At 61.1% G+C, this 57,018-nt stretch carries 51 protein-coding genes and 1 pseudogene (2 of these 52 only partly in view); 30 read left to right on the forward strand and 22 right to left on the reverse strand.

Annotated features, from left to right (window positions below; all coding sequences use genetic code 11):
• From FGE05_RS24445 to gcl, 9 genes are all read right to left on the reverse strand, one after another.
• Window positions 1-154, reverse strand: partial view of an MFS transporter gene (locus FGE05_RS24445; RefSeq protein ID WP_139649002.1) — the 5' portion only. Its footprint begins 1,034 nt before the window's first position; 154 of the gene's 1,188 nt are visible here — the first part of the coding sequence; the start codon lies at window positions 152-154; its stop codon lies off the left edge, out of view.
• Window positions 155-377: 223 nt separating this feature from the next.
• Window positions 378-1,376: a sulfate ABC transporter substrate-binding protein gene (locus FGE05_RS24450; RefSeq protein ID WP_139649004.1), complete on the reverse strand. Its 999-nt coding sequence runs from the start codon at window positions 1,374-1,376 to the stop codon at window positions 378-380.
• Window positions 1,377-1,460: 84 nt separating this feature from the next.
• Window positions 1,461-2,285, reverse strand: coding sequence for an ion transporter (locus tag FGE05_RS24455; protein WP_139649006.1), 825 nt, complete (start codon window positions 2,283-2,285; stop codon window positions 1,461-1,463).
• Window positions 2,286-2,305: 20 nt separating this feature from the next.
• A complete protein-coding gene (locus FGE05_RS24460; RefSeq protein WP_139649008.1) occupies window positions 2,306-3,208 on the reverse strand; it encodes an urea transporter in 903 nt (300 codons plus the stop codon).
• Between the two features lie 117 nt (window positions 3,209-3,325).
• Complete coding sequence (gene pyk / locus FGE05_RS24465) at window positions 3,326-4,741, reverse strand: pyruvate kinase (protein ID WP_139649009.1); 1,416 nt, start codon at window positions 4,739-4,741, stop codon at window positions 3,326-3,328.
• The gene (locus FGE05_RS24470) at window positions 4,731-6,011 is read right to left on the reverse strand and encodes a glycerate kinase (protein ID WP_139649011.1); all 1,281 of its coding nucleotides are present in this window, start codon (window positions 6,009-6,011) and stop codon (window positions 4,731-4,733) included. The genes pyk and FGE05_RS24470 overlap by 11 nt, the downstream gene beginning before the upstream one ends.
• Before the next feature lie 144 nt (window positions 6,012-6,155).
• Window positions 6,156-7,046: a 2-hydroxy-3-oxopropionate reductase gene (locus FGE05_RS24475; RefSeq protein WP_139649014.1), complete on the reverse strand. Its 891-nt coding sequence runs from the start codon at window positions 7,044-7,046 to the stop codon at window positions 6,156-6,158.
• Between the two features lie 183 nt (window positions 7,047-7,229).
• Window positions 7,230-8,012, reverse strand: a complete 783-nt coding sequence (gene hyi, locus FGE05_RS24480; RefSeq protein ID WP_139649016.1) for a hydroxypyruvate isomerase — start codon at window positions 8,010-8,012, stop codon at window positions 7,230-7,232.
• 153 nt (window positions 8,013-8,165) lie between these two features.
• The gene (gene gcl, locus FGE05_RS24485; protein WP_139649018.1) at window positions 8,166-9,941 is read right to left on the reverse strand and encodes a glyoxylate carboligase; all 1,776 of its coding nucleotides are present in this window, start codon (window positions 9,939-9,941) and stop codon (window positions 8,166-8,168) included.
• A gap of 267 nt (window positions 9,942-10,208) precedes the next feature.
• On the opposite strand from gcl, the gene FGE05_RS24490 reads away from it, so the two are divergent.
• Both FGE05_RS24490 and FGE05_RS24495 read left to right on the forward strand, forming a co-directional pair.
• A complete protein-coding gene (locus FGE05_RS24490) occupies window positions 10,209-10,649 on the forward strand; it encodes a heme-binding protein (RefSeq protein WP_139649020.1) in 441 nt (146 codons plus the stop codon).
• Between the two features lie 213 nt (window positions 10,650-10,862).
• Window positions 10,863-11,321, forward strand: coding sequence for a transposase (locus tag FGE05_RS24495; protein WP_139649022.1), 459 nt, complete (start codon window positions 10,863-10,865; stop codon window positions 11,319-11,321).
• A gap of 109 nt (window positions 11,322-11,430) precedes the next feature.
• Here FGE05_RS24495 and FGE05_RS24500 read toward each other — a convergent pair whose 3' ends face one another.
• On the reverse strand, window positions 11,431-12,045 hold the full coding sequence (locus tag FGE05_RS24500) for a TetR/AcrR family transcriptional regulator (RefSeq protein WP_139649024.1): 615 nt from the start codon (window positions 12,043-12,045) through the stop codon (window positions 11,431-11,433).
• 131 nt (window positions 12,046-12,176) lie between these two features.
• On the opposite strand from FGE05_RS24500, the gene FGE05_RS24505 reads away from it, so the two are divergent.
• Entirely contained in the window at window positions 12,177-13,091 is a 915-nt protein-coding gene (locus FGE05_RS24505) for a DUF808 domain-containing protein (protein ID WP_139649026.1), read from the forward strand.
• 132 nt (window positions 13,092-13,223) lie between these two features.
• Here the strand turns inward: FGE05_RS24505 and FGE05_RS24510 are convergent, their stop codons facing one another.
• Together FGE05_RS24510 and FGE05_RS24515 are read right to left on the reverse strand one after the other, a co-directional pair.
• On the reverse strand, window positions 13,224-13,964 hold the full coding sequence (locus FGE05_RS24510) for a VacJ family lipoprotein (RefSeq protein WP_217510119.1): 741 nt from the start codon (window positions 13,962-13,964) through the stop codon (window positions 13,224-13,226).
• Window positions 13,965-13,989: 25 nt separating this feature from the next.
• Complete coding sequence (locus tag FGE05_RS24515; protein WP_139649030.1) at window positions 13,990-15,288, reverse strand: serine/threonine protein kinase; 1,299 nt, start codon at window positions 15,286-15,288, stop codon at window positions 13,990-13,992.
• Window positions 15,289-15,661: 373 nt separating this feature from the next.
• Between FGE05_RS24515 and FGE05_RS24520 the strand changes: the two genes are divergently transcribed.
• The 3 genes from FGE05_RS24520 (at window position 15,662) to FGE05_RS24530 (ending at window position 18,808) form a co-directional block, all read left to right on the forward strand.
• Window positions 15,662-16,516 (forward strand): glycine betaine ABC transporter substrate-binding protein, encoded by an 855-nt coding sequence (locus tag FGE05_RS24520; RefSeq protein WP_041024955.1) that lies wholly within the window; start codon window positions 15,662-15,664, stop codon window positions 16,514-16,516.
• A gap of 325 nt (window positions 16,517-16,841) precedes the next feature.
• Window positions 16,842-17,153 carry a DUF485 domain-containing protein gene (locus FGE05_RS24525; RefSeq protein WP_139649032.1) on the forward strand — a complete coding sequence of 104 codons (312 nt, stop codon included), beginning with the start codon at window positions 16,842-16,844 and terminating at the stop codon, window positions 17,151-17,153.
• Window positions 17,150-18,808 (forward strand): cation acetate symporter, encoded by a 1,659-nt coding sequence (locus FGE05_RS24530; RefSeq protein WP_139649033.1) that lies wholly within the window; start codon window positions 17,150-17,152, stop codon window positions 18,806-18,808. Before FGE05_RS24525 ends, FGE05_RS24530 begins: the two co-directional genes overlap by 4 nt.
• 272 nt (window positions 18,809-19,080) lie before the next feature.
• Here the strand turns inward: FGE05_RS24530 and gltA are convergent, their stop codons facing one another.
• The gene (gene gltA, locus FGE05_RS24535) at window positions 19,081-20,370 is read right to left on the reverse strand and encodes a citrate synthase (RefSeq protein ID WP_041024952.1); all 1,290 of its coding nucleotides are present in this window, start codon (window positions 20,368-20,370) and stop codon (window positions 19,081-19,083) included.
• 351 nt (window positions 20,371-20,721) lie between these two features.
• On the opposite strand from gltA, the gene sdhC reads away from it, so the two are divergent.
• The 11 genes and pseudogenes from sdhC to FGE05_RS24590 all read left to right on the forward strand — a co-directional run bounded on the left by sdhC (window position 20,722) and on the right by FGE05_RS24590 (window position 34,899).
• A complete protein-coding gene (gene sdhC, locus FGE05_RS24540; protein ID WP_172679607.1) occupies window positions 20,722-21,108 on the forward strand; it encodes a succinate dehydrogenase, cytochrome b556 subunit in 387 nt (128 codons plus the stop codon).
• Window positions 21,102-21,470 carry a succinate dehydrogenase, hydrophobic membrane anchor protein gene (gene sdhD, locus FGE05_RS24545; protein ID WP_090324185.1) on the forward strand — a complete coding sequence of 123 codons (369 nt, stop codon included), beginning with the start codon at window positions 21,102-21,104 and terminating at the stop codon, window positions 21,468-21,470. Before sdhC ends, sdhD begins: the two co-directional genes overlap by 7 nt.
• 3 nt (window positions 21,471-21,473) lie before the next feature.
• Entirely contained in the window at window positions 21,474-23,246 is a 1,773-nt protein-coding gene (gene sdhA / locus FGE05_RS24550) for a succinate dehydrogenase flavoprotein subunit (protein ID WP_024780618.1), read from the forward strand.
• 11 nt (window positions 23,247-23,257) lie between these two features.
• A complete protein-coding gene (locus FGE05_RS24555) occupies window positions 23,258-23,962 on the forward strand; it encodes a succinate dehydrogenase iron-sulfur subunit (protein ID WP_024780617.1) in 705 nt (234 codons plus the stop codon).
• A 261-nt stretch (window positions 23,963-24,223) separates the two neighbouring features.
• Window positions 24,224-27,055, forward strand: a complete 2,832-nt coding sequence (locus tag FGE05_RS24560; RefSeq protein WP_041024949.1) for a 2-oxoglutarate dehydrogenase E1 component — start codon at window positions 24,224-24,226, stop codon at window positions 27,053-27,055.
• A gap of 42 nt (window positions 27,056-27,097) precedes the next feature.
• Complete coding sequence (gene odhB, locus FGE05_RS24565) at window positions 27,098-28,321, forward strand: 2-oxoglutarate dehydrogenase complex dihydrolipoyllysine-residue succinyltransferase (protein WP_139649035.1); 1,224 nt, start codon at window positions 27,098-27,100, stop codon at window positions 28,319-28,321.
• A gap of 110 nt (window positions 28,322-28,431) precedes the next feature.
• Entirely contained in the window at window positions 28,432-29,868 is a 1,437-nt protein-coding gene (lpdA, locus tag FGE05_RS24570) for a dihydrolipoyl dehydrogenase (RefSeq protein WP_139649037.1), read from the forward strand.
• Between the two features lie 196 nt (window positions 29,869-30,064).
• A complete protein-coding gene (gene sucC / locus FGE05_RS24575) occupies window positions 30,065-31,231 on the forward strand; it encodes an ADP-forming succinate--CoA ligase subunit beta (protein ID WP_003179235.1) in 1,167 nt (388 codons plus the stop codon).
• The gene (gene sucD, locus FGE05_RS24580; protein ID WP_003179236.1) at window positions 31,231-32,115 is read left to right on the forward strand and encodes a succinate--CoA ligase subunit alpha; all 885 of its coding nucleotides are present in this window, start codon (window positions 31,231-31,233) and stop codon (window positions 32,113-32,115) included. The genes sucC and sucD overlap by 1 nt, the downstream gene beginning before the upstream one ends.
• Before the next feature lie 458 nt (window positions 32,116-32,573).
• Window positions 32,574-33,887 (forward strand): branched-chain amino acid transport system II carrier protein, encoded by a 1,314-nt coding sequence (gene brnQ, locus FGE05_RS24585; protein ID WP_139649039.1) that lies wholly within the window; start codon window positions 32,574-32,576, stop codon window positions 33,885-33,887.
• Between the two features lie 260 nt (window positions 33,888-34,147).
• Window positions 34,148-34,899 (forward strand): annotated as a pseudogene (locus FGE05_RS24590) (DUF599 domain-containing protein).
• A gap of 56 nt (window positions 34,900-34,955) precedes the next feature.
• Here FGE05_RS24590 and FGE05_RS24595 read toward each other — a convergent pair.
• Window positions 34,956-35,207, reverse strand: coding sequence for a hypothetical protein (locus FGE05_RS24595; RefSeq protein ID WP_041024944.1), 252 nt, complete (start codon window positions 35,205-35,207; stop codon window positions 34,956-34,958).
• Between the two features lie 157 nt (window positions 35,208-35,364).
• Here FGE05_RS24595 and FGE05_RS24600 point away from each other — a divergent pair, with 157 nt between their 5' ends.
• The 4 genes from FGE05_RS24600 to FGE05_RS24615 all read left to right on the forward strand — a co-directional run bounded on the left by FGE05_RS24600 (window position 35,365) and on the right by FGE05_RS24615 (window position 39,085).
• The gene (locus FGE05_RS24600; protein WP_139649042.1) at window positions 35,365-35,841 is read left to right on the forward strand and encodes a PaaI family thioesterase; all 477 of its coding nucleotides are present in this window, start codon (window positions 35,365-35,367) and stop codon (window positions 35,839-35,841) included.
• Window positions 35,838-36,299, forward strand: coding sequence for a PaaI family thioesterase (locus FGE05_RS24605; protein WP_139649044.1), 462 nt, complete (start codon window positions 35,838-35,840; stop codon window positions 36,297-36,299). The genes FGE05_RS24600 and FGE05_RS24605 overlap by 4 nt, the downstream gene beginning before the upstream one ends.
• A gap of 86 nt (window positions 36,300-36,385) precedes the next feature.
• Window positions 36,386-38,290 (forward strand): molecular chaperone HtpG, encoded by a 1,905-nt coding sequence (gene htpG / locus FGE05_RS24610; protein ID WP_139649046.1) that lies wholly within the window; start codon window positions 36,386-36,388, stop codon window positions 38,288-38,290.
• Window positions 38,291-38,356: 66 nt separating this feature from the next.
• On the forward strand, window positions 38,357-39,085 hold the full coding sequence (locus tag FGE05_RS24615) for a dienelactone hydrolase family protein (RefSeq protein ID WP_139649048.1): 729 nt from the start codon (window positions 38,357-38,359) through the stop codon (window positions 39,083-39,085).
• Between the two features lie 138 nt (window positions 39,086-39,223).
• On the opposite strand, the gene FGE05_RS24620 is transcribed toward FGE05_RS24615, so the two are convergent.
• Window positions 39,224-40,084 (reverse strand): pirin family protein, encoded by an 861-nt coding sequence (locus FGE05_RS24620; protein ID WP_139649124.1) that lies wholly within the window; start codon window positions 40,082-40,084, stop codon window positions 39,224-39,226.
• A 106-nt stretch (window positions 40,085-40,190) separates the two neighbouring features.
• On the opposite strand from FGE05_RS24620, the gene FGE05_RS24625 reads away from it, so the two are divergent.
• Window positions 40,191-41,222: an amidohydrolase family protein gene (locus tag FGE05_RS24625; protein WP_139649126.1), complete on the forward strand. Its 1,032-nt coding sequence runs from the start codon at window positions 40,191-40,193 to the stop codon at window positions 41,220-41,222.
• Between the two features lie 128 nt (window positions 41,223-41,350).
• Here the strand turns inward: FGE05_RS24625 and fabB are convergent, their stop codons facing one another.
• From fabB to FGE05_RS24650, 5 genes are all read right to left on the reverse strand, one after another.
• A complete protein-coding gene (gene fabB / locus FGE05_RS24630) occupies window positions 41,351-42,571 on the reverse strand; it encodes a beta-ketoacyl-ACP synthase I (RefSeq protein ID WP_139649050.1) in 1,221 nt (406 codons plus the stop codon).
• 11 nt (window positions 42,572-42,582) lie between these two features.
• On the reverse strand, window positions 42,583-43,098 hold the full coding sequence (fabA, locus tag FGE05_RS24635) for a 3-hydroxyacyl-[acyl-carrier-protein] dehydratase FabA (protein WP_123346011.1): 516 nt from the start codon (window positions 43,096-43,098) through the stop codon (window positions 42,583-42,585).
• Window positions 43,099-43,335: 237 nt separating this feature from the next.
• Window positions 43,336-45,237 (reverse strand): ATP-binding protein, encoded by a 1,902-nt coding sequence (locus FGE05_RS24640; protein WP_139649051.1) that lies wholly within the window; start codon window positions 45,235-45,237, stop codon window positions 43,336-43,338.
• Window positions 45,234-46,166 carry an ABC transporter substrate-binding protein gene (locus tag FGE05_RS24645; protein ID WP_139649053.1) on the reverse strand — a complete coding sequence of 311 codons (933 nt, stop codon included), beginning with the start codon at window positions 46,164-46,166 and terminating at the stop codon, window positions 45,234-45,236. Before FGE05_RS24645 ends, FGE05_RS24640 begins: the two co-directional genes overlap by 4 nt.
• Window positions 46,167-48,290: a TonB-dependent siderophore receptor gene (locus FGE05_RS24650; protein ID WP_139649056.1), complete on the reverse strand. Its 2,124-nt coding sequence runs from the start codon at window positions 48,288-48,290 to the stop codon at window positions 46,167-46,169.
• Window positions 48,291-48,489: 199 nt separating this feature from the next.
• Here FGE05_RS24650 and FGE05_RS24655 point away from each other — a divergent pair, with 199 nt between their 5' ends.
• The 8 genes from FGE05_RS24655 to FGE05_RS24710 all read left to right on the forward strand — a co-directional run bounded on the left by FGE05_RS24655 (window position 48,490) and on the right by FGE05_RS24710 (window position 55,605).
• Entirely contained in the window at window positions 48,490-49,515 is a 1,026-nt protein-coding gene (locus tag FGE05_RS24655) for an NAD(P)H-dependent glycerol-3-phosphate dehydrogenase (RefSeq protein ID WP_139649058.1), read from the forward strand.
• A gap of 30 nt (window positions 49,516-49,545) precedes the next feature.
• Window positions 49,546-49,893, forward strand: a complete 348-nt coding sequence (locus FGE05_RS24660; RefSeq protein WP_139649060.1) for a DUF4389 domain-containing protein — start codon at window positions 49,546-49,548, stop codon at window positions 49,891-49,893.
• Window positions 49,890-50,342: a histidine phosphatase family protein gene (locus FGE05_RS24665; protein ID WP_139649063.1), complete on the forward strand. Its 453-nt coding sequence runs from the start codon at window positions 49,890-49,892 to the stop codon at window positions 50,340-50,342. Before FGE05_RS24660 ends, FGE05_RS24665 begins: the two co-directional genes overlap by 4 nt.
• Before the next feature lie 195 nt (window positions 50,343-50,537).
• On the forward strand, window positions 50,538-50,981 hold the full coding sequence (locus tag FGE05_RS24670; protein WP_041024931.1) for a hotdog fold thioesterase: 444 nt from the start codon (window positions 50,538-50,540) through the stop codon (window positions 50,979-50,981).
• 930 nt (window positions 50,982-51,911) lie between these two features.
• Entirely contained in the window at window positions 51,912-52,706 is a 795-nt protein-coding gene (locus FGE05_RS24695) for an alpha/beta fold hydrolase (RefSeq protein ID WP_139649064.1), read from the forward strand.
• On the forward strand, window positions 52,703-53,554 hold the full coding sequence (locus tag FGE05_RS24700; RefSeq protein WP_139649066.1) for an alpha/beta fold hydrolase: 852 nt from the start codon (window positions 52,703-52,705) through the stop codon (window positions 53,552-53,554). Before FGE05_RS24695 ends, FGE05_RS24700 begins: the two co-directional genes overlap by 4 nt.
• A 129-nt stretch (window positions 53,555-53,683) precedes the next feature.
• Window positions 53,684-54,505 (forward strand): DUF4892 domain-containing protein, encoded by an 822-nt coding sequence (locus FGE05_RS24705; protein WP_139649069.1) that lies wholly within the window; start codon window positions 53,684-53,686, stop codon window positions 54,503-54,505.
• A gap of 62 nt (window positions 54,506-54,567) precedes the next feature.
• On the forward strand, window positions 54,568-55,605 hold the full coding sequence (locus FGE05_RS24710) for an AI-2E family transporter (RefSeq protein ID WP_139649071.1): 1,038 nt from the start codon (window positions 54,568-54,570) through the stop codon (window positions 55,603-55,605).
• Window positions 55,606-55,845: 240 nt separating this feature from the next.
• Here FGE05_RS24710 and xopAW read toward each other — a convergent pair whose 3' ends face one another.
• Both xopAW and FGE05_RS24720 read right to left on the reverse strand, forming a co-directional pair.
• On the reverse strand, window positions 55,846-56,574 hold the full coding sequence (gene xopAW, locus FGE05_RS24715; protein ID WP_139649073.1) for a XopAW family type III secretion system calcium-binding effector: 729 nt from the start codon (window positions 56,572-56,574) through the stop codon (window positions 55,846-55,848).
• 237 nt (window positions 56,575-56,811) lie between these two features.
• A protein-coding gene (locus FGE05_RS24720; protein ID WP_139649075.1) for a HAMP domain-containing sensor histidine kinase crosses the window boundary here: on the reverse strand, window positions 56,812-57,018 show its final stretch. 855 nt of this gene lie beyond the right edge of the window; 207 of the gene's 1,062 nt are visible here — the last part of the coding sequence; its start codon lies off the right edge, out of view; it ends in the stop codon at window positions 56,812-56,814.

The raw sequence follows: 57,018 nt of genomic DNA on the forward strand, positions 1-57,018 counted from the left end.
CGATCAGGCTGGCCATGGTGTTGGACAGGCCGACGTCAGGGGCGATCAGGTCGATGATGGGTTGGGCGTAATAGATGTTCGCAACGATGGCGCCGCAGCAGAAGGCGAACAGCAGGACCATGCCTCGGGTCAGGGCGGGGGAGTTGGCGGTCATGGGGTTTCCGTCAATGACTAGTAAGGATTGCGGGCAAGGCTAAAGGCTGTGCCGGCTTTGGGGTAGTCGCCTGGATTGATAACAACCATGTCCGGGATTGATGCGACTGTGGGAGCGAGCCTGCTCGCGATGGCGGTGTGTCAGTTACCAGTGCTTGTCTGACACTCCGCCATCGCGAGCAGGCTCGCTCCCACAGGTTTTTGTGTGGCCTGGAAAGTGGCGTTTATTGCCCGTTGTAGATCTGGTCGAAAATCCCACCGTCATTGAAGTGCGTCTTCTGCACGGTGCGCCAGTCGCCGAAGGTTTTTTCTACCGACAGGAAATCCACTTTCGGGAAGCGGTCGGTGTATTTGGCCAGGATGGCTGGGTCCCGCGGACGCAGGTAGTTGGCGGCGGCGATTTCCTGGCCTTCGGGCGACCACAGGTACTTGAGGTACGCCTCGGCGGCGTCGCGGGAGCCTTTTTTATCCACAACCTTGTCCACCACGCTGACCGGAGGCTCGGCTTCGGCGGACACGCTTGGGTAGACCACTTCGAACTGGTCGCGACCGAACTCGCGGGCGATCATCTCGGCTTCGTTTTCAAAGGTCACCAGCACGTCGCCGATCTGGTTGGTCATGAACGTGGTCGTCGCGGCACGACCGCCAGTGTCCAGCACAGGCGCCTGCTTGAACAGCTTGCCGACGAAGTCCTTGGCCTTGGTTTCATCGCCGCCGTTCTTCAGCACATAGCCCCAGGCCGACAGATAGGTGTAGCGGCCGTTACCGGAGGTCTTCGGGTTGGGCACGATCACCTGCACGCCGTCCTTGAGCAGGTCGGGCCAGTCTTTCAGGGCCTTGGGGTTGCCCTTGCGCACGATGAACACCGTGGCCGAGGTGAACGGGGCGCTGTGGTTCGGCAGGCGGCTGACCCAGTCCTCGGGCACCAGTTTGCCGTTGTCCGCCAGGGCGTTGATGTCGGTGGCCATGTTCATGGTGATGACATCCGCCGGCAACCCGTCGATGACCGAGCGTGCCTGCTTGCTCGAGCCGCCGAAGGACATCTGCACGGTGATGTTCTCGTTGTGCTCGGCCTGCCAGTGCTTCTGGAAGGCGGCGTTGTAATCCTTGTAGAAGTCGCGCATCACGTCGTAGGACACGTTGAGCAGCGTCGGTGCGGCGTGGGCCAGGCTGCCGAAGGTCAGGCCGGCGGCGAGAAGAGTGGCGCCAAAAAAGTTCTTCACTGCGAATTCCTTTTTTATAGGGAAGGAGATGCCGGGCAAACTAGCCGCAAGCTCATGGTCTTCAAGCATTTAAAAGTACTTTGCTTATTCCAATTTCTTAAACAGCGCGTTGCCACAACGGGAGCAGAAAGCCGCTGCCTGTTCATGGCTGTTTTTACTGCACACCGGGCAATCGTGATTGAGTTGGTCACCGCGCATGGCGGTGGCCAGTTCCGCGGTGAAGATACCGGTGGGCACCGCGATGATCGAGTAACCGGTGATCATAACCAGGGATGAAACCACCTGGCCCAAGGGCGTCTTGGGCACGATATCGCCGAAGCCCACGGTGGTCAGCGTCACGATCGCCCAGTAGATGCCCTTGGGAATGCTGGTGAAGCCATGCGCCGGGCCTTCGATGACGTACATCAGCGTTCCGAACACCGTCACCAGGGTGGAGACGCTGACCAGGAACACGATGATCTTCTGCTTGCTGCCTCGCAGCGCCGCCATCAGGTAATTGGCTTGCTTCAGGTAAGGGCTGAGCTTGAGCACCCGGAAGATCCGCAGCATCCGGATGATCCGAATGATCAGCAGGTACTGGGCATCGCTGTAATACAGCGCCAGGATACCCGGCACGATCGCCAGCAGATCCACCAGGCCGTAGAAACTGAACGCATAGCGCAGGGGCTTGGGCGAGCAATACAGGCGCAGGCCGTACTCGACGATGAAGACGAAGGTGAAACCCCATTCGATCCCGGCCAACACGCCCGCGTAGTTCTTGTGCACGCTGTCGATGCTGTCGAGCATCACGATCACCAGGCTGGCAAGGATGATCAACAGCAGCGTACTGTCGAAGCGTCGACCGGCCACGGTGTCGGTCTGGAAAATCATGATGTAGAGGCGTTTACGCCAATTGTCGGTGCTGTCCATAACCTTCGCCTGATTCAGAGTCAGCGAAGCCTAGGGCGATTGCCCCGCAGAGCGCAAGGCGCGGTGTTGCGTCTGGCTGGGTGCCACGTTCGAATCGTGGCGCGGACCAGCCAGCCGGCGAGGATGAAAGGGGCGGTCAGCGGTGCCAGGCCGAGGGCGGCGAACCCGGGTGTGAGCAGTATCGCCAGGAGGATGCCCGCGAGCGGCAGCCAGGGTGAGCGTCGCGTTTGGCCGAGCGCCAGCGCCACCAGGGCCGGGTTATAGCCAGCCAGCCCTGACAGGGCGGCTGCATTCTCATGATGCAATAAGGCGAAGGCCAGGCCGGCAACGGAACCGAACAATGCCCAGCGTGCGGCGCGAGGGTTGGTCAGCAGCAGGCCGGTCGCAATCAGCGCTCCGGCCAACGGTTGGTCGAGAAACACGATCTGGCCCAATCCATTCAAGCAACCGGTGAGCAGGTTGGGCATTGTCAGTTCGACTGTCAGTGGGGGCGGATGCAGCGGGGCGAATCCCAGCAGCAACCAGCCCAGCCCCACGAAGGGCGCTGTGTAGGCGGGCAGGCAGCGCGGGCCACGGGTGCGCTTGAGCCATTGCTGGGTCAGCATCGCACTGAGGCCGCCGCCCGCGATGATCAGCGGCGGCAGTAAGACGGACCAGGGCAAGACCAGGCCCGACAGCAACCCCAGCAGGATGCCGTTGTAGCTGAACAGCCCGGCCTGGCGATCCGCCTTGGGGTAATCGCGTCGCTGGGCCGTGAGTAGCCCGGCCACGCCGCCCAGCAACGCCCACCCGAACAGAGCCGGCGCGCTGAACAGGATCGCCAGCAGGCACAACAGGCCGCACAGCGGATGACGTTGGAGGAAGATCTGGCTGAAGCCGTTGAGCAGGGCGGTGGCCCAGTCGGGGCAGTGGGTATTGGGCATGGCTGGGTGGTATGTCTGATGGATCGAGTCGAGCCCATCGCGAGCAGGCTCGCTCCCACAAAGAGCGACGCAATCCCTGTGGGAGCGAGCCTGCTCGCGATGGGGTCCGTACAAGCGCTAGATCAACGTCTCGATGCGCAACGAATTGGTCGACCCCGGCTGCCCGAACGGCACGCCCGCCGTGATCAACAGCGTATCGCCGCGTTGCGCCATGCCTTGGGCCTGGGCAATTTCCAGGGCGGTGGAACATACTTCATCCACCTGCCGCAGCCGATCATTGACCACGGAGTGCACGCCCCAGGCCACCGTCAAGCGGCGGGCGGCTTGAAGGTTCGGCGTAAGGTTGAGGATCGGCACCGTCGGCCGTTCCCGCGCGGCTCGCAGGCTGGAGCTGCCCGATTCGCTGTAGTTCACCAGCACCGCCACCGGCAGGACGTTGCTGATGCGACGGATCGCGCAACTGATGGCGTCCGACACCGTGGCCTCGGCTTTCGGTCGGCTGACGTCCAGTTGGGCCTGGTAATCCGGGCCGTTTTCGACCTGGCGGATGATCTTGCTCATCATCTGCACGGCTTCGAGGGGGTAGTCGCCCGACGCGGTTTCCGCCGACAGCATCACCGCATCGGCGCCTTCTGCCACGGCGTTGGCGACGTCGGTGACCTCGGCCCGGGTGGGGGCCGGGGAGAAGCGCATCGACTCCAGCATCTGGGTCGCCACCACTACCGGTTTGCCGAGGGCGCGGCAGGTGCCGATGATGTTCTTCTGGATCTGCGGCACGCTCTCGGCCGGCACTTCAACGCCCAGGTCGCCACGAGCAACCATGATCGCGTCGCTCAACTCGGCGATTTCCCGCAGTTGGGCCACCGCCGACGGTTTCTCGATCTTGGCCATCAGGAACGCCTTGTCGCCAATCAGTGCACGGGCTTCGCGGATGTCTTCGGGACGTTGGACGAACGACAGCGCCACCCAGTCCACGCCCAATTCCAGGCCGAAGCTCAGGTCGCGACGGTCCTTGGCGGTCAGAGGGCTCAGGTCGAGTACCGCTTGGGGCACGTTTACGCCTTTGCGGTCCGACAGTTCGCCACCGTTGAGCACTTCGGTGTCGATGGCATCGCTATGCCGGGCAGTCACCCGCAGGCGCAGCTTGCCGTCATCCAGCAACAGTTCCATGCCCGGCTCCAGGGCCGCGATGATTTCCGGGTGGGGCAGGTTGACCCGGCGTTGATCGCCGGGCGTTGGGTCCAGGTCCAGGCGCAGGGCCTGGCCGCGTTGCAGCAGGACCTTGCCGTCAGCGAATCTGCCGACCCGCAGTTTCGGGCCTTGCAGGTCCATCAGGATACCCAGCGGATAGTTGAGCCGCTGCTCCACTTCGCGAATCCACTGGTAGCGCTGGGCATGGTCGGCGTGATCGCCGTGGCTGAAGTTCAGGCGGAAGATGTTCACCCCGGCCCGCACCAGCTCATGGATGTCGTCGATCCCGCGGGTGGCGGGGCCGAGGGTGGCGAGGATCTTGACCTTTTTGTCAGGCGTCATGGGTGGGGTTCTCGAGTATCAGGATGGCGCGGAAGTCGTTGACGTTGGTGCGGGTCGGCTCGGTGACGATCAACCCATCCAGCGCGGCGAAATAGCCGTAGCCGTTGTTGTTGTCCAGCTCGTCGCTGGCGCTCAGGCCCAGCTCGGCGGCGCGGCGGTAGCTGCCTGGGGTCATGATGGCGCCAGCGTTGTCTTCGGAACCGTCGATGCCGTCGGTGTCGCCGGCCAGTGCATAAATACCGGGGTGGCCCTTGAGGTTGTCGGTCAGGCTCAACAGGAATTCGGCATTGCGACCGCCTCGGCCGTGGCCGCGCACGGTCACCGTGGTTTCGCCGCCGGACAGGATCACGCACGGTGCCGCCAGGGGCTGGCCGTACCGGGCGATTTGCCGGGCGATGCCGGCATGGACTTTCGCCACTTCCCGCGACTCGCCCTCCAGGTCGCCAAGGATCAGCGGGCTGAAGCCGGCCTGGCGGGCTTTCACCGCAGCCGCTTCCAGGGATTGCTGGGGGCGGGCGATCAATTGGAAATGACTGCGGGCCAGGCTCGGGTCGCCGGGCTTGACGGTTTCCGACTCCGCGCTGCGCAGCCAGGTGTGCACCGACGCCGGGACCTCGATGCCGTAGCGCAGGAGGATCGCCAGGGCTTCGGCCGATGTGCTGGGGTCGGCCACGGTGGGGCCGGATGCGATGACGGTGGCGAGGTCGCCCGGCACATCGGAAATCGCATAGGTGTAGACCGTCGCTGGCCAGCAGGCCTTGCCCAGGCGTCCGCCCTTGATTGCCGAAAGGTGCTTGCGCACGCAGTTCATCTCGCCGATGGTGGCGCCGGATTTGAGCAAGGCTTTGTTGATCGCCTGCTTGTCGGCCAGGGTGATGCCGGCCGCCGGCAGCGCCAGCAACGCCGAGCCACCGCCGGACAACAGGAAGATCACCCGGTCGTCTTCCGTCAGGTTGCTGACTAACGCCAGCACCCGTTCGGCCACCGCCAGGCCGGCCGCGTCAGGTACGGGGTGGGCGGCTTCCACCACCTCGATTTTCTGGCAAGGCGCGCCATGGCCGTAGCGGGTCACCACCAGGCCGCTGACCTCGCCCTGCCAGCAACGCTCGACTACCTGCGCCATCGCGGCGGCGGCCTTGCCGGCGCCGATGACAATCACCCGGCCGCTGCGGTCGGCTGGCAGATACTGTTCAAGGACGTGCTGCGGATGGGCCGCGTCGATGGCTGCGGCAAACAGCTCGCGGAGCAATTGTTGCGGATCGACCGACATGGCGGGCTCCCGATTCTTATTATTGGATTGATGCGATCTTCTGTGGGAGCGAGCCTGCTCGCGATAGCGATGCTTCAGTCACAGCCTTATCGACTGTGAAACAGCCATCGCGAGCAGGCTCGCTCCCACAGGGAAACACCGGGCTCAGTTATCGCGAATCGAGAAATTCGCCATGTGTTCCAACCCCTTGATCAGCGCCGAGTGATCCCAGTTACTGCCGCCGATGGCTGCGCAGGTGCTGAACACTTGCTGGGCGTTGGCGGTGTTGGGCAGGTTGATGTTCAGTTCCCGTGCACCTTGCAGGGCCAGGTTCAGGTCCTTCTGGTGCAGGCTGATGCGGAAGCCCGGATCGAAGGTGCCTTTGATCATGCGCTCGCCGTGCACTTCCAGGATCTTCGACGAAGCAAAACCACCCATCAGCGCTTCGCGGACCTTGGCCGGATCGGCGCCGTTCTTCGACGCGAACAACAGGGCTTCGGCCACGGCCTGGATGTTCAGGGCGACGATGATCTGGTTGGCGACCTTGGCGGTCTGGCCGTCGCCGTTGCCGCCCACCAGGGTGATGTTCTTGCCCATGGCCTGGAACAGCGGCAGGGCGCGTTCAAACGCGCTGCTGTCACCACCGACCATGATGCTCAGGGTTGCGGCCTTGGCGCCGACTTCGCCACCGGACACCGGGGCATCGAGATACTGCGCGCCTTTCTCATTGATCTTCGCTGCGAATGCCTTGGTGGCGGTGGGGGAGATCGAACTCATGTCGATCACCACCTTGCCCGAACCCACGCCCGCCGCGACGCCGTCGGCGCGGAACAGCACGTCATCGACCTGGGGCGTGTCCGGGACCATGACGATGATGAACTCGGCTTCCTGGGCGACTTCCTTCGGGTTGGCCAGGGCCACTGCGCCGCCGGCCAGCAGATCGGCGGGAGCCGGGTCGTGATGTTGGGACAGGAACAGGCTGTGCCCGGCCTTTTGCAGGTTCAGTGCCATGGGGTGACCCATGATGCCGGTGCCGATGAATCCGATTTTAGCCATGGGAGAATCCTCTTGTTTTGTTGCTGCTTCAGGCAAATGAAGAACTGCTTTTATGTGGGAGCGAGCTTCTGTGGGAGCAAGGCTTGCCCGCGATAACATCGGCTCGGTACCAGGACGAACCGAGGTGCCTGCATCGCGGGCAAGCCTTGCTCCCATACGGGCCCGCTCCCACAGGAGTGCATTTCAGATCGCGTTATGGGTTTTCAGCCAGTTCAGGCCTGCTTCGGTGGTGGTCAACGGCTTGTATTCGCAGCCGACCCAACCGGAGTAACCGATGCGGTCCAGGTGTTCGAACAGGAAGCGATAGTTGATCTCGCCGGTGCCCGGCTCGTTGCGCCCCGGGTTGTCCGCCAGTTGCACATGGTTGATCTCGCCCAGGTGCGCCGACAGGGTCCGGGCCAGGTCTCCTTCCATGATCTGCATGTGGTAGATGTCGTACTGCAGGAACAGATTGGTGCTGCCCACCTGCTCGCGGATCGACAGGGCCTGGGCGGTGTTGTTCAGGTAGAAGCCGGGGATGTCGCGGGTATTGATGGCTTCCATCACCAACTTGATGCCCTTGGCTTGCAGCTTCTCGGCGGCGTACTTCAGGTTGGCGACGAAGGTTTTGCGCACCAGGGCTTCGTCGCAATTGTGCGGGCAAATCCCGGCCAGGCAGTTGACCTGGGTGTTGCCCAGCACCTGGGCGTAGGCGATCGCCAGGTCGACGCCGGCGCGGAACTCCTCGACCCGGTCCGGCAGGCAGGCAATGCCACGTTCGCCCTTGGCCCAGTCACCGGCCGGCAGGTTGAACAGCACTTGGGTCAGGCCGTTGGCGTCGAGCAGGGCCTTGAGTTCGGCGGAGCTGTAGTCGTAGGGGAACAGGTATTCGACACCCGTGAAACCGGCCTTGGCGGCCGCTTCGAAACGGGCGAGGAAATCCTGCTCGGTAAACAGCATGGACAGGTTGGCGGCGAAACGCGGCATGACAGTCTCCTATGAATATTCTGAAGCCGTTGTGAGAATGGGCCTCTGTGGGAGCAAGGCTTGCCCGCGATAACATCGCCTCGGTATCAAGATGAACCGAGGCGCCTACATCGCGGGCAAGCCTTGCTCCCACACGAGCCCGCTCCCACAGGGTCAATCGAGCAACGAAATGGCCGTCGGCGCGTCGTTGCCCACCAGTGCCAAGTCTTCGAATTCGTTGACGGCGTTGATCTCGGTGCCCATGGAGATATTGGTCACCCGCTCCAGGATGACCTCGACGATCACCGGCACCCGGAACTCCTCGATCATTTCCTGGGCCTTGCGCAACGCCGGCTGGATGGCGGACGGTTCGAACACCCGCAGCGCCTTGCAACCCAGGCCCTCGGCGACGGCGACGTGGTCCACCCCATAGCCGTTGAGTTCCGGCGCGTTGAGGTTGTCGAAGGACAGCTGTACGCAGTAGTCCATGTCGAACCCGCGTTGTGCCTGGCGAATCAGGCCCAGGTAGGAGTTGTTCACCACGACGTGGATGTACGGCAGTTTGAACTGCGCACCCACGGCCAGTTCTTCGATCATGAACTGGAAGTCGTAGTCCCCCGACAAGGCCACGACCTTGCGGCTCGGATCAGCCTTGACCACCCCCAGCGCGGCCGGAATGGTCCAGCCCAACGGACCGGCCTGGCCGCAGTTGATCCAGTGGCGTGGCTTGTAGACGTGCAGGAACTGCGCCCCGGCGATCTGCGACAGGCCGATGGTGCTGACGTAGCAAGTGTCCTTGCCGAACACCTGGTTCATTTCTTCGTACACGCGCTGGGGTTTGACCGGCACGTTGTCGAAGTGCGTCTTGCGTTGCAGGCTGGCCTTGCGCTGCTGGCAGTCCTGCAACCAGGCGCTGCGGTTCTTCAGTTTGCCGGCGGCCTGCCATTCACGGGCGACTTCGATGAACACCGTCAGTGCCGAAGCGGCGTCGGAGACGATGCCCAGGTCCGGGGTGAACACGCGGCCGATCTGGGTCGGTTCGATGTCCACGTGAATGAACCGACGACCTTCGGTGTAGACATCCACCGAACCGGTGTGGCGGTTGGCCCAGCGGTTGCCGACACCCAGCACCAGGTCCGACTTGAGCAGCGTCGCGTTGCCGTAGCGGTGGGATGTCTGCAGGCCGACCATGCCGACCATCAGCGGGTGGTCATCCGCAATTGTGCCCCAGCCCATCAGCGTGGGGATCACCGGGATACCGGTCAGCTCGGCGAATTCCACCAGCAGCTCGCTGGCATCGGCGTTGATGATGCCGCCACCGGCCACGAGCAAAGGGCGTTCGGCCTGATCGAGCATCGCCAGGGCTTTCTCGACCTGCGCACGGTTGGCCGCAGGCTTGGCCAGCGGCAGCGGCTGGTAGGTGTCGATGTCGAACTCGATTTCCGCCATCTGCACGTCGAAGGGCAGGTCAATCAATACCGGGCCGGGGCGGCCGGAGCGCATCTCAAAGAACGCCTTCTGAAACGCATAGGGCACCTGGCCCGGTTCCAAGACGGTGGTGGCCCACTTGGTCACCGGTTTGACGATGCTGGTGATGTCCACCGCTTGGAAGTCTTCCTTGTGCAGGCGGGCGCGGGGAGCCTGCCCGGTGATGCACAGGATTGGGATCGAGTCGGCCGAGGCGCTGTAGAGCCCGGTGACCATGTCGGTGCCGGCCGGGCCCGATGTGCCGATGCAGACGCCGATGTTGCCAGCCTTGGTGCGGGTGTAACCCTCAGCCATGTGCGAGGCGCCTTCAACGTGGCGCGCGAGGACATGATCGATGCCACCCACTTTCTGTAGGGCGGAATACAGCGGGTTGATCGCGGCACCCGGAATACCGAAGGCGGTGTCCACGCCTTCACGGCGCATCACCAGAACGGCGGCTTCGATTGCTCTCATTTTGCTCATGGTTTTGTGCCTCTTACGTTTTGTAATTGTATACAAGTGGCTTTTCGGCGAGTTTATTCACGGCGAATGGTGCAGGTCAATCCTTTTCCTCAAGTGCCTGTTTCATTCGTCGGAAGGCCGATAACCATGGGGGCTTTGGTCGCGTATGGCGATTTAAGGAAATTATTGTATACAAAAATAAATAGTATTGTGTTCTATTTGTTGTGTGAGGTTTTGCCGAAGGTGAAACCCAGAAGGCTTTCCAACAACAAAAGAAGGACAGCATCCATGAGCGCTCTAACCTTGAACGTCGCCGTCAACCTGGCGGGGCAAGCCCTTGTCGCGGGTCGTGAAATCAACGCAGCACCCCTGACCGTCGCGGTCCTCGACAGCGGCGGGCACCTGATTGCCCTGCAGCGCGAAGACGGCGCCAGCCTGCTCCGTCCGCAGATCGCCATCGGCAAGGCCTGGGGCGCCATTGCCCTGGGCAAAGGCTCACGCCTGCTGGCCCAGGACGCCCAACAGCGCCCCGCCTTCATCGCTGCATTGAACAGCCTGGGGCAGGGCAGCATCGTGCCGGTTCCGGGTGGGGTATTGATCAAGGATCAGGCAGGGCAGGTATTGGGTGCGGTTGGGATCAGCGGCGATCTATCGGATGTCGACGAGCAGGTGGCTGTCAGGGCTGTGGAGGCAATGGGGTTGTGGGCGGATGCGGGGGTGGTTGCTTGATTCTGTATTGACTGACCTATCGCTATCGCGAGCAGGCTCGCTCCCACAGCTTTCGATGGGTGGATACAAAATGTGTGAACACCGCAAATCCCCTGTGGGAGCGAGCCTGCTCGCGATGACAATTTTGCAGACACATCCTGCTATGGTCTGGCCCCACACTCAGGTATTTGAAGGTCTAGCCTTGTCCGGAGTTCGATAACAAAGGGGCATGGAATGCCTGATCTACCTGCTTCGCGCCGACTACGCATTGGCCGCTGTACTGAGTCCAGCCGGATCTACCTATTAACCACCAACACCTCCGACCGAATGCCGATCTTCAGCGATTTTGGTCTGGGGAGATTGGTTGTCGAGCAGTTTCGGAAAGCTGAGGATCTGGGCCTCGCCAACTCATTGGCATGGGTCGTCATGCCGGATCACTTCCATTGGTTGATCGAATTACGCAAGGGGTCGTTAGGTGGCTTGATGCAACGAACAAAATCATTGAGTACCAAGTCAGTGAACCTGCGTCTTGATCGTAAACTCTGCCTTTGGCAGCCAGGTTTTCATGACCGGGCATTGCGGCGGGAAGATGACTTGGTCAAGCTCGCGCGGTATGTCGTGGCCAACCCTTTGCGGGCCGGATTGGTCAAGCGGTTTGGCGATTATCCACTGTGGGATGCGATCTGGGTCTGATTTGGAATTGAGTCGCCTCCATCGCGAGCAGGCTCGCTCTCACAAGGAAAGCAGTCATACAGCCAGACCCTGTGGGAGCGAGCCTGCTCGCGATAAAGGCGACTCGATGCTAAGCCTGGCGATCCAACTCACACCCTTTCAACACCAACCGGATAATCGTCTGCGCCGCCGCTTCATAATCGGCTTCATCCAGCTTCGTCTTGCCGGTGATGGCAGTAATCTGCCAGTCGAAGTCGGCATAGGTCTGGGTGGCGGCCCAGATGCTGAACATCAGGTGGTTGGGGTCGATGGGGGCGATCTGGCCGCGGTCGATCCAGGTCTGGATACAGTCGATGTTGTGCCGGGCCTGGGCATTGAGCTGTTCCACCAGGTCGGGGCTCAGGTGGGGGGCGCCGTGCATGATCTCGCTGGCGAAGACTTTCGAGGCGAAGGGCAGGTCGCGGGAAATGCGGATCTTGGAGCGGATGTAATGGCTCAGCACTTCGCCGGGCACGCCGTCGGCGTTGAAGGGGGTCGAGGCCTGGAGGATCGGCTCGATGATGCTTTCCAGGACCTCGCGGTAGAGGTTTTCCTTGGATTTGAAATAGTAGTAGACGTTGGGTTTGGGCAGGCCCGCCTTGGCCGCGATGTCGCTGGTCTTGGCCGCCGCGAAGCCCTTGTCGGCAAATTCCTCGCTGGCGGCACGCAGGATGAGTTCTTTGTTGCGCTCGCGGATAGTGCTCATAAACCCAGGGGTTCCTTGCCTGTTCTGGCGGTGGCGCATGGTAGCACCGGCCTCGCGCGACGCTCAAGAATGCCCCGTGGCACGGCGGCTCGCGGTATGCTGCGCGGCATTATCATTCAAGGAGCCCCTCCATGGCTGGAAGCAGTTTGCTGGTATTGATCGACGACATCGCCACCGTGCTCGACGATGTTGCGCTGATGACCAAGATGGCCGCGAAGAAAACCGCCGGCGTGCTTGGCGACGATCTGGCGCTCAATGCCCAGCAAGTGTCCGGCGTGCGGGCCGATCGAGAGCTGCCGGTGGTTTGGGCCGTGGCGAAGGGCTCATTCATCAACAAGCTGATCCTGGTGCCGTCGGCCCTGGCTATCAGTGCCTTCGTGCCGTGGCTGGTGACGCCGCTGTTGATGGTGGGTGGCGCCTACCTGTGTTTCGAGGGGTTCGAAAAGCTCGCCCACAAGTTCCTCCACAGCCCGGCCGAGGACCAAGCCGAGCACACGCAGTTGGTCGAGGCCGTGGCCAATCCGGCGGTGGACCTGGTGGCGTTTGAGAAGGACAAGATCAAGGGCGCGGTGCGTACTGATTTCATTCTGTCGGCGGAGATCATCGCCATCACCCTCGGCACCGTCGCCGATGCACCACTGACCCAGCAGGTGATTGTGCTGTCGGGCATTGCTGTTGTCATGACCGTCGGCGTCTACGGCTTGGTGGCCGGGATCGTCAAGCTCGATGACCTGGGGCTGTGGCTGACGCAGAAGCCGGGGCAGGTTGCCAGAAGCATCGGTGACGCCATCCTGCGCGCCGCGCCGTACATGATGAAAAGCCTGTCGGTGATCGGCACGGCGGCGATGTTCCTGGTGGGCGGCGGCATCCTCACCCATGGCGTGCCGGTGGTGCACCACTGGATCGAAGCCGCGGCGGCGAGTGCCGGCGGGGCCGGGTTCATCGTGCCGATGTTGCTCAATGCGGTGGCGGGGATCGTCGCGGGAGCGGTGGTGCTGGCGGGGGTGATGGTGGTGGGCAAGGTCTGGAAGGCGCTGAAAGGCTGAACCTGACAACCCGGAACCACTGTGGGAGCGAGCCTGCTCGCGATAGCGCTCTGTCAGGCAACATAAATGTTGAATGTCAGGCCCTCATCGCGAGCAGGCTCGCTCCCACAGGGGATCTCACTTGGCCGACTGTTACTCGGCAATCTGCAACTTGCGCGATTCCGTGTACACGTAGCGCACCTTTTCATACTCGAACGGCGAGTTCAGTTGGCCATAGCGGAAGGTGGTCTGGTAGCGCTTGTCCACGCCGCGCAGGAGCAGCAGTTCCGGGTGGTTGGCGCTGACTTCCGAGACGTTCAGGAAGTTGATCGCTGACTCGGCGGTGTAGTCCACCAGCAACCCCGAAGTATCCCGCAGGTTGGAAGGGCCGAAGATCGGCAGTACGAAGTAGGCGCCGGCGGGCACGCCGTAGAAGCCCAGGGTCTGGCCGAAATCTTCGCTCTGGCGCGGCAGGCCCATGGAGGTGGCGGGATCCCACAGGCCGGCGACGCCGATCGTGGTGTTGAGCAACAGCCGCGCCGTGGTCTCCATCGAACGCTTGCCCTTGAATTGCAGCAGGCTGTTCATCAGGTTCGGCACGTCCCCCAGGTTATTGAAGAAGTTGCTGACCCCGGTGCGCACGAAACTCGGGGTGACGTAGCGGTAGCCATCGACCACGGGGAGGAATACCCATTGGTCGAAACGGTAGTTGAAGTGATAGACGCGACGGTTCCAGGACTCGAGCGGGTCATAGACGTTCAGCGCGTTGAGGGTCGAGCGCTCGAATTCGCGCTGGTCCAGGCCCGGATTGAACTTGAGTTTGCTCAGCGGTTCCTTGAAGCCGTCGGCATCCACCGTGGGCTTGTCATCGGCGTGAACCACGCCCGCACCCATTAACGCAGCGATAAGCAGGAGGTATTTAGCCACGGAAGAACTCCAGCATGGCGTCGCTGTTGACGCGGTAATTGAGGTTGCCGCAGTGGCCGCCCAGTGGATACACCGTCAGGCGGTCGCCAAAGGTCTTGCGCAGGAAGCCCAGGTCGCCGGGGCCGAGGATGACGTCGTCGGCGTTGTGCATCACGGCGATCTTCGAGCTTTCATGCAGATAATCCTTCAGGGCATAGAGGCTGACCTGGTCGACCAGTTGCAGCAGGCTGCCGCCGTCGGTCCGCGCGCGCCACATCGGGATCACTTGTTCGGTGAGGTAGCAGTCGAAATCGCATTGCAGCGCACGCTTGAGAAACGGCGTCAGGCTGGTGCTTTCGGTGATCGGGAACTTGGGCGGGGTAATCAGGCCGCGACGGTTGATCAGGTCCGAAGTGAAGGCGATATCGGCCGCCGAGAAACGGAACGACGTGCCGATCAGCATCGCCATCTGTTCGTTGCTCAAGTGTTGCTTGGACTGCTGGAAGTCATAAAGGAGGGCATCGTTGAGGTCGATGTAGCCTTTTTGCTGGAAGTAGCGGGTCAGTTTGTTCAGCACCACTTCATAGAAAGTCGTGGTGCTGTTGATGCCCTTGACCTTGGTCTGGACCAGTTTGTCCAGGTTGGTGACCGAGGTATAGAGGTTCACCGGCGGGTTCAGCAACAGCACTTTCTTGAAGTTGAAGCTGCGCCGGGTTTCGTCCAGGTGCGCGACGAAGGCTGCGTCCAGCGCGCCTAGGCTGTAGCCGGTGAGGTAGTACTCGGTCACCGGCACCTTGGGGTGCTGCGCACGCACGGCTTGCATGACCCGGTACATGTCTTCGGCATCTTCCTTGGTGATGCCCGGGGTGGCGAAGCGCGAAGCGGAGCTCATGAAGTCGAAACTGGTGGGCGACGACAACTGCACCACGTGATAGCCGGCCTTATAGTAGAGGCGCTTGAGGTATTCGTTGAGGGTGCTGTCGTACCGGGCGCCGGTACCGGCGATCAGGAAGATCAGCGGGGCCGGTTTGTCCTGGGTGGCCATGCGATAGGTGAGGCTTTTCACCGGCCAGAAGTTGTCCGGCAGGATGAACTCGCGCTCCGGGCGCAGGGTGACGCTGTAGTCCGCCTGGTTGATGTCCTCGATCAAGGGCAGATCGGGGCGCAGGTCAGGCGGAGTGGTCGCAATGGTCGCCTCGAACGGGTTGGTCAAGGGGTAGCCATAACTGGCGGCGTCGATGTCCACCGCCAGTGCGGACGCACTCAGGATAAGGCCGCCGATGAGGGCAGCGAAGCGCAAGGAACGGAGCATGACTGGATCCCTTAGAGGATGGTGCCGAATGAGGTTCGCAGGCTATGACCACTGAAGCGAAACCAAGTGCCATGATCGGCACGAAACAGGTTTGAGTCGGGGGTCGGCAGCAACGGGACGATACACGGTGTGGGTGGTTGGTGGCTAGTTGCCTACACTTGTCGTGGATGGCGTTCTGATGTCGCTCCTCGCTGTTTCGATGTCGCTAACAGATCAGGTTCCAGATCGTCGCAGGTTGATGATCGTTGCATCAGTACTCCACTGATGTTCGAACTGGCTTGGCAGGCGAGCGTGATGGGGGCGCTGAGCACCATAACAACACGTTGACGTCGCTCGGCATTCGTCGGGCGCAGCACTTTCGGGGAAGTACACGATGAAGATGCGACGACTCATGGGCGCAGGTGCCGCACTGGTACTGGCGATCAGCTCCACACTGGCCAGCGCCGAAACCAAAACCCTGAGCATCGGCTACGTTGACGGCTGGTCCGACAGCGTCGCGACGACTCACGTAGCGGCGGAAGTCATCCAGCAGAAGCTTGGCTATGACGTGAAACTGCAAGCGGTGGCGACCGGGATCATGTGGCAGGGCGTGGCCACCGGCAAGCTCGATGCCATGCTCTCGGCCTGGTTGCCGGTGACTCACGGCGATTACTGGGCGAAGAACAAGGATCAGGTGGTCGATTATGGCCCCAACTTCAAAGATGCGAAGATTGGCCTGATCGTGCCGGAGTACGTCAAGGCTCAGTCCGTGGCTGATCTGAAGACCGATGAAAGCTTCAAGAACCGCATTGTTGGCATCGACGCCGGTTCAGGCGTGATGCTCAAGACCGAACAGGCGATCAAGGACTACGACCTGACCGGCTATCAACTCAAGGCCAGTTCCGGCGCCGGCATGATTGCCGAGCTGACCCGTGCCGAGAAAAAGAACGAATCCATCGCCGTCACCGGTTGGGTGCCGCACTGGATGTTCGCCAAGTGGAAACTGCGCTTCCTGGAAGACCCGAAAGGCGTCTATGGCGCAGCTGAAACCGTGAACAGCATCGGCAGCAAGGAACTGGCGACCAAGGCGCCGGAAGTGGCTGAATTCCTGAAGAAATTCCAATGGTCGTCGAAAGACGAAATCGGCGAAGTCATGCTGGCTATCCAGGAAGGCGCCAAACCTGAAGCTGCTGCCAAGGACTGGGTCGCCAAGCACCCGGACCGCGTGAAGGAGTGGACTGGCAAGTAATCTGCCTGATCTAACAATCTCCAGAAACCGCATGACGTCGTGTCATGCGGTTTTTTTATGCTCGCATAATGCTCAGGGCTTGCACTGACCCCCTGTGGGAGCGAGCCTGCTCGCGATAGCGGTGTACCTGCCTGCATCAGTGTTGAACATGACATCGCCATCGCGAGCGGGCTCGCTCCCACAAGGGAGAGGCGGTGGCGATAGTTTTTGCTGAAAATTGGCAAAACCGTCATGTCGTTCTAATACTAAGGTCGTCTGGAACCTCGCCTTGAGCCGCATAGAGTAGAGTCGTTCCATCTTAAATTGTGCTGCGAGGATAAAAACAATGAACGACAGCATTTACCTCTCGATTCAAAACAGCCCGCGCTTCAAGGAGCTGGTGAGAAAAAGAGAAAGGTTCGCCTGGATTCTTTCGGCGATCATGCTAGGGCTGTACTCCGGATTCATTCTTCTGATCGCCTACGGGCCGCACGTTCTCGGGGCCAAGATCACGCCCGAGTCGACGATCACCTGGGGTATTCCCATCGGTGTCGGCCTGATTGTCTCGGCGTTCGTCCTGACCGCTATCTACGTGCGACGCGCCAACGGCGAGTTCGATGAGCTGAACAATGCGATTCTCAAGGAGGCTCAACAATGATCCGGCGTCTACTGGCTCTATTGAGCATCGCAGCGTTCGCCCCGGGTGCCTGGGCGGCTGAGGCCCTGACCGGGGCCGTGGAGAAACAACCCCTCAACGTCTCTGCCATTATCATGTTCGTGGCGTTTGTCGGCTTGACCCTGTGCATCACCTACTGGGCGTCCAAGCGGAGCAAGTCGGCCAGCGACTACTATGCGGCGGGTGGGCGGATCACCGGTTTCCAGAACGGCCTGGCCATCGCCGGTGACTACATGTCCGCGGCGTCCTTCCTGGGGATTTCCGCGCTGGTGTTCGCTTCCGGCTATGACGGCCTGATCTACTCCATCGGCTTCCTGGTGGGCTGGCCGATCATTCTGTTCCTGATCGCCGAGCGCCTGCGTAACCTGGGTAAATACACCTTTGCCGACGTGGCGTCCTATCGCCTGGGGCAAAAGCAGATCCGTACCTTGTCTGCCAGCGGTTCGCTGGTAGTGGTGGCGTTCTACCTGATCGCACAGATGGTCGGCGCTGGCAAGCTGATCCAGCTGCTGTTCGGCCTGGACTACCACGTTGCGGTGGTGCTGGTGGGTATCCTGATGTGCCTTTATGTGCTGTTCGGCGGCATGCTGGCGACCACCTGGGTACAGATCATCAAGGCAGTGCTGTTGCTGTCCGGTGCTTCGTTCATGGCGCTGATGGTCATGAAGCACGTCAACTTCGACTTCAACATGCTGTTTGCCGAGGCGGTCAAGGTTCACCCTAAAGGCGAGGCGATCATGAGCCCTGGCGGTCTGGTGAAGGATCCGGTCTCGGCCTTCTCTCTGGGCCTGGCGCTGATGTTCGGTACCGCTGGCCTGCCACACATCCTGATGCGCTTCTTCACCGTGAGTGACGCCAAGGAAGCGCGCAAGAGCGTGCTGTACGCCACTGGTTTCATCGGTTACTTCTACATCCTGACCTTCATCATCGGCTTTGGCGCGATCCTGCTGGTCAGCACCAACCCGGCCTTCAAGGACGCGGCAGGTGCCTTGCTGGGCGGTAACAACATGGCGGCGGTGCACCTGGCCAACGCTGTGGGTGGCAGTGTGTTCCTGGGCTTCATCTCGGCCGTGGCGTTCGCCACCATCCTGGCGGTTGTGGCAGGCCTGACCCTGGCCGGTGCCTCGGCGGTGTCCCATGACTTGTATGCCAGTGTGATCAAGAAAGGCAAGGCCAACGAGAAGGATGAGATCCGTGTCTCGAAGATCACCACCATCGCTCTGGCGGTGCTGGCGATCGGCCTGGGCATCCTGTTCGAGAAGCAGAACATCGCGTTCATGGTGGGCCTGGCGTTCTCCATCGCGGCGAGCTGCAACTTCCCGGTGCTGCTGCTTTCGATGTACTGGAAGAAACTGACTACCCGCGGCGCCATGATTGGCGGCTGGCTGGGCCTGGTCAGCGCCGTGGGCCTGATGATCCTCGGCCCAACCATCTGGGTACAGATCATGGGTCACGAGAAGCCGATCTACCCGTATGAGTACCCTGCGCTGTTCTCGATGGCCATTGCCTTCGTCGGTATCTGGTTCTTCTCCATCACCGACAAGTCGGCTGAAGCCGAGAACGAGCGGGCGCTGTTCTTCCCGCAGTTCGTGCGTTCGCAGACTGGACTGGGGGCGAGTGGGGCGGTTAATCACTGATGCGGTAAGTAGCAAGCGTAGCGTTTGAAGAAATACCCCGGTCGAGAGGCTGGGGTATTTTTTTGTGCCCGGAAGAAAGGGGGGTCAGGTCTGGCGCCATCGCGAGCAGGCTCGCTCCCACAGCTGACCGCATTCCAATGTGGGAGCGAGCCTGCTCGCGATGGCGTCAAAATGGTCACTAAAGGGGGGGGGGGGCAAGCAAAACGGCCCCCGCTCTTGTATATAAGAAGCGGGGGCCGTTCAGTGAAGCTGGAGGTTGTTATGGCAAGGACTTACTTGCGATCTTCCAGCTTGGTGATGTCACGCGACTCGTAGCCGGTGTACAGCTGGCGTGGGCGGCCGATCTTGTACGGGCTGGAGAGCATTTCCTTCCAGTGGGAGATCCAGCCGACGGTCCGCGCCAGGGCGAAGATCACGGTGAACATGCTGGTTGGAATGCCGATCGCCTTGAGGATGATCCCCGAGTAGAAGTCGACGTTCGGGTACAGCGAGCGTTCGATGAAGTACGGATCGGTCAGGGCGATCTCTTCCAGGCGCATGGCAAGTTCGAGTTGCGGATCGTTCTTGATCCCCAGTTCCTTGAGCACTTCGTCGCAGGTCTGCTTCATGACGGTGGCGCGTGGGTCGCGGTTCTTGTAGACCCGGTGACCGAAGCCCATCAGCTTGAACGGATCGTTCTTGTCCTTGGCCTTGGCGATGAACTTGTCGATGTTCGAGACATCGCCGATTTCATCGAGCATGGTCAGTACCGCTTCGTTGGCACCGCCGTGGGCCGGGCCCCAGAGTGCCGCGATACCGGCGGCGATACAGGCGAACGGGTTGGCACCCGACGAACCGGCCAGGCGCACGGTGGACGTGGAGGCGTTCTGCTCGTGGTCGGCATGGAGGATGAAGATCCGGTCCATGGCCTTGGCGAGCACCGGGCTGATCGGTTTGATCTCGCACGGGGTGTTGAACATCATGTGCAGGAAGTTTTCCGCGTACGACAGGTCGTTGCGCGGGTACATCATGGGTTGGCCCATGGAGTACTTGTAGACCATCGCCGCCAGGGTCGGCATCTTCGCCACCAGGCGGACCGCGGAGATTTCGCGATGCTGGGGGTTATTGATGTCCAGGGAGTCGTGGTAGAAGGCCGAGAGGGCGCCGACAACGCCGCACATGACGGCCATCGGGTGGGCATCGCGACGGAAGCCGTTGAAGAAGGACTTCAGCTGCTCGTGAACCATGGTGTGGTTTTTCACGGTGCTGACGAACTGGGCCTTTTGTTCTGCGGTCGGAAGCTCGCCGTTGAGCAGCAGGTAGCAGGTTTCCAGGTAGTCCGATTTTTCAGCCAGTTGCTCGATCGGGTAGCCGCGGTGCAGCAGGATGCCGTTGTCGCCGTCGATGTAGGTGATCTTCGACTCGCACGAAGCGGTCGACATGAACCCTGGGTCGAAGGTGAAGCGGCCCGTGGCCGTCAGGCCGCGAACGTCGATTACATCGGGACCAACGGTGCCGGTTAAAATGGGCAGCTCGACGGGGGCTGCGCCCTCGATGATCAACTGCGCTTTTTTGTCAGCCATGTGGCCTCCTATTAATGCTTGGAATCATCAGACAGACCCCCCACGCAGGGCCCGCACCACTATAGTGAGATAAATCCGAATGTCAATTTGCCTAAAGTCTTGCTCCAGAAGGCTTTAACCGGACTTTTTCCTCGAAATTACCTGCCGTTTACGCCTTTTGCCGCTGTTGTGCAATGCGCCATCAGTGGAAGGTGAACGCGTTGTCATTAGTAACCTAACTGTCTATACTCGGCAGCCGACCGCCAGGGGCTTTTGGGCCAGCTTCGCTGGGGGTCGTCACTCCCTGGGTGGTGAGTACCTGACCAGTGCGCGCCGCAACAACTTTGCCCTGATTCTTAGGGGCTCTTCAGTGTGAAAAAAGCCGTGAAAAGCCAACGACCTGTAAACCTAGACCTAAGGACCATCAAACTCCCAGTCACTGCTTACACGTCCATTCTTCACCGTATTTCCGGTGTCATCCTCTTTGTCAGCCTGGCCATCATGCTTTATGCATTGGACAAGTCGCTCGACTCGGAAGAAGGCTTCGGTCAGGTGAAGGCGTGTCTGACCAGTCCGCTAGCCAAGCTAGTGATTTGGGGCATCCTGTCCGCCTTGCTGTATCACCTGGTTGCCGGTGTGCGCCACTTGATCATGGATATGGGCATCGGTGAGACGCTGGAAGGCGGCAAGCTGGGCTCGAAAATCGTTATCGCCGTTTCCGTGGTGGTAATCGTTCTGGCAGGAGTCTGGATATGGTAACCAACGTCACGAACCTCTCGCGTTCGGGCCTCTATGACTGGATGGCGCAGCGTGTGTCTGCGGTCGTTCTCGCGGCTTATTTCATTTTCCTGATCGGATATGTCGTCGCCCACCCAGGCCTTGGCTATGCCCAATGGCATGAGCTGTTCGCAAACAACTGGATGCGTATCTTCAGTCTGCTGGCCCTTGTCGCACTGGGCGCTCACGCCTGGGTCGGCATGTGGACCATCGCTACCGACTACCTGACGCCGATGGCGTTCGGCAAGTCGGCGACTGCCGTACGTTTCCTCTTCCAGGCAGTATGCGGCGTTGCGATGTTCGCTTACTTCGTCTGGGGCGTGCAGATTCTCTGGGGTATCTGATCCATGGCTAACATTCCAACGATTTCTTTCGACGCCATCATTGTTGGTGGCGGCGGTGCCGGCATGCGCGCAGCGCTGCAACTGGCCCAGGGCGGTCACAAGACTGCCGTGATCACCAAGGTCTTCCCGACCCGTTCGCACACTGTTTCCGCCCAGGGCGGCATCACCTGCGCCATCGCTTCGGCCGACCCGAACGACGACTGGCGCTGGCACATGTACGATACCGTCAAGGGTTCCGACTACATCGGTGACCAGGACGCTATCGAATACATGTGTCAGGAAGGTCCGGCTGCAGTGTTCGAGCTGGACCACATGGGCCTGCCGTTCTCCCGTACCGAAACCGGCCGTATCTACCAGCGTCCGTTCGGTGGTCAGTCCAAGGACTACGGCAAGGGCGGCCAGGCTGCACGCACCTGCGCGGCATCCGACCGTACCGGTCACGCGCTGCTGCACACCCTGTACCAGGGCAACCTGAAAGCCGGTACCACGTTCCTGAACGAGTACTACGCCGTAGACCTGGTGAAGAACCAGGACGGCGCCTTCGTCGGTGTGATCGCGATCTGCATCGAAACCGGCGAAACCACCTACATCCGCTCGAAAGCCACCGTACTGGCGACCGGCGGTGCAGGTCGTATCTATGCTTCCACCACCAACGCCCTGATCAACACCGGTGACGGCGTCGGCATGGCCCTGCGTGCTGGCGTGCCGGTACAAGACATCGAAATGTGGCAGTTCCACCCGACCGGCATCGCCGGCGCCGGTGTACTGGTTACCGAAGGTTGCCGCGGTGAAGGCGGTTACCTGATCAACAAGCACGGCGAGCGTTTCATGGAGCGTTATGCTCCGAACGCCAAGGACCTTGCCGGTCGTGACGTCGTAGCGCGTTCGATGGTCAAGGAAATCATCGCCGGTAACGGCTGTGGCCCGAATGGCGACCACGTGATGCTCAAGCTCGACCACCTGGGCGAGGAAGTGCTGCACAGCCGTCTGCCAGGCATCTGCGAACTGTCGAAGACTTTCGCTCACGTCGACCCGGTCGTTGCGCCGGTTCCAGTGGTTCCAACCTGCCACTATATGATGGGCGGCGTTCCCACCAACATCCATGGCCAGGCAATCACCCAGAACGCCGAAGGCGTGGACGAAATCATCCCTGGCCTGTTCGCAGTGGGTGAAGTGGCGTGCGTATCGGTTCACGGTGCGAACCGTCTGGGCGGCAACTCGCTGCTCGACCTGGTGGTCTTCGGTCGTGCCGCTGGCCTGCACCTGGAGAAGGCGCTGAGCGATGGCATCGAATACGACGACGCTACCGAAGCTGACATCAATGCGGCCTTGTCGCGCCTGAACGCCCTGAACAACCGTACCGATGGCGAAGACGTGGCCACCCTGCGTCGCGAGCTGCAAAGCTGCATGCAGAACTACTTCGGTGTATTCCGTACCGGCGAATACATGCAGAAGGGTATTGCCCAGCTGGCAGAACTGCGTGAACGAATTGCCAATGTGAAGATCAACGATAAGTCACAGGCGTTCAACACCGCTCGTATCGAAGCGCTGGAACTGCAGAACCTGCTGGAAGTGGCCGAAGCTACCGCCATCGCCGCAGAAGTGCGTAAAGAGTCCCGTGGTGCCCACGCCCGCGAAGACTATGAAGACCGTGACGACGAAAACTGGCTGTGCCACACGCTGTACTTCCCGGGTGAAAAACGCGTCGCCAAGCGTGCCGTGAACTTCTCGCCGAAGACTGTTCCGACTTTCGAACCTAAAGTCCGGACTTATTAAGGGTGACCGCCATGTTGCAAGTCAGTGTTTATCGCTACAACCCTGATCAGGACGCTGCGCCGTTCATGCAGGATTTCCAGGTCGATACCGGTGGTAAAGACCTGATGGTGCTGGACGTGCTGGCCCTGATCAAAGAGCAGGACGAAGGTTTCTCCTATCGTCGTTCCTGCCGCGAGGGCGTTTGCGGCTCCGATGGCATGAACATCAACGGCAAGAACGGCCTGGCCTGCATCACGCCACTGTCGGCCGTTGTAAAGGGCAACAAGCTGATTGTTCGTCCGCTGCCAGGTTTGCCGGTTATTCGTGACCTGGTCGTCGATATGAGCATCTTCTACAAGCAATACGAGAAGGTGAAGCCATTCCTGCAGAACGACACGCCGGCTCCGGCCATCGAGCGTCTGCAGTCCCCGGAAGAGCGTGAGAAGCTCGACGGTCTGTACGAGTGCATCCTGTGCGCTTGCTGCTCGACCTCGTGCCCATCCTTCTGGTGGAACCCGGACAAGTTCCTGGGCCCGGCCGCCCTGCTGCAAGCGTACCGCTTCCTGGCAGACAGCCGTGACACCAAGACGTCCGAGCGTCTGGCCGCACTGGATGACCCGTTCAGCGTATTCCGCTGCCGCGGGATCATGAACTGCGTCAACGTCTGCCCGAAAGGCCTGAACCCGACTAAGGCCATCGGTCACGTACGTAACATGCTGCTGCAAAGCGGCGTGTGATTCAGCTGCTGTACCCGTAGAACCGCTGTACCCGTAGAGGCTAAGGCGCGGGCTTCAACCCGCGTCGTAGCATAACCAGAACAGCCGCTTACAAAGCGGCGGTTCTTATTTTGAAGAAATGAGACAAGCAGGGGCATCCGGGCTGGTACCCGGACTATCAGCGTGATCCTAAGTGGCTTGTTTTAGTCGCTGCACTCGGACTTCTGCAAGTTTGCTCGGTGTTTTCGCCGATGGTGTTCCCCTAATCGAGGGTGACCAAGCATGCAAGAAAGCGTGATGCAGCGCATGTGGAACAGTGCCCACCTCTCCGGTGGTAACGCTGCCTATGTGGAAGAGCTCTACGAGCTCTACCTGCACGACCCTAACGCTGTGCCAGAAGAATGGCGCACCTATTTTCAGAAGTTGCCAGCTGACGGTAACTCTGCCACCGATGTTTCGCACTCGACGATTCGCGATCATTTCGTGCTGCTGGCAAAGAACCAGCGCCGCGCTCAACCGGTCTCCGCCGGCAGCGTGAGCAGCGAACACGAGAAGAAGCAAGTTGAAGTACTGCGACTGATCCAGGCCTACAGGATGCGAGGCCACCAGGCAGCCCAGCTGGACCCGCTGGGGCTGTGGCAGCGTCCTGCACCTGCAGACCTGTCGATCACTCACTACGGCTTGACCAATGCCGATCTTGATACGACCTTCCGTGCCGGCGACCTGTTCATCGGCAAAGAGGAAGCGAGCCTACGTGAAATTCACGAAGCGTTGCAGCAGACATATTGCCGCACCATTGGCGCTGAGTTCACGCACATCACCGATTCCGAGCAACGCCAGTGGTTCCAGCAGCGTCTGGAAAGCGTTCGTGGCCGTCCGACGTACTCCGCCGACATCAAGAGCCACCTGCTCGAGCGCGTCACTGCCGGTGAAGGCCTGGAAAAGTACCTGGGAACCAAATACCCGGGCACCAAGCGTTTCGGCCTGGAAGGCGGCGAGAGCCTGATTCCGATGCTGGACGAGCTGATCCAGCGTTCCGGTTCGTACGGCACCAAGGAAGTGGTCATCGGCATGGCCCACCGTGGCCGTCTCAACGTGCTGGTCAACACCTTCGGCAAGAACCCGCGCGAGCTGTTCGACGAATTCGAAGGCAAGAAGAAGGTCGAGCTGGGTTCCGGTGACGTTAAATACCACCAGGGCTTCTCGTCCAACGTGATGACCACCGGTGGCGAAGTCCACCTGGCCATGGCGTTCAACCCGTCCCACCTGGAAATCGTTTCCCCGGTGGTCGAAGGTTCGGTTCGCGCCCGTCAGGATCGTCGCAACGACCCGACCGGCGAGAAGGTACTGCCGATCTCCATCCACGGTGACGCGGCATTCGCCGGTCAGGGCGTGGTCATGGAAACCTTCCAGATGTCCCAGACCCGCGGTTTCAAGACCGGCGGTACGGTGCACATCGTCATCAACAACCAGGTTGGTTTCACCATCAGCAACCCGTTGGACTCGCGCTCCACCGAGTACGCGACCGACGTGGCGAAGATGATCCAGGCGCCGATCCTCCATGTGAATGGCGATGATCCGGAAGCCGTGCTGTTCGTGACCCAGCTGGCCATCGACTACCGCATGCAGTACAAGCGTGACGTGGTGATCGACCTGGTCTGCTACCGTCGTCGCGGCCACAACGAAGCCGACGAGCCAAGCGGCACCCAGCCTCTGATGTACCAGCAGATCGCCAAGCAGCGCACTACCCGTGAGCTGTATGCCGAGCGTCTGACCCAGAGCGGCGTGCTGAATGCCGAGCGCGTCCAGGAAAAAGTCGATGAATATCGCAACGCCCTGGACAATGGCCTGCACGTTGTAAAAAGCCTGGTCAAAGAGCCGAACAAAGAGCTGTTCGTGGACTGGCGTCCATACCTGGGCCACGCCTGGACCGCTCGTCACGACACGCGTTTCGACCTCAAGACCCTTCAGGAACTGTCCGCCAAGCTGCTGGAAATTCCGGAAGGTTTCGTGGTCCAGCGCCAGGTCGCGAAGATCTACGAAGACCGTCAGAAGATGCAAGCCGGCGGCCTGCCGATCAACTGGGGTTACGCCGAAACCATGGCGTACGCGACCCTGGCGTTCGAAGGTCACCCGATCCGCATCACCGGCCAGGACGTAGGTCGCGGCACTTTCTCGCACCGCCACGCGGCGCTGCACAACCAGAAAGACGCCAGCACCTACATCCCGCTGCAACACCTGTACAAAGGCCAGCCACGTTTCGACCTGTACGATTCGCTGCTGTCCGAGGAAGCCGTCCTGGCGTTCGAATATGGCTACTCCACCACCGAGCCGAATGCGCTGGTGATCTGGGAAGCCCAGTTCGGCGACTTCGCCAACGGTGCCCAGGTGGTGGTCGACCAGTTCATCACCAGCGGCGAGCACAAGTGGGGTCGTCTGTGCGGCCTGACCATGCTGCTGCCACACGGTTATGAAGGGCAGGGGCCGGAGCACTCCTCGGCACGTCTGGAGCGTTACCTGCAACTGTGCGCCGAGCACAACGTCCAGGTCTGCGTACCGACGACCCCGGCTCAGATCTACCACCTGCTGCGTCGTCAGGTCATCCGTCCGCTGCGCAAGCCGCTGATCGTGCTGACGCCGAAGTCGTTGCTGCGCCACAAGCTGGCGATCTCCACGCTCGAGGATCTGGCCGAAGGCTCGTTCCAGACCGTTATTTCCGAGATCGATACACTGGACGCGGCCAAGGTGACTCGCCTGATCCTGTGCAGCGGCAAGGTCTACTACGACCTGCTGGAAAAACGTCGTGCCGAAGGCCGCGAAGACATCGCCATCGTGCGTATCGAGCAGCTTTACCCGTTCCCGGAAGAAGACCTGATGGAGGCCATCGCGCCTTACACCAATCTCACCGACGTGGTGTGGTGTCAGGAAGAACCGATGAACCAGGGCGCGTGGTACAGCAGCCAGCATCACCTGCGTCGCAGCATCGGCAACCATAACAAGGCCCTGGGCCTGGAATACGCCGGTCGTGACGCTTCTGCTGCACCTGCTTGTGGTTACGCATCGATGCACGCCGAGCAGCAGGAACAACTGCTGCAAGATGCCTTCACCGTTTAATGCCTTCGCGCACCTGAAACCGAATTTAAGGAACCACAGATAATGGCTATCGAGATCAAAGCCCCCACTTTCCCGGAATCGGTTGCCGATGGCACCGTTGCCACCTGGCACAAAAAACCGGGCGAGGCCGTCAAGCGTGACGAGCTGATCGTCGACATCGAGACCGACAAGGTCGTGCTGGAAGTCCTGGCGACCGCCGACGGCGTGCTGGGCGCGATCGTCAAGAACGAAGGCGACACTGTTCTGTCCGACGAAGTGCTGGGCTCGATCGTTGAAGGTGGTGCTGCCGCCGCTGCTCCGGCCGCTGCTGCTGCACCTGCCGCTGCCCAGGCCGCCGCTCCGGCTGCCGATGGCGAAGACGATCCAGTCGCTGCGCCGGCTGCCCGCAAGATCGCCGAAGAAAACGGCATCAACATCGCTTCCGTTGCCGGCACCGGCAAGGGTGGTCGTGTGACCAAGGAAGACGTCGTTGCCGCCGTGGCCGCCAAGAAAGCCGCTCCAGCCGCCGCACCTGCCAAGCCAGCCGCACCGGCCGCTTCGGCACCGGTGTTCGCTGCCGGTGATCGCGTTGAAAAACGCGTACCGATGACTCGCCTGCGTGCCAAGGTTGCCGAGCGTCTGGTCGAAGCCCAGTCGAACATGGCGATGCTGACCACCTTCAACGAAGTCGACATGACCGAAGTCATGGCCCTGCGTTCGAAGTACAAGGACCTGTTCGAGAAGTCCCACAATGGCGTACGCCTGGGCTTCATGTCGTTCTTCGTCAAGGCTGCCACCGAAGCGCTGAAACGCTTCCCGGCCGTCAACGCGTCGATCGACGGTTCCGACATCGTCTACCACGGCTATGCCGACATCGGTGTTGCGGTTTCCAGCGACCGTGGCCTGGTGGTTCCGGTCCTGCGTAACGCCGAACTGATGAGCCTGGCCGAAATCGAAGGCGGCATCGCCACCTTCGGCAAGAAGGCCCGTGACGGCAAGCTGTCCATCGAAGAGATGACCGGCGGTACGTTCACCATCACCAACGGTGGTACATTCGGTTCGATGATGTCGACGCCGATCGTCAACCCGCCACAAGCGGCGATCCTGGGCATGCACAACATTCTGCAGCGTCCGATGGCGATCAACGGTCAGGTTGTGATTCGCCCGATGATGTACCTGGCCCTGTCCTACGATCACCGCCTGATCGATGGTAAAGAAGCCGTGACGTTCCTGGTGACCATCAAGAACCTGCTGGAAGATCCGGCTCGTCTGCTGCTGGATATCTGATATCGCCGCGAGGGCCGGTCTGTCGATCGGCCCTTTGCTGAAACAACCGGTTTCGTCCCACGGCGGTCTCCACAAGTGACCGTCCGGTTTGATTCGAGAAGGAATGACTCATGACTCAGAAATTCGACGTGGTAGTGATTGGTGCGGGCCCTGGTGGCTACGTAGCGGCCATCAAGGCTGCGCAACTGGGCCTCACTACTGCCTGCATCGAGAAGTACACCGACAAAGAGGGCAAACTGGCCCTGGGCGGTACCTGCCTGAACGTCGGTTGCATTCCATCCAAGGCGCTGCTGGACAGCTCCTGGAAGTTCCACGAAGCGCAAGACGGCTTCAAGATCCACGGTATCAGCCACTCCGGCGTGAGCATGGATGTACCGGCGATGGTCGGTCGCAAGGCCAACATCGTGAAGAACCTGACCAGCGGTGTTGCCACCCTGTTCAAGGCCAACGGCGTGACCTCGATCCAGGGCCACGGCAAGTTGCTGCTGGGCAAGAAAGTCGAAGTGACCAAGCCGGACGGCTCGGTTGAAGTGATCGAAGCCGAAAACGTCATCCTGGCTCCTGGCTCGCGTCCGATCGACATTCCACCGGCTCCGGTCGACCAGAACGTGATCGTCGACTCCACCGGCGCCCTGGAATTCCAGTCCGTGCCTAAGCGCCTGGGCGTCATCGGTGCCGGCGTGATCGGTCTCGAGCTGGGTTCGGTATGGTCGCGCCTGGGTGCGCAAGTGACCGTACTGGAAGCCCTCGACACCTTCCTGATGGCGGCTGACACTGCAGTTTCCAAGGAAGCGCTGAAAACCCTGACCAAACAGGGCCTGGACATCAAGCTGGGCGCTCGCGTGACCGGTTCGAAGGTCAACGGCGAAGAAGTCGTGGTGACCTACACCGACGCCAACGGCGAACAGACCATCACCTTCGACAAACTGATCGTTGCGGTCGGCCGTCGTCCGGTGACCACCGACCTGCTGGCTGCCGACAGCGGTGTTGAAATCGACGAGCGCGGTTTCATCCAGGTTGATGATTTCTGCGCCACCACCGTACCGGGCGTCTACGCCATCGGTGACGTGGTCCGCGGCATGATGCTGGCGCACAAGGCGTCCGAAGAAGGCATCGTGGTGGTCGAGCGCATCAAGGGTCACAAGGCCCAGATGAACTACGACCTGATCCCTTCGGTTATCTACACCCACCCGGAAATCGCATGGGTCGGTAAAACCGAGCAAGCCTTGAAAGCCGAAGGCGTTGAAGTTAACGTCGGCACCTTCCCGTTCGCCGCCAGTGGCCGTGCCATGGCAGCCAACGATACCGGCGGTTTCGTGAAAGTCATCGCCGATGCCAAGACGGATCGCGTATTGGGCGTTCACGTCATCGGCCCAAGCGCTGCCGAGCTGGTACAGCAAGGCGCGATCGGCATGGAATTCGGCACCAGCGCTGAAGATCTGGGCATGATGGTCTTCTCCCATCCGACCCTGTCCGAAGCCTTGCACGAAGCGGCCCTGGCCGTAAATGGCGGCGCCATCCACGTGGCCAACCGCAAGAAGCGTTAATAAATAATAAGAAACCACGGCGGTTCGGCCCGTCGTGAGCCTTGCGAGCAAGACTCACCGCGGAATGTCCGCTGGACGCAGTCTTGCGTAGCTCGACCGGTTGCCCGGAAGGCTACGCAAGCAGCAGTCACAGGTGGTGCGGCACTGAAACGGTGCAGCACCGAATGCGCAGTACCTAACGAAGACGGTAATAAGCATGAATCTTCACGAGTATCAGGGTAAGCAGCTGTTCGCTGAGTACGGCCTGCCAGTATCCACAGGCTACGCGGTAGACACCCCGGAAGCAGCAGCAGAAGCTTGCGACAAAATCGGCGGCAGCGAGTGGGTTGTCAAAGCCCAGGTTCACGCCGGTGGTCGCGGTAAAGCGGGCGGCGTCAAGCTGGTTCGCAGCAAAGAAGACGCCAAGGCCTTCGCACAGCAGTGGCTGGGCAAGCGTCTGGTAACTTACCAGACTGATGCCAATGGTCAGCCAGTCACCAAGATCCTGGTTGAATCGTGCACTGATATCGCTAAAGAGCTGTACCTGGGCGCTGTCGTTGACCGTTCGAGCCGTCGCATCGTGTTCATGGCTTCCACCGAAGGTGGCGTGGACATCGAGAAAATCGCTCACGATACCCCTGAGAAAATCCTCAAGGCCACCATCGATCCACTGGTTGGCGCTCAGCCATTCCAGGGTCGCGAACTGGCATTCCAGCTGGGTCTGGAAGGCAAGCAGGTCACTCAATTCGCCAAGATCTTCGTAGGTCTGGCCAAGCTGTTCCAGGACCACGACCTGGCACTGCTGGAAGTGAACCCGCTGGTGATCAAGGCCGACGGCGACCTGCACTGCCTCGATGCCAAGATCAACATCGACGCCAACGCCATGTACCGTCAGCCTAAGCTGAAGACTTTCCACGATCCGTCGCAAGACGATCCGCGCGAAGCGCACGCTGCCAAGTTCGAACTGAACTACGTAGCCCTGGAAGGTAACATCGGCTGCATGGTCAACGGTGCCGGCCTGGCCATGGGTACCATGGACATCGTCAACCTGCATGGCGGCAAGCCAGCCAACTTCCTCGACGTGGGCGGTGGTGCTACCAAGGAGCGCGTAACCGAAGCGTTCAAGATCATCCTGTCCGACACCAACGTCGCTGCAGTGCTGGTCAACATCTTCGGCGGCATCGTTCGTTGCGACATGATTGCCGAAGGCATCATCGGCGCCGTGAAAGAAGTTGGCGTGAAAATCCCGGTTGTTGTTCGCCTCGAAGGCAACAACGCTGAGCTGGGCGCTAAAGTACTGGCAGAAAGCGGTTTGAACATCATCGCTGCTACCAGCCTGACCGACGCTGCTCAACAAGTCGTTAAAGCTGCGGAGGGCAAATAATGAGCGTCCTGATCAATAAAGACACCAAGGTTATCTGCCAGGGTATTACCGGTTCGCAAGGTAGTTTCCACACCCAGCAAGCCATCGAATACGGCACCAAGATGGTTGGCGGCGTAACGCCTGGCAAGGGCGGCACCGAGCACCTGGGCCTGCCTGTCTTCAACACCGTCAAGGACGCTGTTGCAGCCACTGGCGCCACCGCCAGCGTGATCTACGTTCCGGCTCCTTTCTGCAAGGATTCCATCCTTGAAGCGGCGTTCGGCGGCATCAAGCTGATCGTGTGCATCACCGAAGGCATCCCGACCATCGACATGCTGGAAGCCAAGGTCAAGTGCGACGAGCTGGGTATCACCCTGATCGGCCCTAACTGCCCAGGCGTGATCACTCCAGGCGAATGCAAGATCGGCATCATGCCAGGTCACATTCACTTGCCAGGCAAGGTCGGTATCGTTTCCCGTTCCGGCACCCTGACCTACGAAGCTGTGAAGCAGACCACTGACGCCGGTTTCGGTCAGTCGACTTGCGTCGGCATCGGCGGTGACCCGATCCCAGGCTCGAACTTCATCGACATCCTGAAGCTGTTCCAGGAAGACCCGAAGACCGAAGCGATCGTCATGATCGGTGAGATCGGCGGTTCGGCTGAAGAAGAAGCGGCTGCCTACATCAAGGCAAACGTGACCAAGCCGGTTGTTTCCTACATCGCAGGTGTGACTGCTCCTCCGGGCAAGCGCATGGGCCATGCTGGCGCAATCATCTCTGGCGGCAAAGGCACTGCAGACGAGAAGTTCGCTGCACTGCAAGACGCAGGCGTGAAAACCGTGCGTTCGCTGGCAGACATCGGCAAGGCCCTGGCCGAGCTGACTGGCTGGGAAATGAAGAAGTAAGCTTCGGCTGATCTTTTCGTTCCAGCAACAAAGGCCACCTTCGGGTGGCCTTTGTCGTTTCTGGTACTTGTGTGGAAGCAGCGTGGAAGCAAGTGTGGGAGCAAGGCTTGCCCGCGATGCAGGCGCCTCGTTTTCGCAGGCACCGAGCCGTCTTCGTCGCGGGCAAGCCTTGCTCCCACAGATAAATCTCCTCGCCACAGGTCATCCGCTGTCCACCAGGGAGGTTATGGGGGAAAAATAGATATGTAAACGCGACACAGAAACGTCGTGTATCGGATAGTTTGCCCTGTAACAGTGCGTTTGTGCTCCAGATTGGTTAGGCTAGCAGCCATTTTGCGACCGCTGCCCACAAGGAAGCGCCGCGCTAAACGGGTCGGTCCCATACGGATCGGCAGCATTTCCCTCTACCCTCGGGGAAATCCCTCTCTAAATTCCGATTCAGTAGTGTGGTTTCCTTAATGAAAGTGTTGAAAGGCCAGGACATCCTGGCGCTTGGTTTCATGACATTTGCCCTGTTCGTCGGGGCCGGCAACATCATCTTCCCGCCTATCGTCGGTTTGCAGTCCGGGCCTCATGTCTGGATGGCGGCGCTGGGCTTTCTGATCACGGCGGTCGGGCTGCCGGTGGTCACCGTGGTCGCCCTGGCGAAGGTCGGCGGGGCGATGGATGCCTTGAGCAGCCCCATCGGCAAGATCGCCGGCGGTCTGCTGGCCGCGGTCTGCTACCTGGCTGTCGGCCCGCTGTTCGCCACGCCGCGTACCGCCACCGTCTCGTTCGAAGTCGGCCTGGCGCCGCTGACCGGCGAAAGCCCGCTGGCGCTGTTCCTCTACAGCGCGGTGTATTTCCTGGTGGTGTTCTTCATCTCGCTCTACCCGGGTCGGCTGCTGGATACCGTTGGACGGTTCCTCGCGCCGCTGAAGATCATTGCCCTGGCCGTGTTGGGGATCGCAGCGTTTGCCTTGCCCGCCGGTGGTATCGGCGTGGCCACGCCGGAGTATGTCGCGGCACCGTTCTCCCAGGGTTTCATCAACGGCTACCTGACCATGGATACCCTCGGTGCCCTGGTGTTCGGCATCGTCATCGTCAACGCGATCCGCTCCCGAGGCGTCGAATCGCCGGCCTTGATCACCCGTTACGCAATCATTGCCGGGTTGATCGCCGGGCTCGGCCTGGCGCTGGTCTATATCAGCCTGTTCCGCCTGGGTTCGGGCAGCCACGAAGTGGCGCTGGGTGCCACCAACGGCGCTGCCGTGCTGCATGCCTACGTGCAACACACCTTCGGCAGCCTGGGCAGCGGTTTCCTCGCCGTACTGATCTCCCTGGCCTGCCTGGTGACCGCGGTGGGCCTGACCTGTGCCTGTGCCGAATACTTCAGTCGCGTCCTGCCGCTGTCCTACAAGACGCTGGTGGTGATCCTGGCGGCGTTTTCGTTGCTGGTGTCCAACCTCGGCCTGACCAAGCTGATCGCCTTCTCGATTCCGGTGCTGACCGCCATCTATCCACCGTGCATCGCCCTGGTGGCCCTGAGCTTCTGCAAGGACTTCTGGCACGAACAGGGGCGCATCGTCGGCCCGGTGATGCTGGTGTCGTTCCTGTTTGGCCTGGTCGACGCGCTCAAGGGAGCAGGGCTGGCAGACTGGATGCCGGCGCAACTGGCTCATCTGCCGCTGAGCGAGCAGGGGCTGGCCTGGCTGGTGCCGTCGGTCATGACCCTGGTCGTGGCCGTGGTGTGTGATCGCCTGCTGGGCAAGCGCAGCGAAGCACTGGCTTAAGCATCTACAGCCGTTCTCGCTAACCGAAATGCCCCGTATCAATCGATACGGGGCATTTTTTTATGCAGCGGTGTCTTTTTCCTTGGGCTAACGTCGAAGCAGTGTCCTGCACAAATGAAGTTTTCCTGTGGGAGCGAGCCTGCTTGCGATAGCGGTAAGTCAGCCAATGAATGGATAGCTGATCAATCGCAATCGCGAGCAGGCTCGCTCCCACAGGAGGCGCAGCAACTGCACCATGTTCTTTTTATACAAGGAATTGCATGTCATTCATCCAAGTCAACCTGATCCATCTCCTGGCCGCTGTCTGGTTCATCGTCTGCTGGGGCGGCTATACCCGTTATGCCACGTGGAAGGCCCGTGATACGGCCTGTCTGGCCAGCGTGATGCACCTGTATCGTGAAGACTGGATGCGTCGCATGCTGCTGCGCGAGAACCGTATCGCCGACGCCAGCGTGATCGGTAACCTGGAGCGTAACGCATCATTCTTTGCCTCCAGCACGTTGATCATCCTGGCCGGCATCCTGACGGTACTCGGCGCATCCGACCGGGCGGTGTCCTTGCTGGCGGACCTGCCGCTGGTGCAGCAGGCTTCCCAGGGCATGGCCGAAGTCAAGCTGCTGTGCCTGGCGTTGGTGTTCGTGTACGCGTTCTTCACGTTCAGCTGGTGCATGCGTCAATACAACTTCGCGGCGGTCCTGGTGGGCTCGGCACCGATGATCGGCGAACGCCATGTCTCGGAGCAGGAACGCAAGGCCTTTGCACTGCGGGCCGCGCGAGTTATCTCGATGGCCGCCAACCAGTTCAACTTCGGCCTGCGTTCTTATTACTTCGGCATGACCATGTTGGCGTGGTTCGTCAGCCCCTGGTTATTCATGTTGATGAGTGCCGGCGTGGTGTTCGTGCTTTATCAGCGCGAGTTTCATTCCGATGTGCTGGACGTCATGGTCTATACGCCGACGGAAGTACCGGCACCGGAAGTCGTCAAGGACGCGGCATGACAACGGCCGGATAAATCGCAGGCAAAAGAAAACCCGCACTTGGCGGGTTTTCTTTTGCCGCTAAAACCGATCAGTTGGTTTTAGGCGCTGTGGCAGGCGCTTGTTCCTGAGCAGCGGCTTTGTTTGCTTCAGCCTGATCTTTGGCGGCTTCGGCGTTTTCTTTCGCCGCGTCGTTCACTTTATCCTGTGCTTTGTTCATGTCCTGCTGAGCTTGCTCAGCATGTTGGTTGGCATCTTGAGCTTTGTCCTCGGATTTCTTATCGCAGGCAGCGAGACCGAGGGAGGCGGCCAACATCAAGGCAATAGCTAAAGTCTTACGCATGGGGTGTTTCTCCTTATGGATATAACTACTGGCCGTTTGAGCAATCCCCCTCGGGTTAAGTTCCTCTTTTGCGACAGATATATAACTTTGCTATGCAATGGAACTTTATGAGTCGCGCCTGTTATCACGCCTCGTTACTGACAAGAGCATTGAACCCATGGCCGAAGACCCCGTTTTTGAGCGCGCCACGCGTTTCCTGTCCGCGCTGAGACATTGCCAGGTGCTGGGCCTGAAGTTGCACAGCGCCAGCCACGAAGGCTTGACCCTGGTGCTGCCTTTCAGCCCCCGGATCGTGGGCAACCCGCTTACCGGTGTCCTTCATGGCGGGGCGTTGACCTCATTGATGGACACCGCCTGCGGCATGTCGACCCTCTGCGTGCTGCCTGAGTTCGAGGTCTGTCCGACCCTGGACCTGCGCATCGACTACATGCACGCCGCCGAGCCGAACAAGGATGTCTATGGTTTCGCGCAATGCTATCGGGTGACGCCAGACGTGATTTTCACCCGTGGTTTCGCCTACCAGGACGACCCCGATCACCCCATTGCCCACGTGGTGGGTACATTCATGCGCCTGGGCCAGCACGCCAGGGGATTCACGAAGGGTGGCCCGATGGCTGCCAGGAACACGCCATGACCGACATCACCCGAGAGGAACTGCGCCAGGCCTGCGAGCAGGGCGATCATGGGCGGCTGCTCGCCGCGATCCCCTATGCACAGCTCATCGGCGTCGAATGCGTGCGCCAGGGCGATGACCTGCTCTTTCGCCTGCCGGCCAACAAGGACAACATTGGTAACCCTTTACTGCCGGCGATCCATGGCGGCGTCATTGCCGGCTTCATGGAGCTGGCGGCAGCCGTTCATCTGTTGATCGTCACTCGCGCGCCGGGTGTGCCGAAGATCATCGATTTCTCCCTGGATTACCTGCGCGCCGGGAAATTTCGCGACACCTATGCCAGGTGCCAGGTCTGGCGCCAGGGCCGACGGGTGGCCAACGTTGCCATCACTGCCTGGCAAGACGTGGAAGCCGAGCCGATCGCAACCGCGCGGGCGCATTTCAAGATCCAGGAGCCTGCAAAGTCGGACCACCCTTGAAATCCCCATCGTTGCCCCCACCTTGAGGACATCCCGCCGCCATCTCAGCGAGGCGGACACCACCATCCACTTGGAGTTTGATGACCATGAGCGTGGAAACTCAAAAGGAAACCCTGGGCTTCCAGACCGAGGTAAAGCAACTGCTGCACCTGATGATTCACTCGCTGTATTCGAATAAGGAAATTTTCCTTCGCGAGCTGATTTCAAACGCCTCCGACGCTGTCGACAAATTGCGTTTCGAAGCCCTGTCCAAGCCAGAATTGCTGGAAGGCGGCGCTGAACTGAAAATCCGTGTGAGCTTCGACAAGGACGCCAAGACCGTCACCCTCGAAGACAACGGTATCGGCATGAGCCGCGAAGAGGTGATCACGCACCTGGGCACCATCGCCAAGTCCGGCACTGCCGATTTCATGAAAAACCTGTCGGGCGACCAGAAGAAAGATTCCCACTTGATCGGTCAGTTCGGCGTCGGCTTCTATTCCGCGTTCATCGTCGCCGAGCAGGTCGAAGTATTCAGCCGCCGTGCCGGCCTCGCTGCGAGCGAAGGCGTGCATTGGTCGTCCAAGGGCGAGGGCGAGTTCGAAGTCGCCACCGTCGACAAGGCTGATCGCGGCACCCGCATCGTGCTGCACCTCAAGTCCGGTGAGGACGAATTCGCCGATGGCTGGCGCCTGCGCAACATCATCAAGAAGTACTCCGACCATATCGCGTTGCCGATCGAGCTGCCGAAGGAAGTCACCGCCGCTGAAGGCGAAGAAAAGCCAGAAGTGGAATGGGAAACCGTCAACCGCGCCAGCGCCCTGTGGACTCGCCCACGCACCGAGGTGAAGGACGAGGAATACCAGGAGTTCTACAAGCACATCGCCCACGATTACGAGAACCCGCTGAGCTGGAGCCATAACAAGGTCGAAGGCAAGCTGGAATACAACTCGCTGTTGTACGTGCCGGCCCGTGCTCCTTTCGACCTGTACCAGCGTGAAGCGCCACGTGGCTTGAAGCTGTACGTGCAGCGCGTGTTCGTGATGGACCAGGCCGAATCGTTCCTGCCGCTGTACCTGCGTTTCATCAAGGGTGTGGTGGATTCCAACGATCTGTCCCTGAACGTTTCGCGGGAAATCCTGCAGAAAGATCCGATCATCGATTCCATGAAGTCGGCGCTGACCAAGCGTGTCCTGGACATGCTGGAAAAACTGGCGAAGAACGAGCCCGAGCAATACAAGAGCTTCTGGAAGAACTTCGGCCAGGTGATGAAAGAAGGTCCGGCCGAGGACTTCGCCAACAAAGAGAAGATCGCCGGCCTGCTGCGCTTTGCGTCGACCCAGGGTGAAGATGGCGAGCAGATCGTCGGTCTGGCCGATTACCTGGCCCGCGCCAAGGAAGGTCAGGACAAGATCTACTACCTGACCGGTGAAACTTATGCACAGGTCAAGAACAGTCCGCACCTGGAAGTCTTCCGCAAGAAAGGCATCGAAGTGCTGCTGCTGACCGACCGTATCGATGAGTGGCTGATGAGCTACCTCAACGAGTTCGACGGCAAGAGCTTCGTCGACGTGGCCCGTGGCGACCTGGACCTCGGCAACCTGGATTCGGAAGAAGACAAGAAAGCCGCCGAAGAAGTCGCCAAGAGCAAGGAAGGCCTGGTGGAGCGGATCAAGACAGCCCTGGGCGATGCCGTCAGCGAAGTGCGTGTCTCGCACCGCCTGACCGATTCCCCGGCGATCCTGGCCATCGGTGAACAGGACCTCGGCCTGCAAATGCGCCAGATCCTGGAAGCCAGCGGCCAGAAAGTCCCGGACTCCAAGCCGATTTTCGAGTTCAACCCGGCTCATCCGCTGGTGGAAAAACTCGACAACGAGCAGAGCGAAGAGCGCTTCGGCGACCTGTCGCACATCCTGTTCGACCAGGCGGCCCTGGCGGCGGGCGACAGCCTGAAGGACCCGGCGGCCTATGTGCGTCGCCTGAACAAGCTGCTGGTTGAACTGTCAGCTTGATGAGGTAAGGAAAACCCCGCTTCGGCGGGGTTTTCGTTTCTGGTATCCATTAAAAAGGAGACAGTCATGAGTCAGATTACGGTTCGTTCAGTGGTCTATCAGATCGACGGCCAGACCTACGAAAGTCGCCTGGCCTTCGATGCCGCCCAGCAGGGCCCGCGTCCGGGCTTGCTGATGGCGCCGAACTGGATGGGGGTTGGGGCGGGGGCCGAGGACATCGCCAAGTCGGTGGCGGCCAAGGGGTATGTGGTGTTGATCGCCGACCTGTACGGCCAGACCGTGCGCCCTACCAATGCCGATGAGGCGGGGGCGGCGATGATGCCGCTCAAGAATGACCGGGCTCTGTTGCGCAAGCGCATGCAGGCGGCATTCGAACAACTGCAAGGGCAGGGTGAGACGCCGGTCGACGTTGCGAGACTCGCCACGTTCGGCTTCTGCTTCGGCGGTTGCTGTGCCTTGGAACTGGCCCGCGCGGGTGCGCCGCTGAAGGCCGCCATCTCGTTCCATGGCACCCTGGATACGCCGAACCCGGCGGATGCGAAGAACATCAAGGGCTCGGTGCTGGTGATGCACGGCGCGTCAGACCCGCTGGTGCCGAAAGAACAACTGCCGGCCTTCGAAGACGAAATGAACGCCGCTGGGGTCGATTGGCAGCTGCTCAGCTACGGTGGCGCGGTGCATTCGTTCACCGACCCCCACGCCAATGTACCGGGCAAGATGATGTACAACCCCAAGGTGGCCACGCGGGCGTTCCGGTCGATGCATAATTTACTGGATGAAGTGTTTGCGGGCTGAGTTGGGCTTGATCTGATTTTGTTGTTGTCTGGCCTGCCGTCATCGCGAGCAGGCTCGCTCCCACATTGGATGGGTGAACGACGCCCTCCTGTGGGAGCGAGCCTGCTCGCGATGGCGATCTATCAGGCGATACTGAACTCAGGGCAACTCGATCCGCTCACTTTCCCCCGGCACGGTCGGCCAGTCTCCGGCCGCCCAGCGGCGGCGGGCTTCGTCGATCCGGGCCGGATCGCTGGAGACGAAATTCCAGTTCATCCGCCGCGGTCCGTCCAGCGGTGCGCCGCCGAACAGCACGGCATGGCAGTCGCTGCTGGCAAACAGCGTCATCTCTTCACCGACCGGCAGTATTACCAGCGAGTGCGGCTCCAGCGGCTCGCCTTCTAACAGCGCTTCACCGCTCAATACGTACAGTGCCCTTTCTGCATGCTCGGTGGGAATCAGCAGCGTCGTCGCGGTTTGCAGGTTGAGTTCGGCATAGAGCGTAGGAGACAGCACCGGTACTGGCGATTCCAGGCAAAAGCCTGACCCGGCGATCATGCGGATAACGACGCCCAGGTTGTCGCTGACCGGCAGGGTGCGTGCCGGGTGATGGCTGTAATGCCCCGGCCCTTGTTCGTGGGATTGGGGCGAGGCCAGCCAGACTTGCAAGCCGTGCATGACGAAATCGCTGCCCAGTTGCGCGGCCGGCGTGCGCTCGACATGGGCGATGGCGCTGCCAGCGGTCATCCAACTGACATCCCCGGCCTCGACCACCTGGTCCGAGCCCAGGCTGTCCTTGTGTTGGATTTTTCCTTCGAACAGGTAGGTGAGGGTGGAGAGCCCGATGTGGGGATGCTGGCGGATATTCATCCCTTTGCCGGCCGGGTAGGTGGTCTGCAGCATATGGTCGAAAAACACGAAAGGTCCGACGCTGCGGCACTTGGCGGACGGCAGCGGGCGAAGAATCGGCTGGCCTTCGACATCTTCTGCGCGGGGGCGAACGGTCAGGGGCAGGGTCATGGTGTCTCCCGGATTGAACAACGGATGCGGCGAGCATAACCCGCCGTCGCGGTTGGCGGCACGGGCGACTTGAACCCGGGTGGGAAGGGTGGGGTCTATGCTGCTCATGGCCCTTGGAGATGACCCATTGACCCGTCTGATCTTCGCCTGGTTGCTGATCGCTTCGAGCAGTGCCGCCATGGCCCGCGAATATGCCTACAGCGATGCGCACCTGCATTACGTCGATTTCTTTCAGGAAACCGCCGGCATGCCCAAGCTGCTCCAGGCGATGGCTGACAATCGCATCGAGCATGTGATGATTTCAGGTATCCCGGTCGCCAAGAAATGGCACGAGGACGAGCCCAAGCGTCCACGTTATTACGCCGGTGACGATGCGGATGCCTATTGGTACAGCGCCACCGATGGGATTGTCGCGGCGGCGGTGAGCAAGTTGACCACCGAGCAACGCCGGCACTTTCATCCGTTCCTGTCGGGTTTCAACCCCAATGACAAGAACTCCGCCGCCCATGTCCAGCGCATGCTTGATCTGTACCCGGGGTTGTGGCAAGGCATCGGTGAAGTCTTCACCCGTCACGATGACCTCACGGCGCTGACCTCGGGCGACACCCCGCGCGCCAACAACGAAGCCATGACGATGATCTATCACTTGGCGGCCGAGCACGACCTGCCGGTAATGCTGCATTCCAACATCACCTCCAAGCGTGAGAAGAATCCGCTTTACCTGCCAGAAATCGAAGAATCGTTGCGCAGGCACCCGCACACCCGCTTCATCTGGGCCCACGCCGGCACCAGCATGGAGATTCATCGGCATCAGACCCGATTGGATTTCCTGCTGCCAACCCTGACCCGGCTGCTCGAGGCCTACCCCAATCTGTACATAGATCTGTCCTGGAGCCTGCTCACGCCCTATTTGCTCGACGAAGCGGGCACGCCTCGGCCGGAGTGGGTAAGGCTGGTGGAGCGCTTTCCGGAGCGCTTCATGGTGGGGTCGGATGTGGTCGGACGTTTCGGCAAACTGGGGAAGGAGCTGCGCGGCTTCGATCCGTTTCTCGATGCCTTGCCCGAAGAGGTAGCGAGGAAGGTGGCGCGGGATAATTTCCTGGCGGTGTTGTGTGGGAGCAAGGCCTGCCCGCGATGAGGTCAACGCGGTCTTGAGCGCTGAGGTGTCTGGATCGCGAGCAAGCTATGCTCCCACAGGGTAGAAGCAGGCAAAAAAAACGCCCCGAACCGGTCGGGGCGTTTTCGTGTGCGGCGTAGCAGCGGGGCTTACTTGCCCTGCCAGCGCTTCAGTACCAGGGTGGCGTTGGTGCCGCCGAAGCCGAAGCTGTTGCTCATCACGGTGTTGATGGTGGCGTTTTCGCGGGTCTTGGTCAGGATCGGCAGGTCGGCCACTTCCGGGTCCAGCTCGTCGATGTTGGCCGAGCCGGCGATGAAGTTGCCTTCCATCATCAGCATGCAGTAGATCGCTTCGTGAACGCCGGCGGCGCCCAGGGAGTGACCCGACAGGCTCTTGGTAGAGCTGATGGCCGGCGCCTTGTCGCCGAACACTTCACGCACACCTTTCATTTCCGCGACGTCGCCGACCGGAGTCGAAGTGCCGTGGGTGTTCAGGTAGTCGATCGGGGTGTCGACGGTGGACATCGCCATCTGCATGCAGCGGATAGCACCTTCGCCGCTTGGGGCAACCATGTCGTAGCCGTCGGACGTAGCGCCGTAGCCGACGATTTCCGCGTAGATTTTTGCACCGCGGGCCAGGGCATGTTCCAGCTCCTCGACCACCACCATGCCACCGCCACCGGCAATGACGAAACCGTCACGGTCGGCATCGTAGGCGCGGGAGGCTTTTTCTGGCGTGTCGTTGCGCTTGCTGGACAGGGCGCCCATGGCGTCGAACAGGAACGACTGGCTCCAGTGTTCTTCTTCACCGCCGCCGGCGAACACGACGTCCTGCTTGCCCATCTGGATCTGTTCCATGGCGGTACCGATGCAGTGGGCACTGGTGGCGCAGGCAGAAGCGATGGAGTAGTTCAGGCCCTTGATCTTGAAAGGCGTGGCCAGGCAGGCGGAAACGGTGCTGCTCATGGTCCGGGTGACGCGATACGGACCGACGCGCTTGACGCCTTTCTCGCGCAGGATGTCCAGCGCTTCCATCTGGTTCAAGGTCGAGGCACCGCCGGAGCCGGCGATCAGGCCGGTGCGCGGGTTGGACACCTGCTCTTCGGTCAGGCCGGAGTCGGCGATGGCGTCTTTCATGGCCAGGTAGGCGTAAGCCGCTGCATGGCCGACAAAACGGTAGATCTTGCGATCGATCAGTTCTTCGAGGTTGAGGTCAATGGAGCCGGAAACCTGGCTACGCAGACCCATTTCGGCGTATTCCGGGTTGAACCGGATGCCAGGGCGACTTGCACGCAGGTTAGCGGAGACGGTCTCTTTGTCATTGCCCAGGCAAGAAACGATGCCAAGACCAGTGATAACGACGCGGCGCATGCGGATAACCCTTAGAAGTTGTCAGTGGAGGTGAAAACGCCGACCCGAAGGCCCTCGGCGGTATAGATCTCGCGACCGTCGACAGCCACCGAACCATCGGCAATGGCCATGTTCAGCTTGCCCTTGAGGACGCGTTTGATATGAATGTTATAGGTGATTTTCTTCGCGGTCGGCAGGACCTGACCGAAGAACTTCACTTCGCCCGAACCGAGGGCGCGACCGCGGCCCGGCAGACCCTGCCAGCCGAGGAAAAAACCGACCAGTTGCCACATGGCATCCAGGCCCAGGCAGCCCGGCATGACCGGATCGCCTTCGAAATGGCAGGCGAAGAACCACAGGTCCGGATTGATATCCAGCTCGGCGACCAATTCACCTTTGCCGTACTTGCCACCCTCTTCGCTGATATGGGTGATGCGATCCACCATCAGCATGTTCGGGGCGGGCAGTTGCGCGTTACCTGGGCCGAACAGCTCACCGCGACTGCAGCGCAGCAGATCTTCCCGGGTAAAGGCGTTTTGTTTGGTCATGCGAGCTCCTCAATAGTCCCATGCGGCAGGGTTGGGCGAATCTTCCCGACCGATCGAAGCGGTCATGCCTCGAATCGACAGCCTACTCATAGACTATTGCGTTGTAGTGAAAGTCACAGCACACGGAAAATGAATGTACACCTGTGCACTGAAATTTTTTATCCGAGCTTCAATCGAGGCTCGTTCGGGTGCCTAAGACTGCCGCACTTTCGTCTTTCACGCCAGCTACACAGGCTACTAATGCACCCAACGCTGCAGAATATGCTGCAGATCAACCCTTTTGAACGGCTTTGCCAGGTAATCGTTCATGCCTGCCGCGAGGCAGGCTTCGCGATCGCCCTGCAAGGCATTGGCCGTCAGGGCGACGATCGGTACCTCGCCGCAACCTGGTAACTGGCGGATCCGTCGCGTGGCCTCGTAACCGTCGACCACCGGCAAGCGGCAATCCATGAGGATCAATTCAAACATCAGGCTTTCAGCGCTGCGGATGGCCTGGGCGCCGTCGGCGGCGATGCTGACGGTAAAGCCCAGGCTGCGCAACATGGCTTCGATCACGGTCTGGTTCACCGGGTTGTCCTCCACCAGCAGCACGTTGCGACCGGCGCCACCCTCGCCGCCGTGGGACAGTCGCGGTGGGATCTCCACCGGGCCCTGTGTGGACCGGGCCAGCGGAATTTCCAGGGTAAACACCGAGCCCTGGCCTTCCTCGCTCTGGGCCCGCAGCGTGCCGCCCATGCGTTCGGCCAGGGTGCGCGCGATCGGCAGGCCCAGGCCGGTGCCACCGTAGCGGCGGGAAATCGAACTGTCGGCCTGCTGGAACGCGTCGAACATGCGCTCCAGGCTTTCGGGTGAAATACCGATGCCACTGTCGCGCACCGTGCAGGTGAACCACAGCAATTCGTGGTCCAGGGCCTGCCACTGGCACTGCACGGTGACACGTCCCTGCTCGGTGAACTTCAGTGCGTTGCCGATCAGGTTCACCAGGATCTGTCGGATCCGCGTCGGATCGCCTTGCACCTGCAAGGCCTTCATGTCGTCCGGAATCAGCAGGTCCAGGCCCAATTTGCGTTGGGCGGCGCTGTGCTGGAACGACTGGGCGCAACTGCCCACCAGCTCGGTCAGGTTGAACGGGATATGTTCCAGCTCCAGGGCCGAACGTTCGATGCGCGAGAAGTCGAGGATGTCGTTGATCACCTTCAACAGGTGCTCGGTGGATTCCGAAGCCAGTGCCGTGTACTCGTGCTGCTCGTCGGTCATCCGGGTGGTTTCCAGCAGTTGCAGCATGCCCAGCACACCGTTCATGGGCGTGCGCAACTCGTGGCTCATCATGGCCAGGAATTCCGACTTGGCGCTGTTGGCTTTTTCGGCTTCTTCCCGGGTCTTGATCAACTGCGCCATGGCCTGGTGCTGTTCCCGGCTGGCTTGTTCCAGGCCGTCGGCCAGGTTGTTGATATGCCGCGACAAGGCCCCCAGCTCGGCGTCGTCAACGATAGGCAACGGTTTGCTGTAGTCGCCTTGCTGGATGGCCTTGACGGCGTTGCCGATGTCGCGGATCGGCCGGGACAGGTCAGAGGCCAGGCGACGCGCCACCAGGAAGGTGAACAGCAGGGCGAACAACGCCAGGATCGCGGCCTTGAACAGGATTTCCTGCTGCCGCTGGCTGAAGGCATCGCTGGACATGCCGACGATCACCCGGCCCAGGTAATCTTCGCCAGGAGTCTCGATGGGGGGGCTGCTGCCTTGCAGGAAATCGTTGTTCAGGGCGATGCGCTGCAGGCGAACCGGCGCCTGGAACATTTCGATCTGCTGGGAGTGAACACGATTCTGCTCGGGCTGCTCGACGTGCACCAACACCCGGTGTGTGCTGTCCTGTACTTCCAGAAAGCGCACGTGGGGCGTGGCCAGGGTGGCGGTGAGCAGGCTTTCCAGCACATCGTTGTTGCCGGAAATCACGCCGTATTCGGTGGCGGGAGCCAGTTGGTTGGCGATCAGTTGCCCGGTGTGATTGAGTTCCTGGCGCAGGTCCTGGATTCGCACGAAGGTGAAGAAACTGATCAACAGCACGGTCAGCAGCAACGCCGGGCCAAGGGCGATGAGCTGGGTGCGTGTACTGATATCCCAACGGCGACGCAAGGTCATGGGCGGTGTTCTCCTTCGGCCAACTGCGTAGCGACGGAAGCGGCGTCAATCGGTTCGAGCCCCAGGGAGCGGGCGACTTGCCGGTTGTCCAGGACTTTGAAGCGAGCCGGATACAGCGCGCGTGGCCAGGTGGCGACGGGACGGTCGAGCAGATCGTCGAGAATCGCCAGCCAGTCTTCCTGGTCGCTGTAGGTGCTGGCCAGACTGCCGGCCCTGACGAACGCCGCGCTCGGGCCGATCAGCGCGCGTTGTCGGGCATAGCTGCTGAGCAACAGGTTCTTCACGGTCTTGGGGTTGTACAGGTCGGGGTCGTCGAGGCCCAGCAAGACATCGCTCTGGCCCAGCAGGTTTTGCAGGGGGCGGCTGTCGCTGGTGTCTTCCCAGCGCTCGGTGACGATCTCCAGGTCCAGCGGTACGGCGGCCTGGCGGATCTCCTTGAGCAGGAACTCGCTGTGCCCGTCGAACAGCACGCCGACCCTGCGCGCTTGCGGGAAGATCGTGCGAATCAGGCGCAATTGTCGCGCTACCGGCGGATCGCTCCACAACAGGCTCAAGTGCGCGGGGATTGCCTCGCCCAGGCGGTCCCGGGCTTGTAGCCGGCTGATCCGCAGCACCAGCGTGGCCGGTCCCTGAGCCGCTTGCAGACGCCAGTCGAGGCTGGGCAGGTCCAGCAGCACCAGGCGGATATTGGCCGGCAACTTGTCCGGTGCCGGCAGACTCGCCAACGGGGTGAAGCGCACATCGTCTTCGGGGCGCAGGGCCTTCAGGGCCTGGGTAAAGGACTGCACGCCGGGGCTGTCCTGGGTTCCGGTCAACAGGATTTCGGCGGCGCGGGCCTGTAGCGTTGCCAGCAGGCCCGCCAGCACCAGGCACAGTGCCAGCGGCAGGCGGCCGGGAAATGGCCTCTTGCCCGGTTGGCTCCGGGCCATCTAGAAGGACAACTCCGCGCTGAAGTACATGACATGTCGGGAGTCGTAGCGGTTGTCGACGAAGGTGGTGGGTTGATTGTCGAGGCGTTGTTGCAGGACACCCGCCAGCTCCAGGCTGGCTTTGCCCAGCGGGATGCGCCGGGCGAGGCGGGTATCGACCCGTTCGAAGCGGTAGCCGTTGAGGGCATCGGCGGCGTAATAGAACACCGAGCTGTTCCAACCCTGGCCCCAGTCCCGCAGCCAGCCGGCCGAACCACTGTTGCGGGCGGTCAGTTGTTCATCGAGGGGCGCGCTGGCCAGGGCGTCGACGTAGGCATACGTCACGCGCAGGCGGTCGGCGTTGGTCATGCGCCAGTCGAGTTGGGTTTCGGCGCCGGAAAACTGCGACTCATTGGCGTTGCTGGCGATGTACTGGTTGTTGCGCAGCGGTTCGCTGATCATGCCGGTGATTTCGTCGTGGAACAGCCTGACGTCAACCGTCAGGCCCAGGTCCATGAAATAGCCGTTGTAGCCCAGTTCCCGGGAGCGCATGTGTTCCTGCTCGAGGTTTCCCGGACCGCGGGTCTGGACAAAGTAACGCGCGCTGCTTCGGCCAAAGGCGGTGGGTTGCAGGTTCGTGACCTGATAGCTCCAGTTGACGTTGTTCTCGAACATGTCCGGTGAGCGTACCGCTTCGGAGTACACCGCCCGCAAGCCATGCCGTGGCGTGATCAGGTAGTTGACCGCCACCCGCGGTGTCAGCGAACTGCCGGTCAGGCGGGTGTCTTCGAACATCGCGCCGCCCTGCAACAGCCAGTGCTCGGTGGCCCGCCATTCGAACTGGCCAAACAGCCGCCAGGTGGTGTCATCCAGTGTGCCGTCGAAGTACGTCTCGGAATCGGCCCGGTCATAGCGATAGTTCGCCCCGGTCACCAGTCGCAGGCTGTCGGACAGGCTCAGGGTGTCCTGGATCTCCAGGTCGTAGCGTGATTCCCGGGCACTCTGGTCGATATCGCCGCACACGGTTCGCGAGGCGCCGTTGCGCCATTGGTCGAGCACCTGGTTGGCCAACGCCTGTTCCTGCGCCGTACCGGGTGGCGCGCCGGTGCTGGTGAAGCCGGGCATGTTGCGCGCCAGCTTCTCTGCGTAGTTGGGATTGAGCAGCCACAGGTCGGTCAGTTGCGGGCTGAAGGACACCTCGGCATCGCAGGCGCGCCAGGTCTGCTGGCGATCCCAGTGCTGGATCGAGCTCTGCACATACAGGCTGTGGTTGGGGTTGAGGTCCAGATTCCAGCGCAGCGAGCCGGCATAGTCCTTGGCGATGACGTCGGAGTTATCCCCAGCGGCGGTAATACCGGCAAAGACCGGGTGGTAGGTATAAGGCCGCTGGTTGGTCCCGTCCTTGGCATTCAACTGCCAATCGATGCTCTGTTGTTCATTCAGTGTCTGGCTGACCGACAGGTTGATACGGTTCAAGCGGCGGCTATCGCGGTAGTCGGCGCCGTTGCGGTCGCTGTCGAAGCCGTCGTCTTCCTGACCGGACAAGGAAAGTCGCAGATCGCCCCCCTCCCAGCCGGTGCCCTGGCTGGCGTACCAGTCGCTGATGCCGCGCTGGCCCTGGGTGATCTTCACCCGCGTGCCGTGGCTGTTGGCCGGCGCCCGGGTGATGATGTTGACCACCGCCATCAGCGCGTTGGCGCCATAGCTGACCGTGTTCGGGCCGCGGAAGACTTCGATTCGCTCGATGTCCTCCATGGCCACCGGAATGTCGCTCCAGTCAACGGTGGCGAGACCGGCGCGGTACACCGAGCGGCCATCGATCAGCACCTGCATGCGGCGTGCTTCGCTGGCGTTGGTGCCGTGGTAGTTCACGGTGGGCTGATTACCGCTGAGGTTGCCGACCATCATGCCGGGTACCAGGCGCAGCAGTTCGCTGATGTCCCGGGCGCCACTGGCCTTGATCAGCTCGCTGTCCAGCACGGTCATGCTGCCCGGCACCGCCGCTGGCGATTGTTTCAAGCGAGTGGCGGTCAGGACCTGGGGCAGGGGTTGGCTGTCGACAAACAAGTCGTCGGCCCACACTGGCGGGCTGACGAGCAGCGCCAAGAGCAGGGACGAGCCTGAGCGGGAGGGGCCAACGGTCACGGCAGAGCCTTTGATAACAGAATGATGGCGGGCATGTTAACTGAGCTGAGAGACTTTTCCAGTTGCGTTGATAGCATTTTCCGAGCAATTGATGGTCAGCTTCCTACAGTTGTGGGTAATTAATAGCGGGGCTAGTCGCGATCTGGGCGCTCCGTATAATGCCCGGCATCGCCACTTGGTATGGATGAACGGATTGCATATGACTGAACAGCGCCCGATTGCGGTCCTGGGAGGCGGGAGTTTCGGTACCGCCGTGGCCAACCTGCTGGCCGAGAATGGTCACCCGGTACGCCAATGGATGCGTGACCCGGAGCAGGCCGAGGCCATCCGGGTCAACCGCGAGAACCCGCGTTACCTCAAGGGCATCAAGATCCGTCCGGAAGTGGAGCCGGTGACCGACCTGCAGGCCACGCTCCAGGGCAGTGACCTGTTTTTTGTCGCCTTGCCCTCCAGCGCCTTGCGCTCGGTGCTGGCGCCCCATGCCGACTGCCTGAGCGGCAAGTTCCTGGTCAGCCTGACCAAGGGCATCGAAGCCCAGACCTTCAAGCTGATGAGCGAGATTCTTGAAGAGATCGCGCCAAAAGCGCGGATCGGGGTGATTTCCGGGCCGAACCTGGCGCGGGAAATCGCCGAGCACGCCTTGACCGCCACCGTGGTGGCCAGTGAAGACGAAGAACTGTGCAAGCGGGTCCAGGCCGCGCTTCATGGCCGCACTTTCCGGGTCTATGCCAGTGCCGACCGTTTCGGCGTGGAGCTGGGCGGAGCGCTGAAGAACGTCTATGCGATCATCTCCGGCATGGCGGTGGCGCTGGGCATGGGAGAGAACACCAAGAGCATGCTGATCACCCGGGCTCTGGCGGAAATGACGCGCTTTGCCGTCAGCCAGGGCGCCAATCCAATGACCTTCCTCGGGTTGGCGGGGGTGGGCGACCTCATCGTCACTTGCTCCTCGCCCAAGAGTCGCAACTACCAGGTCGGCTTCGCTCTCGGCGAGGGCCTGAGCCTGGACGAGGCCGTGTCGCGCCTGGGCGAAGTGGCCGAAGGCGTGAACACCCTCAAGGTACTCAAGGCCAAGTCCCAGGAGGCCGGGGTCTATATGCCGCTGGTCGCGGGGTTGCACGCGATTCTGTTCGAAGGGCGCACGCTGGAACAGGTGATCGAACTGTTGATGCGTGGCGAGCCGAAGACCGATGTCGATTTCATTTCCACCAGTGGCTTCAATTGAGCCGCTGTCGATGACAAGCAGGAGTGAGCTATGAACGATTCGAAAGGGCAGACCCAATACGAGTCCATCCTGTTGCGGGTGCTGTGGATGGTGGTTTACCTGCTGGTCTGGCAAGTGGCGCAATTCATCCTTGGCGCCGTGGTACTGGTGCAATTGATCTATCGATTGATCTATGGCGCACCCAGCGCCAGCCTGATGAACTTCGGCGACAGCCTCAGCCAGTTCCTGGCCCAGATCGGCCGTTTCGGCACCTTCCACAGCGACCAGAAACCCTGGCCCTTCGCTGACTGGCCGAGCCCGCGCGCGCCGGAAGGCGAAGCGCCCCACGTCGTGGCGCCGGCGCCGCACCCTGTCCAGGATGAGGAGCCCAAGCTATGAACCTGTGGGTACTGCGTCATGGCGAAGCCGAGCCATACGGTGCCCGCCCCGATCCCGAGCGGGCCTTGACGGTTCACGGGCGTGAAGAAGTCCTGCGCAGTGCCGCCGAATTGATCGGCCGCCCGTTGACCGCCATTTATGCCAGCCCTTACCTGCGCGCCCAGCAGACTGCGCAACTGGTGCGTGAGGCGTTGGGGTTCGAACCGGAGTTGATCACGGTCGACTGGCTCAAGCCGGAAACCCGGCCCCAGACAGTCCTGGAGCATCTCGGGGATCGGGATGATGTGCTGCTGGTCAGCCATAACCCGTTGGTGGGCAGCCTGTTGGGCTTTGCGCAACACGGTCACCTGCAACAACCCGAGCGGGTGAACACGGCTGGTCTGGCTGAGCTGGAAGGTGACCTGCCGTTGGCCGGTGCGATGCGACTCAAGGGCCTTCGGCATCCATGAGAAAGACCGGGCCTTGCTGCCAGTCAAACCATATGACTTGTGGGAGCGAGCCTGCTCGCGATGAGGCCGTGTCAGTCGACATCCCTGTCAACTGACAGACCGCTATCGCGAGCAGGCTCGCTCCCACAGAAATATCGCTTGATCCTTGATTGGCCTTGGGGCCTTGCTCCCACATAAACATAAGGAAGGGTAACGATGAGTCTGTGGCGCACCACACCCAACATCGAACAACTGAACGCTGCCGCTAAAAACACCATCAGCGAGGTACTGGATATTCGTTTCGAGTCGTTCGACGACGAATCCCTGACCGCCAGCATGGTGGTCGATCACCGCACCCATCAGCCGTTCGGCCTGTTGCATGGCGGTGCTTCGGTGGTCCTGGCCGAAACGGTCGGCTCCATGGCCGCCTACCTGTGCGTGGACACCAGCAAGTTCTATTGCGTGGGCTTGGAAATCAATGCCAACCACTTGCGCGGTGTGCGCAGCGGGCGGGTGACGGCCACGGCCAGGATGGTTCATCTGGGCCGTACCACCCAGGTCTGGGACATCCGCCTGAGCAACGACGAAGGCAAGGTCAACTGTGTGTCGCGCCTGACCATGGCGGTGGTGCCGCTGGGCGAGCAACCGCCGGCGCGCTGATACCACAGATCCTTTGTAGCGACGGGATTTGTGGGAGCAAGGCTTGCCCGCGATGAAGCCAATGCAGTCTTTCAGAAATGTCGGCGTCTGCGTCGCGAGCAAGCTTTGCTCCCACAGGTGTCGTTGCCACAAAGTTTGCGGCTGGCCAGCCATAACGCCATAGCCCAAGCCAGACTGTCTTTGTAGCGAAGGGATTTGTGGGAGCAAGGCTTGCCCGCGATGAAGCCAACGCAGTCTTTCAGAAATGGCGGTGTCTGCGTCGCGAGCAAGCTTTGCTCCCACAGGTGTCGTTGCCGCAAAATTTTCGGCTGGCCAGCCATAACGCCATAGCCCAAGCCAGACTGTCTTTGTAGCGAAGGGATTTGTGGGAGCAAGGCTTGCCCGCGATGAGGCCAACACAGTCTTTCAGAAATGGCGGTGTCCGCGTCGCGAGCAAGCTTTGCTCCCACAGGTGTCGTTGCCACAAAATTTGCGGCTGGTCAGCCATAACGCCATAGCCCAAGCCAGACTGCCTTTGTAGCGAAGGGATTTGTGGGAGCAAGGCTTGCCCGCGATGAAGCCAATGCAGCCTTTCAGAAATGGCGGCGTCTGCGTCGCGAGCAAGCTTTGCTCCCACAGGTGTCGTTGCCACAAAATTTGCGGCTGGCCAGCCATAACGCCATAGCCCAAGCCAGACTGTCTTTGTAGCGAAGGGATTTGTGGGAGCAAGGCTTGCCCGCGATGAAGCCAATGCAGTCTTTCAGAAATGGCGGTGTCTGCGTCGCGAGCAAGCTTTGCTCCCACAGGTGTCGTTGCCACAAAATTTGCGGCTGGCCAGCCATAACGCCATAGCCCAAGCCAGACTGTCATCATTCCTGTCAGTTACGGTCATTGCCGCGCCACCGGCTTCTACGGACAATCGGCCTCAGTTCCCTCAATGGATCGGCTGTCATGTCGCAACAGGTGTTTTTCACCCACGCCAATGGTTTTCCCTCGGCCACCTACGGCAAGCTGTTTGCCGCACTGGCGCCGCAGTATCAGGTCGCACACCTGGAGCTGCATGGCCATGACCCACGTTTTCCGGTGGACGATAACTGGAACAACCTGGTGGACGAGCTGATCCATCACCTGGAACAACAGCCGGAACCGGTGTGGGGTGTCGGTCACTCCCTGGGCGGTGTCCTGCACCTGCACGCGGCCTTGCGCTGCCCTCGGTTGTACCGTGGCGTGGTCATGCTCGACTCGCCGGTCCTGACCCGCACGGACCGCTGGGTGATCCTGGCGGCCAAGCGTCTGGGCTTCATCGACCGCCTGACCCCGGCCGGCCGGACCCTGGGCCGGCGAGAGGAGTTCGAGGACCTGGAAGCGGCCCGGCAATATTTTTCCGGCAAGACCCTGTTTCGCGGTTTCGACCCGGATTGCTTCGACGCCTATCTGCAACATGGCCTGCAACAAGTCGGTGACCGCCTGCGACTGCGCTTCGATCCAGCCACGGAAATCAGCATCTACCGCGGCGTGCCACACACCAGTCCCGGTCGGACCCGCACGCTCAAGTTGCCCTTGGCGGTAGTGCGAGGCCGACAAAGCCGCGTGGTGATGCGTCATCACGCTCGCTCGGTGGGCAGCATGCCCCTGGGCGAGTCCTTGAGCATGCCCGGCGGCCATATGTTTCCCCTGGAGCATCCTCTGGACACGGCTGACCTGCTCAAGGGGCTGTTCCAACGTTGGCAAGGGCGCAGCGCATGAACGGAGTCGAGGAAGTCCGCCTGAGCCTGCCCCACATCGAACTGGCAGCCCACCTGTTCGGACCGGAAGATGGGCGCCCGGTGATCGCCTTGCATGGCTGGCTGGACAATGCCAACAGTTTCGCCCGCCTGGCCCCCCGGCTGGAGGGCTTGCGGATCATTGCCCTGGACATGGCCGGTCATGGTCATTCGGGGCATCGCCCGCCCGGTGCCGGCTACGCCCTGTGGGACTATGCCCATGATGTGCTGCAGGTCGCCGAGCAACTGGGCCTGCAACGTTTCGCCCTGCTGGGGCATTCCCTGGGCGCGATCGTGTCGCTGGTGTTGGCCGGGTCCCTGCCGGAGCGGGTGACGCACCTGGGGCTGATCGACGGCATCATTCCGCCGACGGCCCAGGGCGACAACGCGGCCGAACGCATGGGCATGGCCCTGCAGGCGCAGCTCGATCTGCAGAAAAAGACCAAACCGGTCTACAAAACCCTCGACCGGGCCATCGAAGCCCGCATGAAAGGGCTGGTGGCGGTCAGCCGCGAGGCCGCCGAGCTGCTCGCCCAGCGTGGCCTGATGCCGGTGCCGGGTGGCTACACCTGGCGCACCGACAATCGCCTGACCTTGCCCTCGCCGCTGCGCCTGACCGACGAACAGGCCATGGCCTTCGTGGCGCGGGTCGGTTGTCCCGCCCATCTGATCGTGGCAGCCGAGGGCATGCTGGCCCGGCACCCCGAATTGCTGGAGCGTCTACCCTTCAGTCATGAACAATTGCCCGGCGGCCATCATTTGCACCTGAACGACGAAACCGGTGCCGTGCTTGTAGCAGACTGTTTCAATCGGTTCTTCAGCACTTCTTGACTTGCGCCGGGCAACTCTCGAGGCTGGGCGGGTTGAAAGGGAGACCACCATGACAGAGCTCTGTTTACCCGCCTTGTGGCGCAGGGACGACGCCGGTTTCGTCCACGAGCGCCAGGCCAAGTCGATCCGATGAAATCATTCGTTCATTCACTTACCTGGTTGGCGCTGGCCTGCATCAGCCCGGCGTCTTTCGCCGCCGATGTACCCGGCAGCCGGGACCTGGAGCGCGTGCCGCGCCTGCCCGATGCGCAGATTGTCGATTATCGGCAAACCAGCGACGTCGAGCGCATCTACCCCCTGGGCTCGATTCGCAAGATCAGCGGCCAGTTGCGTTTCGACGGGCAGGTCGATGGCCGCGGTGCCGTCACGTCGGTGACCTATGAGCTGCCGCCGGAACATTCCGCTACCCAGGCCTTTACCGTCGCCCGCGAAGCCTTGCAGCAGCAAGGTGCCGAGCTGCTGTACTGGTGCCAGGCCCGTGACTGTGGGGAAAGCAGCCTCTGGGCCAACGAAGTGTTCGGCAACGCCAAGCTCTACGGTGCCGACAACGGCCAGGCCTATCTGTTGCTGCGCCTGGCGCCACCGGCAGACAACACCTTGATTGCGCTGTACGGCATCACCCGCGGCAACCGCAAGGCCTACCTGCATGTCGAGCAGTTCGAGGCGAGCGCTCCCCTGGGGGACTTGCTGCCGACCTCCGCCACCCTGCTGCGTCAGCTCAAGGACACCGGCGTGCTGGATTTGCCACGTCTTGCCGGCGAGCCGGACGAGACCTGGCTACGCCTGCTGGCCCGGGCACTGAACCTGGACACCGGCCTGCGGGTCAGCCTCGCGGGCCCCAAGGCCGAGGCCTGGCGCCAGGCGCTGGCGGAGCAGGGGGTTCGCGAGGCGCGGATGGAGGCGGCCGGTGATGGCAATACGGCGGGCCTTCACCTTGAGTTGCTGCGCTAAGCTGTGCCGGGCGGCAGGCGTTGCGCCGCTGCCCCGGTCCTGTTCATTCTTCGAGACTTTTCATGCTCAATAACGATCGGCTGTTGGTGCAGATCCTGCTCCTGGTGTTGTTTGGCGCAAGCCTGTGGGTCATGGCTCCGTTCTGGTCGGCGCTGTTCTGGGGGGCGGTACTGGCCTTCGCCAGTTGGCCGCTGATGCGGCTGCTGACCCGCTGGGTCAATGGTCGCGAATCCCTCGCGGCGGCGATGCTGACGGTGGGCTGGATGTTGCTGGTGGCGGTGCCTCTGGTGTGGTTGGGTTTCAACCTGGCCGATCATGTACGCGATGCCACGGCGTTCATCAGGGACGTGCAGGTCGATGGCCTGCCCGATGCCCCGGCCTGGCTGGGTGGCTTGCCGCTGGTGGGTGGGCGGCTCGTCGCTATCTGGAACAGCGTCGACCAGCAGGGGGCGGCGATGATGGTTTCCATCAAGCCGTATCTGGGGCAGGTCGGCAACTGGCTGCTGGCCCGCAGCAAGCAGATTGGTGGCGGCATGCTCGAGCTGACCCTGAGCATCGTGTTCGTGTTCTTTTTCTATCGCGACGGCCCGCGCCTGGCGGCGTTTGTCCACGGCCTGCTCGAACGCCTGATCGGCGACCGTGCCGGTTACTACATCGAACTGGTGGCCGGTACCGTGCAACGGGTAGTCAACGGCGTGATCGGCACCGCCGCCGCCCAGGCCCTGCTGGCACTGATCGGCTTCCTGATCGCCGGAGTGCCGGGTGCGTTGGTACTGGGCATCGCCACCTTCCTGCTCAGCCTGATTCCCATGGGACCGCCGCTGGTCTGGATCCCCGCAACGGCCTGGCTGGTGTGGAAGGGCGAATATGGGATGGCGATATTCCTCGGCATCTGGGGCATGTTCATCATCAGCGGCGTGGACAACGTGCTCAAACCCTACTTGATCAGCCGTGGTGGAAACCTGCCATTGGTCATTGTGTTGCTGGGGGTGTTCGGTGGATTGATCGCTTTCGGCTTCATCGGCCTGTTCATCGGCCCCACGCTGCTGGCGGTGGCGTACAGCCTGCTGACGGATTGGAGCAAGAGCCAGGCGCGGTGATTCGGTATGGGTAATTAAGTGTGGTGAAAGATTTATTTGTGGTGGAGGGATTTATCTGTGGCGAGGGGATTTATCCCCGTTGGGCTGCGCAGCAGCCCTAAAAAGCTGGCGCCTCGGTATTCAGATTGCTTCTATGTAGGCAGTTTGGGGCTGCTACGCAGCCCAGCGGGGATAAATCCCCTCGCCACAAGTGGGACTGATCAATGAGCCTGGCGCTTGTGAGTCCAGGCTCTTAGGGCATCAGGTCGCCAGGTTCAGATGTTTCCCCACGCTCGCCACGTCATCCAGCGAATACTGCCGACTGAGGTTGGCGATCATCCTGTTCAGCGCTTCGCTGACGCTGGATTGAGTGGTGGAGCTGTCGCTGGATTGCAAGACGCTGGTCAGTTCGCTGGCGGTGGCGCTGTCGTCACCATCGCTGTCGAGTTGGCTGAACAGCCCTTCACTGGAGGCCTGTTGTGGCGGCGGCGGTGACGGTGCGAGGCTGGCGTCGAGTTCGTCGAGGCTGACGGTACCGTCCTCGTTCTTGTCCAGTGCCGAGAACACTTGCGTGCTGTCGGCGCTGCTGCCGGCGCTGGAAAGGCTGTTGCTCAACTCGTCGCTGCTGACTGAACCGTCGCCGTCTGCGTCCAGGACGCTGAGCAGCGCATCGGCCAACTCGGTGTTTGGCGGCCGGTCACCTGGAGGCGGTGGCGGCGGGGCCATTGCGGCCATTTCATCGGCGCTCAGGTCACCGCTGCTGTCACTGTCCAGGTCAGCGAAATTGTCGCTCAGGCTGACTAGGATGCCGTTGTCACTCTTCTGCGACAGGGCCGTGCTCAGTTCATCCTGGTCGACCGAGCCATTGCCGTTGCTGTCGAGCTTGCCGAGCAGTTCCTTTTGGAACTGTTGGCCGCGGGCATTGTGGGTCGCGGTACTGTTGAGGCTGGTGTACGTCGAGTAGCTGCTACTGCTGACGCTGCCGATCATGGGCACTCTCCTTGGGGTGAAATAGCCGGTGGGTGCACCGGCTTATGCAGCCTCGGCGGGGCAGTTGTCGTGGGTATGTGGGGTTTGTACCGGGGGCAGTACAAAACCCTGGCTCATCCGGGGCCCCTGTGGGAGCGAGCCTGCTCGCGATTGCGGTTGATCAGCTATCCATTCATTGGCTGACTTACCGCTATCGCGAGCAGGCTCGCTCCCACAGGTGGCTTGGCACACAGGGACTCAAGCGCGAGGCAGGCGAATGACAGCGGTCAGCCCGCCGCCCGGCGTTTCTTCCAGGCTCAGTTGCCCGCCCAGGCGTTCCGCGGCTTCCCGGGCGATGGTCATGCCCAGGCCGACGCCGCCGGAGTTGCGGTTGCGTGAGCCTTCCAGGCGATAGAACGGCTCGAACACCGCCTCGCGTTTGTCCTCGGCGATTCCCGGGCCATG

It is taken from the genome of Pseudomonas sp. ICMP22404 (genome assembly GCF_006227205.1).
Taxonomy (GTDB): domain Bacteria; phylum Pseudomonadota; class Gammaproteobacteria; order Pseudomonadales; family Pseudomonadaceae; genus Aquipseudomonas.

Bases quoted from the DNA above. Each gene is read 5' to 3' on its own strand.
- FGE05_RS24455 (WP_139649006.1), bottom strand. From the start codon at position 2,285: ATGGACAGCACCGACAATTGGCGTAAACGCCTCTACATCATGATTTTC.
- FGE05_RS24460 (WP_139649008.1), bottom strand. From the start codon at position 3,208: ATGCCCAATACCCACTGCCCCGACTGGGCCACCGCCCTGCTCAACGGC.
- pyk (WP_139649009.1), bottom strand. From the start codon at position 4,741: ATGACGCCTGACAAAAAGGTCAAGATCCTCGCCACCCTCGGCCCCGCC.
- FGE05_RS24470 (WP_139649011.1), bottom strand. From the start codon at position 6,011: ATGTCGGTCGATCCGCAACAATTGCTCCGCGAGCTGTTTGCCGCAGCC.
- FGE05_RS24475 (WP_139649014.1), bottom strand. From the start codon at position 7,046: ATGGCTAAAATCGGATTCATCGGCACCGGCATCATGGGTCACCCCATG.
- hyi (WP_139649016.1), bottom strand. From the start codon at position 8,012: ATGCCGCGTTTCGCCGCCAACCTGTCCATGCTGTTTACCGAGCAGGAT.
- gcl (WP_139649018.1), bottom strand. From the start codon at position 9,941: ATGAGCAAAATGAGAGCAATCGAAGCCGCCGTTCTGGTGATGCGCCGT.
- FGE05_RS24490 (WP_139649020.1), top strand. From the start codon at position 10,209: ATGAGCGCTCTAACCTTGAACGTCGCCGTCAACCTGGCGGGGCAAGCC.
- FGE05_RS24495 (WP_139649022.1), top strand. From the start codon at position 10,863: ATGCCTGATCTACCTGCTTCGCGCCGACTACGCATTGGCCGCTGTACT.
- FGE05_RS24500 (WP_139649024.1), bottom strand. From the start codon at position 12,045: ATGAGCACTATCCGCGAGCGCAACAAAGAACTCATCCTGCGTGCCGCC.
- FGE05_RS24505 (WP_139649026.1), top strand. From the start codon at position 12,177: ATGGCTGGAAGCAGTTTGCTGGTATTGATCGACGACATCGCCACCGTG.
- FGE05_RS24510 (WP_217510119.1), bottom strand. From the start codon at position 13,964: ATGGGTGCGGGCGTGGTTCACGCCGATGACAAGCCCACGGTGGATGCC.
- FGE05_RS24515 (WP_139649030.1), bottom strand. From the start codon at position 15,288: ATGCTCCGTTCCTTGCGCTTCGCTGCCCTCATCGGCGGCCTTATCCTG.
- FGE05_RS24520 (WP_041024955.1), top strand. From the start codon at position 15,662: ATGAAGATGCGACGACTCATGGGCGCAGGTGCCGCACTGGTACTGGCG.
- FGE05_RS24525 (WP_139649032.1), top strand. From the start codon at position 16,842: ATGAACGACAGCATTTACCTCTCGATTCAAAACAGCCCGCGCTTCAAG.
- FGE05_RS24530 (WP_139649033.1), top strand. From the start codon at position 17,150: ATGATCCGGCGTCTACTGGCTCTATTGAGCATCGCAGCGTTCGCCCCG.
- gltA (WP_041024952.1), bottom strand. From the start codon at position 20,370: ATGGCTGACAAAAAAGCGCAGTTGATCATCGAGGGCGCAGCCCCCGTC.
- sdhD (WP_090324185.1), top strand. From the start codon at position 21,102: ATGGTAACCAACGTCACGAACCTCTCGCGTTCGGGCCTCTATGACTGG.
- sdhA (WP_024780618.1), top strand. From the start codon at position 21,474: ATGGCTAACATTCCAACGATTTCTTTCGACGCCATCATTGTTGGTGGC.
- FGE05_RS24555 (WP_024780617.1), top strand. From the start codon at position 23,258: ATGTTGCAAGTCAGTGTTTATCGCTACAACCCTGATCAGGACGCTGCG.
- FGE05_RS24560 (WP_041024949.1), top strand. From the start codon at position 24,224: ATGCAAGAAAGCGTGATGCAGCGCATGTGGAACAGTGCCCACCTCTCC.
- odhB (WP_139649035.1), top strand. From the start codon at position 27,098: ATGGCTATCGAGATCAAAGCCCCCACTTTCCCGGAATCGGTTGCCGAT.
- lpdA (WP_139649037.1), top strand. From the start codon at position 28,432: ATGACTCAGAAATTCGACGTGGTAGTGATTGGTGCGGGCCCTGGTGGC.
- sucC (WP_003179235.1), top strand. From the start codon at position 30,065: ATGAATCTTCACGAGTATCAGGGTAAGCAGCTGTTCGCTGAGTACGGC.
- sucD (WP_003179236.1), top strand. From the start codon at position 31,231: ATGAGCGTCCTGATCAATAAAGACACCAAGGTTATCTGCCAGGGTATT.
- brnQ (WP_139649039.1), top strand. From the start codon at position 32,574: ATGAAAGTGTTGAAAGGCCAGGACATCCTGGCGCTTGGTTTCATGACA.
- FGE05_RS24595 (WP_041024944.1), bottom strand. From the start codon at position 35,207: ATGCGTAAGACTTTAGCTATTGCCTTGATGTTGGCCGCCTCCCTCGGT.
- FGE05_RS24600 (WP_139649042.1), top strand. From the start codon at position 35,365: ATGGCCGAAGACCCCGTTTTTGAGCGCGCCACGCGTTTCCTGTCCGCG.
- FGE05_RS24605 (WP_139649044.1), top strand. From the start codon at position 35,838: ATGACCGACATCACCCGAGAGGAACTGCGCCAGGCCTGCGAGCAGGGC.
- htpG (WP_139649046.1), top strand. From the start codon at position 36,386: ATGAGCGTGGAAACTCAAAAGGAAACCCTGGGCTTCCAGACCGAGGTA.
- FGE05_RS24615 (WP_139649048.1), top strand. From the start codon at position 38,357: ATGAGTCAGATTACGGTTCGTTCAGTGGTCTATCAGATCGACGGCCAG.
- FGE05_RS24620 (WP_139649124.1), bottom strand. From the start codon at position 40,084: ATGACCCTGCCCCTGACCGTTCGCCCCCGCGCAGAAGATGTCGAAGGC.
- FGE05_RS24625 (WP_139649126.1), top strand. From the start codon at position 40,191: ATGGCCCTTGGAGATGACCCATTGACCCGTCTGATCTTCGCCTGGTTG.
- fabB (WP_139649050.1), bottom strand. From the start codon at position 42,571: ATGCGCCGCGTCGTTATCACTGGTCTTGGCATCGTTTCTTGCCTGGGC.
- fabA (WP_123346011.1), bottom strand. From the start codon at position 43,098: ATGACCAAACAAAACGCCTTTACCCGGGAAGATCTGCTGCGCTGCAGT.
- FGE05_RS24640 (WP_139649051.1), bottom strand. From the start codon at position 45,237: ATGACCTTGCGTCGCCGTTGGGATATCAGTACACGCACCCAGCTCATC.
- FGE05_RS24645 (WP_139649053.1), bottom strand. From the start codon at position 46,166: ATGGCCCGGAGCCAACCGGGCAAGAGGCCATTTCCCGGCCGCCTGCCG.
- FGE05_RS24655 (WP_139649058.1), top strand. From the start codon at position 48,490: ATGACTGAACAGCGCCCGATTGCGGTCCTGGGAGGCGGGAGTTTCGGT.
- FGE05_RS24660 (WP_139649060.1), top strand. From the start codon at position 49,546: ATGAACGATTCGAAAGGGCAGACCCAATACGAGTCCATCCTGTTGCGG.
- FGE05_RS24665 (WP_139649063.1), top strand. From the start codon at position 49,890: ATGAACCTGTGGGTACTGCGTCATGGCGAAGCCGAGCCATACGGTGCC.
- FGE05_RS24670 (WP_041024931.1), top strand. From the start codon at position 50,538: ATGAGTCTGTGGCGCACCACACCCAACATCGAACAACTGAACGCTGCC.
- FGE05_RS24695 (WP_139649064.1), top strand. From the start codon at position 51,912: ATGTCGCAACAGGTGTTTTTCACCCACGCCAATGGTTTTCCCTCGGCC.
- FGE05_RS24700 (WP_139649066.1), top strand. From the start codon at position 52,703: ATGAACGGAGTCGAGGAAGTCCGCCTGAGCCTGCCCCACATCGAACTG.
- FGE05_RS24705 (WP_139649069.1), top strand. From the start codon at position 53,684: ATGAAATCATTCGTTCATTCACTTACCTGGTTGGCGCTGGCCTGCATC.
- FGE05_RS24710 (WP_139649071.1), top strand. From the start codon at position 54,568: ATGCTCAATAACGATCGGCTGTTGGTGCAGATCCTGCTCCTGGTGTTG.
- xopAW (WP_139649073.1), bottom strand. From the start codon at position 56,574: ATGATCGGCAGCGTCAGCAGTAGCAGCTACTCGACGTACACCAGCCTC.